Below are 41,556 nucleotides of genomic sequence, written 5' to 3' on the forward strand. Positions count from 1 at the left end.
CTCGCTGAGGATGAGGTTGGCAAGCTCGCCAAGCCGCGCTTGCCGGCGGGCACGTTCATTGGCCGCTTCCAGCGCCACGGCCACTTCCGGCAGGGTTTCCACGCCGAAGAACCCGGTGAACCCTGCCTTGCGGGCCGAATGATCGGCCAATGCCTGCTGCAGCGCGCGCCGCTCGTCGCCGAGCCGCTCAAGCTCACCCGTCTTGCCCGACCGCGCATCCCGGTCGCGCCTTGCCGTTTCGAGGCGTGCGGCCAAGGCCGTTGCCGCCGAGGCGATCGCATCCGGATCGGTGTTCTCGCCAAGCTCCGACAGGATCGCTTGCACGTCGGCGGCGAAGTTCTGCTGATCGCGCTCCATCGTGTCGATGCGGCGCAGGAGATCATCACGTTCGCGAAGGGCGGGACCGAGCTCGGACAGGGTTTCGAGGATTTCGCGCACGGCGCCGGCAGATGTCGTCTCGGCGAACCATGTTGCCGAAAGGGCTGAGGTGAAACCTGCCTGCCATTCGGCGAATGCCGTCTTAGCCTGTTCGAATTCGCGGGCTCTCTCGGCAAGCGCTCGCTTGTGATCGGCAAGTGCCTTTTCCGCGGCCTCACGGGCAGTCGCCCGAGCCGTATGGCCAGCGACTGTCGTCTCGGCACCCTCGACCATTTCGGCGAGTGAGGCAAATCCCGCGTCGAGGCCTGCCGAGCCCATTGCCGCAGCGAGGGTCTGGCGGTCCAGTTCCGCGTCGGCCTTCGCCTCTTCGATCTCGCGCCGGGCTTCTTCCAGACGCTCCCAGGCGGCAATCGCATCGGCGCGCGCTCTGGTGATCGTGTCGATGCGCCCAAGCAGTGACGCATGGCCGCTCTGGGCGGTCCGGATCAGCGCCTGCGGCAGGGTGGCGTGAATCTCACCAAGAAGGGCCTGGTGTTCACCTCCGGCCTCTTCAAGCAGTTCCTGCTGGCGCGCAATCGCTGCGCTGGTCACTGCCAGTTCCTGGTTGAGCGCCCGCAATTCCGCAAGGTCGCGCATGGCCGCAAGACGGGCAGTGGTCGTCAAATCATCCTCTCGCATGGCGGTCTCGAAAGCCTCGGCGCTTGCCGCGTCAAGCCGGTCGAGATGTTCGCGCCAAGCGTTGTCGCGTGTGCTTCGCGTTCGGCTGGCCTCCGTATCGTCGATCAGTCCGCCGCCCGCCCGCAGGGCATCAAGCCGCGCCTGCATCTGTCCCTGCTGGGTCACGAGTTCGCGCCGGCGCTGCGTGTGGTCGCCAATGCGCCGTTCAAGGGCGGTAAGTGCCGTGCGCCAGGCTTCGACCTGGCGCGGTTCGGGAAGGCTGAGCGCGCGCAGTGCCTCGCCATCGGCTTCGTCGTGGTCCAATAGATGGGCGAGCGATTGCGCCAGCGCCTGGAAACGGCGATTGAGTTCCGGCAGGCCGCGTTCGGCGAGCCGTAGCCGTGTCGCATGATCGCTGCGGCGGATCACCGCGAGCGCAGTAATTAGCCGGCTAATCGACATCGGTTCAGTAGGTGGTTTCTCTTCGACAAGCCCCTTGCACTCGGCCTCGAGCCGTTCGTTCGTAGCTCGGGCGGCGGTCATCTCTTTCGTCGCGGTAGCAAGCCTTGCTTCTACGCCGGAGCGTATCTCGATCAGGTCGCGCAGTGTGCCGACGGTGGCCGCCGGGAGAAGGAGCGCTTCGGGTGCCTTGCAGTCCGACTGTCCCAGTCGCGCGAGGACGGCAGCAATATTCGCCTGGCGCTCGGCAAGGGCGATGCGGCGTTTCGGCAGATCCTCCTCGGCGCTGGCGAAGCGCGCTTGACCTTTGTCCAACTGGCCTACTCGTTCCGAGAGCGCCAGGATGGCTGAATCGACGGAGATGGCCTCGATCTGGGCGCGCACGCGTTCTACGTCGGCTTCGATGCCTGCAATCCGGGTAGAAAGACGTGTCTCCTCTTCCATCAGTTTCGGCAGTTCGCGGGCCCAGTCGGCTGGCGCGCGCGGCAGATCCGTGCACAAGGAAAGGTCGGCGGCCAAGCGCCGATATTCACCGACGAGTGGGCGGGCTCTCAGCATTCGGGTGATGGCCTCCCGCCGCGCTTTCATCGTCCCTTGCTCGTGAATAGCCTCCTCATAGGCGCTCTGCGCCTGGGCAAGCGCCGCGACAAGGCCAGCATGGGTGGAGGCAAGCGTGTCGATCTCGTCGCGCCGTGTCTTGAGCTCCGCGAGCTTCTGCTTCAGTTCGGCGATCCGGGTCGAGCGCGCGCGCTTCTTGTAGAGCGTGTCGGCCTCGTCCGAGATCGCGCCGAGGGTGGTGCTGACGCCGGCAAGGCCTGCGCTGGCCGAAAACAGCAGCTCGCCGAGATCGCCCTTGCTCTGCAGGATCGCATTGCCGCCTTCCTCGAGCGTCACGTCGTCGAGCGAGAACATGGTGCGGTAGGCCTCGCGGCTGATGCCGGCAAGCGGTGTCGAGAGGAGCGCTTCGGGAACCGGCTCGCCGCGGCCGTCAAGCAGCGCATTTGTTCGCTGTTTGACCCGCTTCAATTCATGAGTCCCGCCGTTGAATTCCAGGCAGCCGCCGATCTGCATGGCATTGTAAGCGTGCAGGAAATTGTAGCGACTGCGTTCCTCGATGCCGTAGAGCAGATCGAGATAGGCGGACAGTGATGTCGATTTTCCGGCTTCGTTGAGACCGTAGACGATATGCAGATCCGGTGCGCCGGGGGGCGCCGCGCCGAAGTCGATCGCATAGTCGGTGAATCGGCCGTAGCGGGTGAGGTCGAGGCGCCGGAGCCGCATCAGGAGGCCTCCGCCGCTTCGGCCCTCAGCCGGGCGAGGACATCGTCACCGCCTTCTGTCAGCAACTGATCGACATAGGCCTCGAATTGCGCCTCATCGTTACCGGCAAAGCCGCGGCTTTCGGGCGGCAGTTCGTCGCGAAGGTCCTTGACCATCTGGCGGATGTCCTCGCGCAGGCCATGGCGGGCGGCGACATCGTCGCGCATCAGCGCTCCAAGCTCGATCAACGGATCGGCGGTCGCCTTGCCGGTTGTCTCGGCCGGCGGTTCTGTGCGGATCTCGATCTTCTCGATCCATGTCCGACCAAGGCTTTCGGCGCGCTGCTCGGCTTCGGCAAGCAAGAGGTCCCGGTCGCGGCGCATCCGCCAGGACAGCGGTGTCTGCCCGGTCAACATCAGGCGTGCGACGAGATGGCTTGAACCGCTTGCTGCTCGCTCGCCTGCCACGGCCCGTTCGATACTGTCGGCGACCTCATGCCAGGCGGTCGCTGCGCTCAGGTCGACAGCGACCCGCCCGAATTCGGCGATGCTGGTGGGTCTTTCCTCGACGCTGACGGTTCGGTCGTCTTGCACGGTGACCAGCGATACGGATTTCGGTCCGGCTTCATTGATGTCCCGACCCTGCGGCATTCCGGACATGACCACCGTGGTACGTCCGTCATACTGGCTGCGCTGGTGGATGTGGCCGAGCGCCCAGTAGTCGAAACCCGACGCCTGGAGATCGGCGAGGCCGCAGGGCGCATAGACGTCGTGGCCGGGGGCGCCATCGAGGCTTGTGTGCATGATGCCGATATTGACCCGGTCGGCAAGCGGCGGCCGGTATTTCGGCAGGAGGCTTTCCGGTGCCTGCGGGCGGGAGAAGCTCAGGCCATGGAAGGCGATGCCGAGGCCGGCCTTTTCCATCTCAACCGTTTCGGCGCGACCGCCGTAGATCTTCACCGAGGGCGGCAGGATGAGCTCCTGGGTGATGCGCGACAGCGCGTCGTGATTTCCGCGGATTGTGTGCACGGCGATACCTGCCTCGGCCAGCCGCTGCATTTGCGCGGCAAGAAAGCGCGCGGTCTTCATCGAGGTCTGCTCGCCGTCGTAGAGGTCGCCGGCGATGACAAGCGCGTCCACCTGCTCGGCAATGCAGAGGTCGACAATGGCGGTGAGCGCCTGGCGGGTCGAATTGCCGATCAGTTCAGCCAAGTCACGATTGCGCAACGAGAGCGAGCGTAGCGGTGAATCGAGGTGGATGTCGGCGGTATGGATGAAGCGAAAGGCCATCAGCGGTTCATTCAGGTTGTTGTTCTTGCGGTTATGCCGCCGGTTGGACGGGCGCGGTACCCCCCCCAGTGCCCGCGTTCACGATATAGGGACATGGTCGCAAGCAACAAGTCATTTCACGGCCGTTGGTCCGGTCCACTCTTTCTGCTGCCGCCAACCCCAGCGGTTCGGTAGCGCGCACCATAATTGACAAAATTGGTCTGACGATTTAATAGTGACGAAATTCGATATTCGTCAGTCATCAGAGATAGGCAATATGAACGCTTCCCATTCGCCCGCCGAACAGCACCCGGACAGTGCCGTGCGGCAGGAAAATATCAGGCGCATTCTTGAAGCCGCCGAACGTCTTTTCCGCCATTATGGCTATGGCAAGACCACGGTGGCGGACATCGCTCGCGACCTTGGCATGTCGCCCGCCAACATCTACCGTTTCTTCGATTCCAAGAACGAGATCCTCCAGGAACTCTGCCGTAGCATGCTGGGTGCGGGCCACGAGCGTGCACTGCAGATTGCCGCCATGCCCGTCAGTGCCGAGGAAAGGCTGCGTCGTTTCGTCGAAATGGAACACCGGATGACGGTTGAGACCATGATGGACGCCGAGAAGGTGCATGAGATGGTCATCGTCGCGATCGAGCAGAACTGGGATGCGATCGAGCGGCATATCGACCGGATGAACGACGTGGTCGAGACCATCATCTCTGACGGGATCGCGGACGGAGAATTCGTGGCGCAGGACGCACGCGTCGCCGCCCGCTGTTTCGGAGCGAGTACACTCTTGCTCAGCCATCCGCAGTTGGTGGCGCAATGCCTTTACAAGGAAAACCGCGCCTCGCCGCAGGAACTGACCGATTTCGCCATTCGAGCGCTCAAACGCTGATTTTCGCAACCTTGGAAGCGCGTCGAGCGCCAAGGTGGCCAATCGCCAAGGAAATAACGATGTACAAGATGTCTCTCTTTTCCCTGCTGCTTGCGGCGGCGCTGGCCGGATGTTCGGCGGAAACCGCCGAAGTGCCGAAGGAAAACATCCGCCCGGTGAAGGTGGTCGAGATCGCCCCTGCCACGACAACGCGCGAGCTTTCCTATTCCGGGGCCGTGCGGGCGCGCAGCGAAACGCCGGCCGGCTTCCGGGTCGGCGGCAAGATCGTTGAGCGAAAGGCCGATATCGGCGATCGTGTCGCTGCCGGCGACGTGCTGGCCCGTCTTGATGCGACCGATTACGAGCTTTCGCTGGCCAGCGCCCGTGCCAATCTCGTCGCCGCCGAGCGGCAGGTGGAGACTGCAGCATTCGCGATGAACCGCGCCGATCAGCTCTTCAAGCAGCAGGTCGCTGCCAAGGCGCAGCTTGAACAGGCACAACTTGTCTATAATCAGGCGGTCGCGGCGCGGGATTCGGCCAAGGCAACGCTGGCCCAAGCGGAGAATCAGGTTGCCTATGCGGAGCTGAAAGCCGACCGCGACGGTATCGTGACCGCGGTCCATGCCGATGCCGGCCAGGTGGTCGCTGCCGGGACGCCAGTCGTGACCGTTGCCGTCGGCGGCGAAAAGGAAGTGTCGATCGCCGTGCCGGAGAGCGACGTCTTCGCGTTTACCCCCGGCAAAGCTGTCGAGGTTGGGTTGTGGTCGAACGACAAGCTGATGCTTAAAGGAACCGTCCGCGAAGTGGCCGGCAGCGCCGATCCAGCCTCACGCACTTTCGCGGTGCGCATCGCCGTGCCAGACGATGCACGCGTGCTTCTCGGCATGACGGCTTCGGTCAAGGCTGTGGCCGACGGCGACCGTTCGCTTTTTGACCTGCCGCTCAGCGCACTGGCGCGGGGGGCTGCCGACCGTCCGGTTGTCTGGACAGTCGATCCGGCGGCTCAGACCGTGCATGAACGGTCTATCACTGTCGTCGATTTTGCAGACGATGGGGTTCGCGTCTCCGATGGGCTCAATGCGGGAGACCTAGTGGTTGTGGCGGGTACTCAGTTCATGGCGGAAGGCCTCAAGGTCAAGGCTTTAGGTCATGAGGCCAGGCAAGCCGCGCTCATGCCGGACACGACCGCTGCGATTGCGCAGATACGCTGAATTAGGGCCCAGAGAGAGTGCATGAACACCATGATGTCGTCCAACAATGACAAGGGCTCCTTCAATCTGTCGCGCTGGGCGATTGCCCACCCGAGCATGGCACGTTTCCTGTTCGGCCTGATCCTGATCGCCGGCGTGCTTGGCCTCATGCGCATGGGGCAGAAGGAGGATCCCGATTTCACCTTCCGCGTTATGGTCGTACAGGCCGTCTGGCCCGGCGCCTCGATCACCGACATGCAGGACCAGGTGGTCAACAAGATCGAGCGCAAATTGCAGGAAGTGCCGCATCTCGACTGGGTGAAATCCTATACGCGCGCCGGCAGTGCCATCATCACCCTTCAGGTGAAGGGGGACACAAATGCGGACGAGGTGGCCGATGCCTTCTACCAAGTCCGAAAGAAGGTTGGCGACATCTCGAGCGATTTGCCTGAAGGACTGCTGGGTCCCTACTTCAACGACGAGTTCGGCGATACCTTCATCACGCTGCATTCGTTATCCGGTGACGGCTACAGCTATCCCGAGCTCAAGGACTTCGCCATCCAGGCCCGCGACATGCTTTTGACGACGCCGGGTGTCGAAAAGGCGGTGATCCTTGGTGATCAGCCACAGAAAATCTATATCGACGTCTCGTCCAAAGTGTTGGCCGAGCGTGGCCTGACCTTCAATGACCTGAAGAATGCACTGGCAGGTCAGAATGCGATCGATCCGGCCGGCACGATCGATACCGGCGAACGTTCGGTACGGATCTCCGTCGACGGCGGTTTTGGGCGGGCCGGCGACATCCGGGAACTGAGGCTACGCGCCGGTCAGCAGGTGACCCGGCTTGGTGATATCGCCACCATCAGCGAAGGCACCGAGGAACCGTTCCAGCGCAAGTTCCGCTTCAATGGGCAAGACAGCGTCCAGGTCGGCGTCGTCATGGCCAAAGGTTTCAATGTCACGGATGTCGGCAAGGCCGTCGAGCAGACCCTGCAACGCTTCGAGGCCTCGCTGCCGCATGGCGTCGAGGTCGCGCAAATTTCCAACCAGCCTGAAGTTGTGCATGAGGCAATCCGCGAATTCATGAAGGCGTTGGTCGAAGCGCTGGCGATCGTGCTGGTCGTCTCGTTCCTGTCGATCGGCTGGCGCTCAGGCCTTGTTATCGCCATCGCCATTCCATTGGTGCTCGCCGCGACTTTCGCGATCATGTACGAACTGGGCATCGACCTGCAGCGCATTTCACTCGGCGCGCTGATCATCGCGCTCGGTCTTCTAGTCGATGACGCGATGATTGTCGTCGAGATGATGGAGCGCAAGCTTGAGGAGGGTCTGCACAAGATCGATGCGGCGAGCTTTGCCTACACCTCGACCGCGTTTCCGATGCTGACCGGCACGCTGATCACCACGGCCGGCTTCATCCCGGTCGGTTTCGCCGAATCGACGGCTGGCGAATATGTCCGCACGCTGTTCTATGTCGTGGGCATCTCGCTTGTCGTCTCTTGGTTCGTGGCAGTCTATTTTACGCCTTGGCTCGGCTACATGATCCTCAAGCAGCGGCACCATGCCGGCAGCCATCAGGACGTTTTCGATACTGGCTTCTATCATCGTTTGCGCGCAACCGTCGGCTGGGCGGTTCGCCACCGGCTGATTGTGCTCGCCCTGACGCTCGGCACTTTCGTCACCAGTCTCTGGTCCTTCCAGTTCATTCCGCAGAGCTTCTTCCCGGCGTCGTCGCGGCCGGAGATCCTCGTCGATCTCTGGCTGCCGGAGGGCACCAGCATTCATGAGGTGGAGAACCAGGCCAAGGCGCTGGAAGCCCGGATCATGGACGATCCCGACAAGCGTTTCGTCGCCACCTATATCGGAGAGGGAGCGCCACGCTTCTTCCTGCCGCTCGATCAGCAGTTGCGCAATCCGAACTTCGCCCAGTTGCTCGTCATGGCTAATGACGAACCGGCGCGCGAACGGATGATCCTCAAGCTGCGTGCCATGCTTGCGTCGGATTTTCCGGAGATCCGCTCGAAAGTCGACCGCCTCTTCCTCGGGCCGCCGACCGGTTGGCCTGTACAGATGCGCGTCACCGGCCCGGATCGTGCCGAGGTGCGCCGCATCGCCGATGACGTGAAAAAGGTCTATCTCGCCAATCCGCTTCTGGGTGCCGTACACGACGATTGGCTGGAGCCGGTGCCTGCGATGAAACTGGTGGTCGACCAGGATCGTGCGCGTGCGCTTGGCGTCACTTCGCAGCGGCTCAGGCAGATGCTGCAAGCGACGATGAGCGGGGCGCCGCTGGCCGATGTGCGTGCCGGCGAGGAGACGATCTCGATCGTCGCTCGCGAACCGCAGGATAGCCGCCAGCTGCTGACAGCGGTCAATTCGGTCTACATTCCGACGGACAACGGCGCCTTTGTACCCCTGTCGCAGGTGGCCCGTGTCGTGCCCGTGCTCGAACAGGGGATCGAATGGCGACGCAATCGCCTCCCGTCAATCACCGTGCGCGCCACCTTGCCGGACGGTGTGCAATCGAACGAAGTGGTCACTGAGCTTTATGGACAACTGCAGGGCCTGCGCGCCTCGCTTGCGCCTGGCTATAAGATCGAGGTGCAGGGCGGGGCGGAAGACAGCGCCGAGAGCCAGGCGTCAATCGCCGCAAAGGCGCCGGTGATGCTACTCGTCATCGTCGTTCTGCTGATGATTCAGCTGCAGCATTTCGGCAAGGCGATGCTGGTGCTGGCAACCGGCCCACTCGGCATCATCGGAGCGGCGGCGGCCCTGCTGATCAGCGGCGCGCCCTTTGGCTTCGTCGCCATCTTGGGCGTCATTGCACTGCTCGGCATTATCATTCGCAACTCGATCATCCTGATCGACCAGATCGACCAGGACATTGCTGCCGGCATGGAGCGATCGGAAGCGATCATCGGATCGGCGATACGCCGTTTCCGGCCGATCATGCTTACCGCGCTCACCGCCGTCCTGGCGCTGATCCCAATCTCGCGCGGCGTGTTCTGGGGGCCGCTCGCCTATGCGATGATGGGCGGCATTCTGGTGGCGACTGTACTCACTATCCTCGTTCTGCCGGCAGCCTACGCCTTGTTTTTCGGCCGCGAGCCACGGAGCAAAGATGATCGTGACGCGAAGGCGGCCGGTGGGCGTGAAAATCAGAACCAGCCGTTTCCGGCCGCCGCTGCGGAATGAAGCTCAGCAGCTGACGTCGATGACAACGCGGCCGCGGATCTGTCCTGCGACGATCGCGTCCGCCAGTTCCTGTATCTTCGACATCGGCTCGACGGTCGTCAGGGCTGAGAGGTGGGCGCGGTCGAGTTGGTCAGCGAGCGTCTGCCAGGCACGCTGGCGTTTGGCTAACGGCGCGAAGACAGAATCGACACCGAGCAGCGCCACACTCCTTAGTATATGTGGCAGCACGGTCGCCGGCAGATCTGCACCACCAGCGAGACCACAGGCTGCCACAGCGCCGCCATAGACGGTTTGCGACAGCACGTTGGCCAGCGTCGTGGACCCGACACTGTCGACGGCGCCCGACCACCGCTCTTTCTGCAAGGGCGCGCCCTTCTCCGTGAGGCTGGCGCGATCGATGAAGGCAGTGGCACCGAGCGATGTCAGATAGTCATGCGTTTCGGGGCGCCCGGTCGAGGCGGTAACACGGTAGCCCTTGGCGGCAAGCAGGCTGACCGCGATCGAGCCTACGCCACCGGCCGCCCCCGTGACCAGAACCTCGCCTCCACCCGGCTTGATCACCCCCCAGTCCTCCAGCGCATTGACGCAGAGTGCAGCTGTGTAGCCGGCCGTGCCGATCGCCATCGACTGTTCGAGCGTGATGCCCTTGGGCAGGCCCATCAGCCATTCGGCCTTGACATTCTGGAAGCGCGAATAACCGCCCCATTCGGTCTCGGACATGCCAAAGCCGTTGAGGATGACCTTGTCGCCTGTCTTCCACAGCGGTGAGCGGGAGGAAACGACGGTGCCGGCAAGATCGGCGCCGGCGACCATTGGCGTGCGCCGGGCGATTCGCCCTTTGCCGGAAACGGCGAGCCCATCCTTGTAGTTCAGCGTAGAGTAAGCGATCTCCACCAGAACGTCGTTGTCGGGCAGGTCGGCCTTTGTGAGCTGACGGAAGGCCGCTTTCGGCTTGCCGTCGACGGTGTCGATAACAACCGCGGTGAAGGTCTCGTTCATGCTCGTCATACGCCTCCCTATGCAACCTGTCTTGCCATCACATGGCGGTGTTACCGCCTTGCGCAACCGCTCGCTGACAGCGTGCTGGAGCATGGCACGAGCTGCCACGTTTCGTCACGTTTTTTTTCAGGCGTTTAACCGGTAGCGGAAATCGCAATTTCCGGCAGGTGCCGAAACTAGGCGGTCTCTTCCTGGGGGAGCAACCCACTGGCCTTGAGCAGTGAGGCAAAGCGCCCGCCGCTCTTGCTGAGTTCGTCATAGCCGCCCATTTCGACGATCCGGCCATGGTCGAGGAAGAGGACAATGTCGGCCTCGCGCACGGTCGATAGCCGGTGGGCTATGATAAAGGTCGTGCGGTTCATACGCAGACGGTCGATCGCCATCTTGACCCGCGCCTCGGTTTCCACGTCCAGCGCGCTGGTCGCTTCGTCGAGCACGAGGATCGGCGCGTTCTTCAGGATGGCGCGAGCAATCGCTATGCGTTGCCGCTCGCCGCCGGATAGACGGTTGCCACGCTCGCCGACAACGGTGGTAAGGCCGCTCAGCCGGCTTTCGATGAAATCGGTGGCGGCTGCCGCCTCCGCGGCTTTCCGAACATCTTCGTCGCTCGCATCCTCGCGACCGAGGCGAATATTGTCTTGGATCGAGCGATTGAGCAGGCCGGCGTCCTGGAAGACGGTAGCGATCGATTGGCGCAGAGACTTGCGGGTGATTGTCCTGATATCGGTGCCGTCGATCAGGATTGACCCCTTTTGTGGTTCGTGGACCCGCTGCAGGAGATTGATCAGCGTCGTCTTGCCGGCTCCGGTCGGGCCGACGATGGCTATGGTCTGGCCCGCCTTAACCGTGAACGACACGTCGTGCACGCCCTGCGTGGTGTTGGCGAAGTCGAACGATACGTCGCGGAATTCGACGTTGCCTTTCACGTCCGTCAGCTCGGCGGCGCCGGCCGGCTCATCGCGTTCCTGAACGGCATCCTCAAGCTGGTAGAAATCCTCGAGCTTGGCTCGGGCTTCGAAAATCTGGGTGGCGAAGGAGCGCATCTGGTCGAGCCGACCGATGAGCAATCCGGCAAAGCCTGTAAAGGCAATGATGTCACCAACTTTCAGCTCGCCCCGCTGCACCAGGATCGTGCCGATCACCAGAATGATCAGCATGGAAAGGGTTGAGGCGATGCGGTTCAGGGCACTGGCGATCGCCCACCAGTCGAGCACCGGATATTGGGCGGCAAGTAGCTCTTGCGCATATTGTTTGAGCGCCCGTGTCTCCGCCTCTATTCGGTTGTAACTGTGCAGGACGGACACGTTGCTGATCGAATCGCTGACATGCGAAAAAACCGTGTGATAATGGGTTTCGACCGAGGCTTGACCTTCCTTGGTCCTGTTCATCACGGTCTTGCCGATCAGCAGATAGAGCACGCTGAGCACAAGCAGCACCAAGGTCAGCCGCCAGTCCATCGAAAACGCGGTTGGGATGAGCAGGGCGAGCGCCACGGCCGTCGCCAGATGGGTCCGCATGAACTCGAGCCAGAGGCCGAACAGCGTCTCGCTGGCACGCAGCAGGGTGTGCAGCGCATTTGAGGTGCCGCGTTGATGGTGCCAACTGAGTGGCATGGAGATGATGCGGCCAAAGGCCTCGGTCAGCAGATCGGCACGTCGGCCGTGCGCCAAACGGTCGGCTTCGCGGGCGACCAGGACGTAGGCGACCGTGTTGAACACGCCGAAACAGCCCCACGCGATCAGCATGGGCTTCGCGTCGCCTTTTTCCGATATGGCGTCGATGATGCGCCCGAACAGGATCGGCTCGATGATGGTGATCATCGCCAGCACGATGTTGGCGATCACGACGAGGCTGACTCGGAGGCGGTAGGCCGAGAGATACCGCAGGGCCTTTATGTAAACCTGGAACAAAGACAATGGCGTTCCCTCATCGATCGGCCGGTATAGTCGGCAGCTTGAAGCGTTTTTCTTATAAGTTGGCAAGAGGGTATGCCATTATGCCATAGTGACAAAAACGGATCGAGAGCCGTCCTGTGCCGTCATTCTGTGCTCGTGTGACATTGAAAGGATCATTAAAACCGCTCACTCTGATCTCTCAGATTTCGCGGGAAAGGCTAAATTTCGTGTTATGAATTTAAAGGCCTCCTAACTCTATCTGTTAGCCTATGCATGCCTGCCGAACGGCGCTGTAGGAAATAACCGGTGTCGTGTGGTTTTTTCATGGTCTCGTTCGCGAGGCGAGGTTTGGGGGTAGGTTTGAGCATTAATCAATTGATTCAGTTCCTGGTCGTCGCGGACGAGTGCAGGACGGCCGACGAGGTTATCATCGAGCTGGAAACGTTGCTGCGGCATTATCGTTTCGACTATTATGGAATCATTCGTCAGCCGAAGCCGAATGAAAACCCAATGGGGTTGGTCCTGACCGGACGCTGGCCCGAGGGCTGGCCTGAGACCTATATCGCCAAGAAATTCGTGCTGATCGATCCGACCATCCGTTATCTCGGACAGGCGCAGAAGGGGTTTCGCTGGAACGAGACGATCACCGCCTTCAAGAGCGATCCGCATCGCAAACGCATGGAGCGGATGATGATGGACTCGCTCCGCTTCGGCCTGCAGGATGGCTATATTTTTCCGGTCCATGGTCGCACTGGCCTGCTCGGCAATATGACGCTCGGCGGTCGGCCTGTCGATCTGTCGCCGGTGGAGATGACGCTGTTTGACGCGGTCGCTAAGAAAGCCTTCTGGCGACTGCTCGAATTGCGTCAAGAGACCGGCGGACTGCAGGAAGCGGCACAGATCGACGCGCGGATGACCCGGCGCGAGATGGAGGTTTTGAACTATCTCGCGGACGGCCTGACGTCGAACGACATCAGCAAGATCCTCAAGATCTCCAACCATACCGTCGACTGGTACATGAACGGTATCCAGGACAAGCTCAAGGCGAAGAACCGCCAGCATGTTGTGGCGCTGGCTTTCCGTCTGGGTTTGATTACCTGATTTCCGGCGGAAATTTGGCAATGGTCAACGGGAGAAATTGAACTCTTTGTGACAACGCGATATGGAACTTCGCAGGTGCAGCATAGGCTGTGCCATAGACGGAGGAGAGCGATTTGTCCATTTCCAAGATTCTCGTTGCCAACCGATCCGAAATTGCCATTCGCGTCTTTCGTGCCGCCAACGAACTGGGACTGAAAACGGTCGCGATCTGGGCGGAGGAGGACAAACTCTCGCTGCATCGCTTCAAGGCCGACGAGAGTTATCAGGTCGGACGCGGCCCGCATCTTGCTCGTGAACTCGGCCCGATCGAAAGCTATCTGTCGATCGATGAAGTGATCCGGGTGGCGAAGCTCTCCGGGGCGGACGCGATTCACCCTGGCTATGGACTTCTTTCGGAGAGCCCGGAATTCGTAGACGCCTGCGACAAGGCCGGCATCACCTTCATCGGGCCGCGTGCCGAGACCATGCGCCAGCTCGGGAACAAGGTCGCCGCCCGCAATCTAGCGATTTCGGTTGGCGTTCCGGTTGTACCGGCGACCACTCCGTTGCCGGGCGATATGGCTGAGGTCGCACGCATGGCCGAAGAGATCGGCTATCCGGTGATGCTCAAGGCGTCTTGGGGCGGCGGCGGTCGCGGCATGCGCGCGATCCGCGATCCGAAGGATCTCGCCCGCGAAGTGACCGAGGGTAAGCGCGAGGCGATGGCTGCCTTCGGCAAGGATGAGGTTTACCTTGAAAAGCTGGTCGAGCGCGCCCGCCATGTCGAAAGCCAAATCCTTGGCGACACGCACGGCAATGTCGTGCATCTGTTCGAGCGCGACTGCTCTATCCAACGCCGCAACCAGAAGGTTGTCGAGCGCGCCCCGGCGCCCTATCTCAGCGACGCGCAACGCCAAGAGCTTGCTTCTTATTCGCTGAAGATTGCCAAGGCGACGAACTATGTCGGCGCCGGCACGGTAGAGTATCTGATGGATGCCGACACCGGAAAATTCTACTTCATCGAAGTCAACCCGCGCATTCAGGTTGAACACACGGTCACCGAAGCCGTGACCGGCATCGACATCGTCAAGGCGCAGATCCACATTCTCGACGGCTACGCGATCGGCACGCCTGAATCGGGCGTGCCCGCCCAGGCCGACATCCGTCTCAATGGTCATGCGCTTCAGTGCCGTATCACCACCGAGGATCCTGAACACAACTTCATCCCCGATTACGGCCGTATAACCGCTTATCGTGGCGCGACCGGTTTCGGTATCCGCCTTGATGGCGGTACGGCCTATTCGGGTGCGGTGATCACTCGCTTTTACGATCCGTTGCTGGAAAAGGTCACCGCCTGGGCGCCGACGCCACAGGAGGCGATCCAGCGCATGGACCGTGCGCTGCGCGAATTCCGTATCCGGGGCGTGGCGACCAACCTGACCTTCCTCGAGGCCATCATCAGCCACCAGAAGTTCCGTGACAACAGCTATACGACCCGCTTCATCGATTCGACGCCGGAACTGTTCGCCCAGGTAAAGCGTCAGGACCGTGCTACCAAGCTTCTGACCTATCTCGCCGACGTTACCGTCAACGGCCACCCGGAAGCCAAGGGTCGTCCACGGCCGCCGGAGGATGCGGCCAAGCCGGCCGTGCCCTATATTGACGGCCCTATCCCGGATGGCACCAAGCAGTTGCTAGACACGCTCGGCCCGGTCAAGTTCGGCGAGTGGATGCGTGAGCAAACGCGGGTGCTGGTGACCGACACGACGATGCGTGACGGCCATCAGTCACTGTTAGCAACGCGCATGCGCACCCATGACATTGCGCGTGCCGCGGGCGCCTATGCCCGCGCGCTGCCGAACCTCCTGTCGCTTGAGTGCTGGGGTGGAGCGACCTTCGACGTTTCCATGCGCTTCCTCACCGAGGACCCGTGGGAGCGCCTCGCGCTCATTCGCGAGGGAGCACCGAACCTTTTGCTGCAGATGCTGCTCAGGGGCGCAAATGGCGTCGGCTACAAGAACTATTCCGACAATGTGGTGAAGTACTTCGTACGCCAGGCGGCGAAGGGTGGCATCGATCTTTTCCGCGTCTTCGATTGCCTCAACTGGGTTGACAACATGCGGGTGTCGATGGATGCGGTCGCCGAGGAGAACAAGCTTTGCGAAGCGGCGATCTGCTACACCGGCGATATTCTCAATTCGGCCCGGCCAAAGTATGATTTGAAGTATTATACCGCGCTGGCCGCCGATCTCGAAAAGGCTGGTGCCCACATCATCGCGGTCAAGGACATGGCTGGCCTGTTGAAGCCGGCTGCGGCGAAGATTCTGTTCAAGGCGTTGCGCGAGGCGACCAGCCTGCCGATCCACTTCCACACCCACGATACCTCGGGCATTTCGGCTGCGACCGTGCTGGCTGCCGTCGATGCGGGTGTCGACGCGGTCGACGCGGCGATGGACAGCCTGTCGGGCAATACGTCCCAGCCGTGCCTCGGTTCGATCGTCGAGGCGTTGCGCGGCTCCGAGCGGGATCCGGGTCTCGACCCGCACTGGATCCGTCGCCTGTCCTTCTATTGGGAGGCCGTGCGCAACCAGTACGCTGCCTTTGAAAGCGATCTCAAGGGACCTGCATCGGAAGTCTACCTGCACGAAATGCCGGGCGGTCAGTTCACCAATCTCAAGGAACAGGCTCGCTCGCTTGGGCTGGAGACCCGCTGGCATGAGGTGGCGCAAGCTTATGCGGACGCCAACCAGATGTTCGGCGACATCGTCAAGGTGACGCCGTCTTCGAAGGTTGTCGGCGATATGGCACTGATGATGGTTAGCCAGGATCTGACGGTTGAGGATGTCGTTGATCCGGGCAAGGAGGTCTCTTTCCCCGAATCGGTGGTCTCGATGCTGCGCGGCGATCTTGGCCAGCCGCCGATGGGTTGGCCGGAAGGCTTACAGAAGAAGGCCCTGAAGGGCGAACAGCCCTACACGGTTCGTCCGGGCTCGCTGCTCGAAGACACGGATCTGGACGCCGAGCGCAAGGCGATCGAGGAGAAGCTCGGCCGCACCGTCGATGATTTCGAATTCGCTTCCTATCTGATGTATCCCAAAGTCTTCACCGACTATGCGCTGGCTGCGGAGACCTACGGCCCGGTTTCGGTTCTGCCGACGCCCTACTATTTCTACGGCCTGCCAGCTGGCGAGGAACTGTTCGTCGACCTCGAAAAAGGCAAGACGCTGGTTGTTGTCAACCAGGCCATGGGCGCAGCCGACGACAAGGGCATGGTGACCGTGTTCTTCGAGCTGAACGGGCAGCCGCGGCGCATCAAGGTGCCGGACCGCGCCCATGGCGCTGCCGGCAGTGCTGCACGTCGCAAGGTTGATCCGGCGAATGCGGCGCATGTGGGTGCGCCGATGCCGGGCGTGATCTCGACGGTCGCGGTGGCGGCAGGCCAGGCGGTCAAGTCCGGCGACGTGCTGCTGTCGATCGAGGCGATGAAGATGGAGACGGCCCTGCATGCCGACCGCGACGGTACGATCGCCGAGGTGCTGGCGAAGACCGGTGACCAGATCGATGCCAAGGATCTTCTGGTCGTCTTCGAGGCCTGAGCCAGGCCGAGCCCGGTCTAGAAATAAAAAACCCCGCCGTCGTTTTGACGGCGGGGTTTTTCGTCTCGTTGCGGCTGACAGACCGGTCGGCTGGCCCGCCTGCGCGGCGGTTCCTCAGGTAGCTGCCGCGAGAGGGTAACCTGCCTCCTGATCAGTGATTTTCTCACCGTTGACCTTCACAGCGTAACCTTCTGAGCCAGCAAGTCGTTCGACAGAGATGGCATAAGTCTTGCCGGCAATCTCCAGCTTCGCCTCGTATACGTTCCATTCCGGCGGCAACGCCGGCTGGACGAGCAGGCGGTCACCCGTACGGGTGATGCCAAGCAGGCCCTCGACTGCGAAGCGGTAGAGCCAGCCAGCCGAGCCGGTATACCAGGTCCAGCCGCCGCGGCCGAGATAGGCCTCGCCGCCATAGACGTCGGCCGCGACCACATAGGGCTCGACGCGATAGCGTTCGGCGGCTTCGGCATCCAGTGCATGATTGATCGGGTTCAGCATCTTGAAGCAGCGCCAGGCGTCGGCCGGCCGGCCGGCCTTGGCCAGCGCCAAGCCCAGCCAGATGGCTGCATGAGTATACTGCCCCCCATTTTCGCGCACACCTGGCGGATAGGCCTTGATATAGCCCGGGTCGAGGTTGGTTTTCTCAAACGGCGGGGTGAACAACCGGATGATACCAGTCTCGTCGTCCACGAGTTCGGCGAGTGCCGCATCGAGCGCCTTGGCGCTGTGTTCCGTTTTACCGGCCCCCGATAGAACGCTCCACGACTGGGCGATCGAATCGATGCGGCATTCCTCCGACTGGGCGGAGCCGAGTGGCGTGCCGTCATCGAAATAGCCGCGGCGGTAGTATTCGCCGTCCCAGCCCGTCGTCTCAAGCGCATCGCCGAGTACCGCGAGATGCGCATTCCACCGGGTCACGCGGGCTTCGTCGCCGCGCGCCTCTGCGTGGGCGAGGAAGGTCTTGAGGGTAGAGGCCAGGAACCAGCCGAGCCAGACGCTCTCGCCCTGACCTTTTTCACCGACGCGGTTCATGCCGTCATTCCAGTCGCCGCCGAGGATAAGCGGCAGGCCGTGGGAACCGGTGCGGGCAACCGCAAGATCGAGCGCACGGGCTGCATGCTCGTAGAGGGTCGCGTCCTCGTTCGACGTTGCCGGCTGGAAGAAGCTGTCGTGCTGGTCTTCGGCGAGCTGTGGCCCCTCAAGGAAGGCCAGGCGCTCGTCGAGGAAGGCGGTGTCGCCGGTCTTTGCCACATACTGATCCGTTGCATGGGCGAGCCAGACGACATCGTCGGAGATGCGCGTGCGCACGCCTGCGCCAGTGTTGGGCAGCCACCAATGCTGTACGTCGCCTTCGACGAACTGGCGCGAGGCAGCATTGAGGATCTGGCGGCGTGCCAGCTGCGGCTCGACCAGCAGGAAGGCAAGCGTGTCCTGCAACTGGTCGCGGAAGCCATAGGCACCGCTTGCTTGGTAAAAGCCGGCCCGGGCGAAGATCCGACAGGCGAGCGCCTGATAGGGCAGCCAGCGGTTGACCAACGTGTCAAAGGCCCGGTCATCAGTTTTCACCTGTAGCTGGTCCGTAAAGGAGGACCAGAAATCACGCGTGGCAGAGAGCACGGAGGGGAAGCCCTCCTTGCGCAGGGCACCGATCAGCTCGCGGGCGGCGGCGTTCGTCTCGGTTTCGCCAAGGAGGAAGGTGATGTCCCGTTCTGCGCCTGCCGGTACGTCTATGTCGAAGGCGAGAGCCGCGCACGGATCGCTTTCGGTGTCGGCAGAGCCGGAGAGATGTGACTGGCGTGCCAACGCCTGCGGCATCCGGATCGAGCCATGCCGGCCGATGAACTCGCGCCGGCTCGCCGTATAGCCGTCCGGCGTGCCGAGACCTGCCAGGAAGGCGGTGCGGCCCGGATAGTTGATGTCGTAGGGGTTGGTGGCGAAGAGCGCGCCGGTGTCCTCGTCGAAGGACGACAGGACGAAGGGCGCGCTCTTTTGCGCGTTGTTGCCAAGCACCCATTCCGCATAGCCGTAGACGCGCAGGCTTCGCAGATCCGAGCCTTTATTGCGTAGAACCAGGCGGGAGAGCTTGGCCGGCCGGTCGCGGTCGACAGTCTGGGTGAGCTCAAGTTCCAGCCCGTCGTTTTGGCTCAAGAAAACCGAATAGCCGAGGCCGTGGCGGGCTTCGAAACGGGCCTTTTCGTCGAGGTTGAGGGCGCTGAAAGGACTGAATGTGCGGCCGGTCTCCAGATCGGCGACGTAGAAGGCCTCACCTGGACGGTTGATGACCGGATCGTTCGTCCATGGCGTCAACTGATGGTCACGCGAATTGCCAGTCCAAGTGAAGCCGGCGCCTTCGGCGGAGACGTGGAAGCCGAATTTTTCGTTGGCGATCACATTGATCCACGGTTGCGGCGTGGAATTTCGACCGGCGAGCCGTACGACATATTCCTTGCCGTCTTGGGCAAAGCCGCCGAAGCCGTTCCAGAATTCGAGACCCTTGCCGTCGGATGCTGGGGCGCTCGCAGCTGTCGCGGATGGCGCGGTCGGTAGCAGGCCGGGCCATTCGGCCTCGGAGCCATCGGGGTTGCGAGGGTTGGCAAAGAGCGAAACCGCGCGATTGATCTGGTCGACGACCTTGCCGTTGCGGGCGTGTAGAACGACGCGAGCCGCTGCGATCAGGGCCTGCGAGGCACTTTCCTCGATCAGATCGTTGCGGACGACGAAGACATGCGGCTTGCCACTGCTGCCGTCCGGCAGTCGGTGGCGCAGGTTTTCGGCCAGTTGATCGAGCGCATGCTGCATGTCCTGCGCATAAGAGGTAGCACGTTCGTTGACGATCGCCAGATCGGCGATGATGCCGCGGCGACGCAGGTACTCGAGTGCGCTCATCGCTTCGCGGGCGATCTCGATGTCCATATCGTCGTTGATACGCAGGGCTACGATCGGAAAGTCGCCGGAAATGGCCAACGGCCACAACGCCGACTGGGTGGTGAGGCCGTTGCGAACGGTTTCCGGGTCAGTCCTCAGATGATTGTCGGGGTAGACCAGGTAACGGCCGAGATGCTGGAAGGCGGCGGCCTGTTGCGAGGTAATGCCGATGTGGCGCAGTTCGACCTGCGCCCGGGTCCAGGCGTGGATCAGTTCGTGGCTGAAGGAATCCGGGTGACGATAGCGCTCGATCGCCTGATCAATCTTCTCGCGGTTGGGGGCGGCGATTGTCCAGAAGATGACACTGACCTTCTTGCCCGAAGGAACACGCACGACGCGGCGTAGGCTCAACACGGGATCAAGTGTGAAGCCTTCCGTTCCCGACAGGGTTGCGCCCGGATCGAAGGCCGCAGCCTCGGCGAGGCAGCGACCGCGGCCGATGAAGCGTCGACGGTCGGTTTCGAATTCTGTCGGCCGGCCGGGGCCGGTGCTGTCGACCACGAGATGGGCGACGCACATGTCGGCGTCTCCGGGGCTGCGCTTGTTGCGCTCGGCGCGGATGACGTCGCGGCGGCGGCCGAACTCGGTCTTGATGAACATGCGCGAGAACAACGGATGTGCGCTGTCGACATCGTCCTGGGTGATGACCGGTTCGAGATAGGAGGTTACCTCGATGAAGCGGTCCTCGCTGCCGGTGTTGAGAATGGTCAGGCGCCGGCCTTCGGCATCATGCTCTGTGGCGACGATGCACTCGACCTGGGTCGAGATGTCGCCAACCGTCTTGAAGAACTCTGCCTTGTCGTCGCCAAAGATGGCCTTGGTCTTCTCGTCCTCGGCGCGACGCGGCGAGGCGGTCGCCGACCACCACTCACCGTTTGCGGTATCGCGCAGGAAGATGAACGTACCGGAGCGGTCCTCGGTCGCGTCGGCGGTCCAGCGCGAGACGGCCTGACCGTTCCACCGCGAGTAGCCGGAGCCCGTTGCCGTAAGCATGACCGAGTAGTGACCGTTCGACAAGAAGGCGAGCGCCCGGTCCTTGGTCGCCGGGTCGGTGACGGTACGGACTTCCGGGCGCAGAAGGTCGGCTTGACCCTTGCCCGGCGTCTGCGGTTCGTATTTGGCGCTCATCACCGGGATTTCACGCGGTGCCTTTTCCTGCAGCAGAAGTTCGGCGGCCTCGATCACCGGGTCGGCATGGAACAGCTCGCGCAATCGGCCGTTGAAGGCGACATTGGCAATCGCCGCGATCGACATGCCATGGTGGTGGGCATAGTAGTTGAAGACCACGGCGCAGGATTTGCCTTCTGGAAGGCGGGTCGGGGTGAAGTCCACGGCGTCGTGAAAGCCATAGGCGCCGAGCGCGCCGAGCTTGCGCAGGCGCTTGAGGTTTTCCAGCGCCGCTTCCGGGAAATACTGGCTGGCGAGGATCGAGGCATAGGGTGCGATGACGGCGTTCTGGCCGAGACCGCGCTTGAGGCCGAGCGTTGGCACGCCGAAGTTGGTGTACTGATAGCTCATCTCATGGTCGCGGGCATTGAAGGCGGCTTCGGAAATCCCCCACGGGATACCCAGCCGTTTGCCGTGGGCGATCTGCTCCTGCACGACCAGATTGTTGGTCTGGTTGAGGATGCCGCCCTGGCGCTCCTGCATGACGAGAGGCGGCATCAGATATTCGAACATAGAGCCTGACCAGGAGATCAGTGCCGCGCGGGCGCCGATTGGCACGACCTGTCGGCCGAGGCGGTACCAGTGTTCGGTCGGGAGATCGCCCTTGGCGATGGCGAACAGGCTGGTGAGACGGCATTCCGACGCCAGAAGATCGTAGCAGGCTTCGTCCAGTTCGCGACTTTCGACACGATAGCCGATCGACAGCAGGCGGCGTTCAGGACGGAACAAGAAGGTGAAGTCCATCGAGAAGGCGATGTCGCGGGCGCGGTCGCGCAGCACGGCGAGCCGCTGGCGCAATGGATCTATATTCGACAGATCGAAGGCGGTGTCGGCGATCTGCGCCTCGCAGACGGCGACCAGCGATTCCGTCCAGCGGGTGACTTCCGCGCTTTGTTCCGAGCGGACCTCATGGTCTAGATTGGCGGCAAGCTTCTGGATGTCGTGCGCCAGCGCGCCGAGATTGATGATGCGGATCGAGGCGAACTCGTGTTCGCGCTTGACGGCAGCCAGCGCCGTGTTGAAGCCGATGATGCGCTCTTCCAGGCGACGACGCAGTGGCCGCACGGTCTTGCGATCGTCCGGCAACTCCTTGAGGACCTCGAGCAGGATGCCGCCGACATCACCGATGCCATCGAGACTGCCCTGCATATGGGCAGAGGGCGCTTCCGCCCATTCGCGACAGGCCGAGGAGATGGCGATCAGGTGTCCGGCGAGGTTGCCGCTATCAACCGCGGAGATGTAGCGCGGGCCGAGCGTTTTCAACGTGTCCGTATGATACCAGTTGTAGAGGTGGCCGCGGTACTTATCCATGCGGTCGACAGTGGCAATCGTGCGCTCGAGGCGCTCGATAGTCTGTTCGAAACTAATCCAGCCAAAATACCGGGCGGAGACGACGGAGAGCAGGTAAAGGCCGATATTGGTCGGCGAAGTCCGGTGCGCGATGACCGGTTCCGGTTTTTCCTGGAAATTGTCCGGCGGCAGGTAATTGTCGCCCGCTGTGACGAAGGTCTCGTAGAAGCGCCATGTGCGTCGCGCGATTTTGCGCAGTTCAACTGTGGCTTCCTCCGGTACGAACAGACTGTCTTCCGTCTCCGCCGATTGGCTGACATACCACGCGACGAGGGGTGACATCACCCACATCAGCGTGAAGGGCAGGCCGATCAGATAGCCATAGCCACCGGACGCGGCGGCGACGGCGAGCGCCAGAAGACCGAGAGCCGGGGCATGCAGCATGTTGCGGTAATAGGAGGAAATATTGCCCTGGGCTGACGACTGGATTGAGGCGGCGGTGCGCCATTCGAGCAGCAGTTTGCGGCTGACCAGCATGCGGTAGATCGAGCGGATGATCGCGTCGCCCATCATGTAGGCCATATCGGCGATGAAGACGATGCGCAGCGCGACCTGCGCGTTCGAAGAGCGCAATTCCGACCAAAGCGACTGGAAATGGGCCGCCGGAACGATGTCGCTCTGCCGTGGTACCAGGCCGGACAGCAACGAGAGCGTCGGCGCCACGAACAGGCAGAAGATCAGCAGCAGCTGCCAGAGGAACGCGCCGACCGGATCCATGGATAGCCAGCCGATCACCGAGGCGAGGAACCAGGCCATCGGTGTCAGCGAGCGCCGCAGGTTGTCGACCATTTTCCAGCGGCCGAGTGCGGTGATGCCGCGGGCCGGGTCGAAAATATAGGGCAACAGCTGCCAGTCGCCGCGCGCCCAGCGATGTTGACGGGAAATCTCGACCTCGTAGCGGGTCGGGAAGTCCTCGACCAGTTCGACGTCCGTGACGAGGGCGCAGCGCGCCAGCGAGCCTTCCAGGAGGTCGTGGCTCAAGACAGTGTTCTCGTCGATGCGACCTTTCAGTGCGGTCTCGAAGGCGTCGACGTGGTAGAGGCCCTTGCCGGTGAATGTGCCTTCGCCGGTGATGTCCTGGTAGACGTCCGAAACAGTGAAGACATAGGGGTCGAGCCCACGGTTCATCGAGAAAATACGCTGGAAGACGGAGGCGTCTTTGCCGGTGGCCAGCGAGGGTGTCACGCGGGGCTGCAGAACCCCGTAGCCACGTATGACACGGCCGCTTTCCGGATCGTGCACCGGGCGGTTGATCGGATGGTAGAGCTTGCCGACCATCTTGGTGACCGCATCACGCATCAGGCGGGTGTCTGCGTCGAGCGTCATGACATATTGCACGCCCTCGGGCACCATGTTGGCGCCGGGCAGGTAGGACGTGTCGCGGTCGCCGCGCAACAGCAGGTTCAGTTCATGCAGTTTGCCGCGCTTGCGTTCCCAACCCATCCAGGCGCCTTCCGCCGGATTGTAGAGGCGCCGGCGGTGGAGCAGGTAGAAGCGGGTCTTGCCGTCGTGGGCGTAGCGGGCGGCGAGCTCGGCCACCTGGCCCTTGGCGTAGTCGAGGATCTCCAGATCGGCGGGCGCTTCCTCGACGGGGCTGTCGCGCCAGTCGCTGAGCAGGGCGAAATAGATCTCTCCGCGTGGATTGGTGAGATAGTGCACCTCGAGATTGCGCACCAGTTCATCGACATCGTCGCGCTTGGCGATGAGGCAGGGTACGACCACGAGCGTGCGCGCGTCTTGCGGCAGACCTTCCTTGAATTCATAGCCGGTGAGCCGGGTCGGTTTGGCAACGAAGGTGACGAGCGTGTTGAAAAGGCCGGTCGCGCCTTCCGAGGCGGGCAGGGAGAACAGCAACAACAGTACGACGATGAACGGTGTGGCAATACCGGCCATGGAGAGGAAATAGCCCGCCAGAGCCATGGCGGCGAGTGTCAGGCCGATGACCGGAATGGCGATTGACAGCCAGTTGAGACGCTGGATACCCAGCGCGAGCCGGCGCCAGAGCGGCATGCGATAGCCTATGGCCTTTTCCAGCAGGGCACGTTGCGCGCCGATGAGATAGCCGCCGACATTGGGTGAGCCGACGGCATCGGGTGACGCGGCCGCTTCCTTGGTGAGGTCGATCGCCATCTGGGCGATTTCGATCTCCGTCTTGTCTGAGTAACGGGCCAGTTTCTCGATCGTGCTACGATAGGTATTGCGTGAGCCGAAATCGAGTTCGCGATAATCGGTGTGGCTGCCGAGAACCTTGTCGACCAGACAGACGTCCTCGACCCAGACCGACCATTCCTTGTCGTCGATCTCGCGCAGGCTCTTGACGATATTGCCGGTGGTCACATTGCCGGACGACAGGCGATTGTGTTCCTGGGTCATCGCCTCTTCGGCACTGCGGCCTGCCTTCTCCAGACGGTCCTCGACCCAAGAGACGGCGAAACCGGTGTTCTGTGAGCCGTTGCGCAGACGATAGAGGAACTGGGTGACGAAGGTGTTGTCGTCCGCGAGCGGCTCGATCTGCTTCAACAGTTCGGTCGAACTGGCCGCGTCGTTCAGCCGGATGATCTCATCGGCGACGTCGTTTGCCTTACGGCGCATGCGTCTGGAACGATCGACGCGGGTGGATATGCGGCGCAAGTTCTCGATCAGCACGAAACGCACGATCGAAGGCAGGGCCCACAGCTCGCCGATCTCCAGCGTCTTGTGGATCTGGAAGCCTTCGACCAGCGCGGTCATCGCCTCCATCGATACTGTAGAATGGGTGTGTGCCACATAGAGCCAGGCGAGCGCCATGGTCCGCGGGATCTCGCGGCCGCCAATTTTCATGGTCGGAAGCTGGCGGTAGAATTTCTTGGGGAAGTCGCGGCGGACTTCCTGGATGGCTTCCTCAATGATGTAGTGATTGTCGAGCAGCCATTCGGCCGCCGGCGTGATCGTCGCACCCGCTTCGACATCGGTTGCCGTTGCGCGATAGACGCGGAGGATTTCGCGCTCGTTTTCGCGATGGCGTGCGAAGAAGTCGAAATCCATCATCCCGGGCAGGTCGCTCCCGCCATCGCTGGCAAGCGCCTCGGCGGCCTCGCGCAATTCATCGATGGTAAAATAGGCGGCCCGGATCGCGTCATTATGATCGATCTGCTTGGTTTCTAGGTCGCGCGGTGGGACAGGCGGCGTCATGGGCAAAGACACAATCTCGAGTTTTTCGTTAGAGGAAATCCGTCAGGGCTCGTCTTGACCCGCTGCCATCCCCGCGCATCGCTTTGCATCGATTTGGCCTTCGGTTCAATCATTACGAACGCAAAATCCGGTCGTGCGATGCGGTGCCGGCAAGAAAACGGGTTCACGCGGAGATGGGTCCGTGGCTTCGCTGTGAAAATTGGCTTTTTTATGCCTTATTTCAAAGTCGTAGCCAAGGGGCTGGCGGAACGGTGCGTCGCGTGACAGCTTTTGACGCGCGGCGGTCATACAGGTCCGAAATCCTGTCCTGCTATGGGACGCCCGTCCGGTTGGTCTGTCCGCCGGTTTTCATCGCTCGTCTCACACGGCCGCCTTGCGCAACTGGTGTCTCTGCCGGTGAAGAACGCTTGCCAGATCGACCATGCGATCGGTTGCGATGGCAAGCTGCTGATCATCGACCGTCAACGAAACCCGGATGAAATTGGTTGCCTGTGCGCCGAACGAGGCACCGGGCATGACGGCGACATGTTTCTCGTCGAGCAGGCGCTTGGCGAATTCCAGGCCGTTCAGCCCCGTGCCGGACACGTCGACAACGATGAACATTCCGCCTTCGGGCATGATCGGCTTCAGCGTTCCGTCATGATCAAGGCCCTCAGCCATCATCTTCGCGCGTCGTTCATAGTTGGCGCGCATAACCGATGCCGTGCCAAAGGGCTGAGTGAGAGCCATTGCCGTCATATCGGCGATGAAAGGCTGGACGCCGAACAACATGGTTTCGGAAATCGGCAAGAGTCGGTCACAGAATTCCGCCGGCCCAACGGCCCAGCCGCTGCGGAAGCCCGGTGCGGCATGGGATTTCGAGATCGACGAGACGACAATGGTGCGCTCGGCGAGCGCTGGTTCGTCGAAGGGCGAGGCGAAGGCCTTGTCGAAGATCAGTTCCTCGTAGACTTCGTCGCAGACGATCCAGAGGTCATGCCTTTTGCATACCTCGCCGATCGCCACGATCTCGGCTGCCGTCAGGACTGCGCCGGTCGGATTGTGTGGTGTGTTGAGCACCACCACGCGCGAGCGCGGCGTCACGGCGAGAGCCAGGTCGGTGGCCTGTAGATGAAAGTGCTTCTCCGACTTCAGCGGTACCGGGACCATGCGGGCGCCGCTCGCGGCGATCACACCTTCATAGGTCGCATAGAAAGGGTCGCCGACCAGGACCTCGTCGTCACGGTCGACAAGGCCGAGCATGACGGAAAAAAGCGCGGTCTGCGTGCCGGGGAAGCAGAGGATGTTACGCTCCGTCATGCCGGACCGGCGCTTGCGATATTTCTCGACCAGTGCGTCGACCACCGATGGCTCGCCGCGGCCGTTGGAATAGCGTGTCCTGCCGGCGTACATGGCGCGTGCACATTCGTCGAGCAGAGCCGGATCTGGCCTGACATCCGGTTCCCCGATCGTCAACTCAATCACCTGTATGCCTGCGTCCGCCATCCGGCGAGCCTCAATGTGGATCGCCCATTTTCCCGATCCGAGATCGGCGAGGCGTTCGGTGATGGAGGCGTAACGCATGGGTTTTCCTGTCATGTCTCGTCGTTTGGCGCATCTGGACTGGAAAGGCTCAGGCCGCCGAGCAGCGATTCGACAGCCTCAAGGGCGATGCGTGGCAGGGCCTCGTCGTCGAACAGGTCGCCTGCGAGCGACCCTTCCAGCCACAGTCCGTCGATCAGGCCATTGATGGCAATCGCCAGCTTGCGGCATTCGGTCGGTTCGATTGTCTTGCCGCTGTGAGCAAGGAAGTCCGTCAGGAGTTCTTCCAGCGATGCAAGGAAGTTCAGGTAGTTTTCGCGGTGGATGCGGGCGAATTCCGGGTCGACGCGAACATGGCTGATGAATGCTGCCCAGAGGGAGAGCGTGCGCGGGTCGATGATCGGCGGGCTGACATTGGCGATGACAAAGTCATGCAGGCGACGGCGGGGATCGTTGCCCGCTGCCTCTGCCGCATTTATCGCCGTCGTGCCGATGGTCACCATGACCTCGCGATAAGCGGCCTGAAGCATCTGTTCCTTGCCGGTGAAATAGTGGCGGATCAGCCCGCCTGTGACGCCGGCGCGCGCAGCGATCTGGCGGACGGTCGCGCCTTGCAGCCCGTATTCGGAAATGCAGTCGAGCGTGGCGGTGATCAGGTCTTGCCTGCGTTCGGCCTCCGCGGCGCGATGGAAGGGCCGGCGGCTCATGTGCAAGATCCGAGGAGGAACGTGGCCGACTCGTTGCTGGACGTCGGCTCATTCATCTTTCGCGGGAATTTCCACATGCGCGCCTCCCCAATTCGCAGCTACCGGCAGGTCTGTCCGGTACTCTCCCATCTTGCTTATACGGTTGAATAATTCGGGCACAAGTGCAAAACTCTCTCTCCATCCACCGCTCGCTAACCAGCGCCGCGCCCAACCTCTTGGTGCCTCATATGACCGTTCAGTTTTCCAATTACATGGCCGATGTCGTGGCGACCCGCCACTATCTCCACCAGAATCCGGAGATCGGCCTCTCGGAGTTCAACACGTCCGACTATGTCGCCAAGCAACTCGAAGGTCTGGGCTACGAGGTCACGCGCGGGCTTGCCAAGACCGGAGTCGTCGCGACGCTGAGGAACGGCACCAGCAACAGGAGCGTGGGCATACGGGCGGATTTCGACGCGCTGCCGATCCTTGAGGAGACCGGGGCTGAATATGCCAGCAAGAACCCCGGCGTGATGCACGCCTGTGGTCATGACGGGCACACCGCTATGCTGCTTGGTGCGGCCAAGATCTTGGCTGAGCGCAAGAATTTCGATGGGGTCATTCATCTCATCTTCCAGCCGGCCGAGGAGAACTTTGGTGGCGCAAAGATCATGATGGACGACGGGTTGTTCGAGAAATTTCCCTGTGATGCGGTCTTTGCCCTGCACAACGAGCCGACCATCCCGTTTGGCCAGTTCGCGCTGCGCGAAGGTCCGATCATGGCGGCGGTCGACGAATGCAAGATCACCGTCAACGGTCGCGGCGGTCACGGGGCCGAGCCGCAGGATACCGCTGATCCGATCGTCTGTGGCGCTTCGATCATCATGGCGCTGCAAACGATTGTTTCCCGCAATATCCATCCGATCGACCCAACGGTCATCACTGTCGGGGCGTTCCACGCCGGCGGGGCCAGCAATGTCATTCCCGAGCGGGCCGAGATGCTGCTGTCGATCCGCTCGTTTGACCCCAAGGTGCGTGACCAGTTGGAAGAACGCGTCCGCATGATCGCTGAGGGCCAGGCGGCAAGTTATGGCATGGGGGTCACGGTCGAATACCAGCGGGGCTACAACGCCACGATAAACCACAAGGTCGAGACCGATTTCATTCGTGCGCTTGCTATCGAATTCGCCGGGGCGGACAAGGTGACCGAGTTGGACCGGCCAACGATGGGTAGCGAGGATTTTGCCTACATGCTGGAAGAGCGGCCCGGCTGCTATTTCTTCGTCGGTACGCAACGTACGCCGAGCGATCCTCCGTTGCATCATCCGCGCTACGACTTCAACGATGACCTCTTGCCGATCGGGGCCAGCTTCTGGGTAGAGCTTGCGGAGCGGTGGCTGGCAAAAAAATAGTTTGCTGCGGCATTCGTACTGAAAAGGCCCTGGAACTTGTTCCAGGGCCTTTGTTTTTTCAGTTATTGCGCTCGATCAGGTTCTCAGCACTCGGTAAATCGCCGGTATGACCAACACTGTGAGCAGCGTCGATGAGGCGAGACCGAAGAGCAGAGAGATAGCCAGCCCCTGGAAGATCGGGTCGGTCAGGATGACTGCGGCACCGATCATCGCGGCAAGGGCGGTCAGCAGGATTGGCTTGAAGCGGATCGAGCCGGCCTCGATCAGCACGTTGGTCATATCGCGTTCCGGCGTTTTTGCGTGGCGGATAAAGTCCACCAGCAGGATCGAGTTGCGCACGATGATGCCGGCAAGCGCGATGAACCCGATCATCGAGGTCGCGGTAAACGGTGCACCGAACAGCCAGTGACCGCCGAGAATGCCGATGAAGGTCAGCGGGATCGGGGTCAGGATGACGAGCGGCACCTTGAACGAGCCGAACTGGGCAACGACCAGGATGTAGATGCCGAGCAGGGCGACCATGAAGGCGGCCCCCATGTCGCGGAAGGTGACCCAAGTCACTTCCCACTCACCATCCCAAAGGAGCACCGATTTGCTCTGGTCCATCGGCTGGCCATGCAGGGCGATTTCCGGCTTCTCAAGACCGGTCCAATCCTGATTGTCGAGCGCGTCCTGCACAGCGAGCATGCCGTAGAGGGGCGCCTCGTATTCGCCGGCGAGTTCCGCCGTGACCATTTCGGCATAGCGGCCGTTGTGGCGGAATATCGGGAACGAGGCCCGTTCCTTCTTGACCTGGATGACATCACCGAGTTCAACCACCGAGCGCGAGCCGGGCAGGAGATTGGCGGGGATCGGCGTCGACAGGAAGGTCTCGTCAAAGACCATGGCGCCCTTCGGTCGGCTGATGACGATCGGGATCGGCGCGCGGCTGTCGCCACGGTGCGAGTAGCCGAGCGTGGTTGAGCCGTTGAGGATCGACAGCGTGTCAAACACATCACTTTCCGACACGCCGAAGAAGTCGAGGTCGTCGCTGGAGATGGTGGCGCGCAGGCGGCTGGCCGGCTGGCCGTAGCTGTCATCGACATCGACGATGAAGGGGACCGACTTGAAGGCGGTTTTGACCTTCTCCGCCGTGGCGCGACGGGTGTCGGCGTCCGGGCCGTAAATCTCTGCAAGCAGGGTTGCCATGACCGGCGGGCCCGGCGGCGGTTCTACGACCTTGAGCGAGGTGCCTTCCGGCACCTTGACTTCGGCAAGCAGTCGTTGGCGCAGATCAAGCGCGATGTCGTGGCTAGAGCGGTCACGCTCGGACTTTGGAGTCAGGTTGATCTGTACGTCGCCCATTTCCGTGCCGGAGCGCAGATAGGCGTGACGCACCAAGCCGTTGAAATTGAACGGGGCAGCGGTTGCCGCGTGGGTCTGGACACTGAGCACTTCCGGCGTGTCGAGCGTCACCTTGGCAATTGCCTGGGCGACGGCGTCAGTCGCTTCGACGGACGAGCCTTCCGGCAGATCGATGGTGACCTGCAGTTCCGATTTGTTGTCGAACGGCAGGAGCTTGACCGTGACGTCTTTGGTATAGAACAGCGTCAGCGAACCGAGGGTGGCGGCGCCGACAGCCAGAAGGAAGATCCAGCTGTTTCTCTTGCTCGACAGAATGGGGCCGGCAACGCGGGCGTAACCCGCGCCGAGAATCCCGCCCGTCGCATGACCGTCATCATGGTGGAGCTTGGCTTTGCCGGCAATCTTCACCATCAACCAGGGCGTGACGATCACCGCGACGAAAAATGAGAAGATCATCGCGGCCGAGGCATTGGCCGGGATCGGGCTCATGTAGGGGCCCATCATGCCTGAAACGAACATCATCGGCAGAAGGGCGGCGACCACGGTCAACGTCGCGACGATGGTTGGATTGCCGACTTCGGCGACCGCATCGATTGCCGCTTCGCGCCGGTCCTTGCCGTCGTTGAAGCCCCAATGTCGGGCGATATTCTCGATGACGACGATGGCATCGTCGACGAGAATACCGATCGAGAAGATCAAGGCGAAGAGCGAGACGCGGTTCAGCGTATAGCCCATCAGGTTGGCGGCGAAGAGTGTGAGCAGGATGGTGACGGGGATGACAATCGCGACAACCATGGCTTCACGCCGGCCGATCGCCACCCAGACGAGGGCGATGATTGACAGCGTTGCCAGGCCGAGGTGGAAGAGCAGCTCGTTGGCCTTCTCGTTGGCGGTTTCGCCATAGTTGCGCGTGACTTCTACGGCCATGCTGTCAGGGATCAGGTTGCCCTTCAGTTCCTCGACACGGGCCAGCACCTCTTCCGAAACGAGAACGGCGTTGGCTCCGGCGCGCTTGGCGATCGCCAGCGTTACGGCCGGCACCCGTTTCAGTTCGCCATTCTCCCCGCGGGTGACCGTCGAGGCGCGAGCCTCTGACGTATCGGTAACGAAGGAGACGTCGGCGACGTCCCGGACATAGACAGGGCGGTTGTCGCGGGTGGTCAGCAACAGATTGCCGATCTCGGTCGGGGTCGACAGGGTCTCGCCCGCGACCAGCTCGATTTGCTTGCCGTCATTGCGCACCAGACCGGTCGAGAACGAGCGGTTGGCGGCCGTTACCTTGGCCGAGAGCTGCTGCAGCGTCATGCCGTAGAGCGCAAGCTTCTCTGGCTCGGGCGCGATGCGGATCGCGTCGCCCGTTTCGCCGACGAGGTAGCTCAGGCCCACATCATCGATCTTCGCCATTTCCACGCGCAGTTCGCGAGCGATGCGGGTCAGCGCGGTCGCATCGACGCCGGCACCTTTTTCGTCAGATGGCGTGAGCGTGAGCGAGACGATCGCAACGTCATCGATCGTGCGGCCGACCACCAGTGGTTCGGGAATGCCGACCGGGATCGAACTCATGTTGGCGCGGATCTTGTCGTGGACGCGCAGCACGGCCGAATCACCCGACGTTCCGACGATGAAGCGGGCAGTGACCATGACCTGATCGTCGGCGGTCTGGGAATAGACGTGCTCGACGTCGTTTATGCCCTTGATGATCGTTTCCAGCGGCTCGGTGACGAGTTTGACCGCGTCCTCGGCCTTGAGGCCATCGGCACGTACGATGATGTCGACCATCGGTACGGAAATCTGCGGTTCCTCCTCGCGCGGCAGCGTCAGGAGGGCGACAAGGCCGAGAGCGAAGGCTGTGATCAGAAACAGGGGCGTGAGGGGCGAGCTGATAAAGCTCTTGGTCAGGCTGCCCGCGATACCGAGACTGGGAACCTTCATGGCAGTACGACCTCTTCGCCGGCGGCAAGGCCGGTCAGGATTTCGGTCATTTCCTTGCCGTCGCGCAGGATCGGCTTGGCGGTGACGACGGCGCGCTCGGCTGTTCCTTCTCCGGACTTGACCGTGACATAGTCAACGCCGAAACGGCTGGTGAGCGCGTCGACCGGCAGAAGCAGCGCTTCGCGTTCGCCGACCGGAACCCGGACCAGCAGTCGCTTGTTGACGAAGGCGGTCGGCAGATCCTCGACCTCGACGTCGGCGATCACGCGGCCGTTGTCGATCTCCGGGTAGATCTTAGCAAGACGGCCCTGGCTTTCATGGCCGTTGCCACTGTCAATCTCGATCGTCGCATTCATTTGCAGGAGGTCAGCGTGGCGCTCCGGTATGGCTAGGCGAAGAAAGAACCCGCCGCCGCCGATCGTCGCGACCGGCTCGCCGGCCATGATAACGGAATTCTTGGTGACCGGGACGGTCAGAACCTTGCCGTTGGCGGGAGCCAGTACGGCGCCTTCCTTGCCTTGCTCGACCACGACGGAGCGCTGGGCTTCCGCTGCGGCGATCTGGTTGCGCACCACATCGACCTGGGTGCGCAGCGCATCGAGACGCTGGGCAGTGGTGACGCCGCGTTTGATCAGCTCCTCGCCGCGGGTCAGCTCCGACTGGGCGTTTTCCATGGACGCGCGCAGGCCGAGAAGCTGCGCTTCGATCGCGGCAATCTGGAAGTCGATCTTGTCGTCCTTGACCACGGCGATCACGTCGCCGGCCTTGACGTCGTCGCCTTCTGTGACCTTGAGGTCTATGACCGTACCGCCGATGCGCGCGCGCGCGGAAACGCTGTCGCGCGCCTCGACGCGGCCATAGACGGCCTTCCATTCGGGAACCTTCACCGCGTCGAGACGGATCATCTCAGCCGCGAAAGAGCCCGTCGCCGTAAGCGACAGGCTGAGAATGGCGGAACACACGAGCGCCTTGGCTTTCATGGGGATTTCCTTTGAGCAGGGATTCTCAGAATGCGCAGCCAGGGCGGAGGCCGAGCTTCTTGAAGATCATAGCGGCCGGGCAGAAGCCCGTGAAGGCCGACTGAAGCATGTTAGCGCCGATGAAGACGGTGAACCAGACGAAATACGGATGGACGAACGCCGTGAGAAGAACGGAAATGAGAACCATAATGCCAGCAAAGGCCAGTACCGCACGATCGAGAGACATAGGAACCTCCATGAATATATATCTACATATATTCGTATATACGATGGTTGTTGCCGTAGCAAGGCCTATTTGCGGGAGGTGGGCCGGCTCTCCTGCCGCGGTTATCGTCGAGACCGCGCTCGCTCGCTGAAGATGATGATCAGGCCGGCGCCACAGATCAGCGCGGCGCCAAAGAAGACATTGGGTGTTGGCAAGTCGCCCCAGATCGCATAGCCGAGGGCGAAGGCCCAGGCGAGCGAGGTGTATTCGAAGGGCGCCAGTACCGAGATCGGCGCCTTGCGCATGCCCTCGAAGAAGGCGAGCTGGCCGATACCCCCGACAATGCCGGTTCCAAGCGAAAGCGCGAGTTCGACGAGGTTGGGGCTATGCCACACCTGGATCAGCATGGTTCCGGTCAAAATCAGGAAGAAACCGTTGGTGATGATCATCTGCACGAGGGTGCGAGCGTTCATGGACGTCTTGCGCAACAGGACGGTGGAGAGCCCCCAGAAGAAGGCGGCGAGCAGGGCAAGATAAACCGGTGGTCGCAAATTCAGGCTGGTCAAATTGGTAGCGACCAGTACGCCCACGAAGCCGACGGCGACCGCAGTCCAGCGTGGAAGGGTCACTTGTTCACGCAGCACCGGCACGGCGAGCACTGTCGCGACGATCGGTGCGGCGTAGTAGAGCGTAGTCAGTTCGGCGAGCTGCATCTCCTTGGCCGCATTGTAATAGCAAAGCCATGCGCCGAGCAGTAGCAGGCTGCGTAGCATCATCGGTTTCACGACCGGCGAGGCGGCGGCTTCGCGCACTAGCGACGGACCGCCGAAAACCAGGCACCCAATCAGGATCACGACGCTGCGGAAAAACAAAATCTGCCAGACCGCCGTCGTCTCGACCAGCAGCTTGATCAGGCCATCATGCAAGGTGAAGAGGAAATAGGAGAGACTAGTCAATAGAATGCCGAGGCCGACGGTTGTTTTCACGCATGCACCCAGGGAGAAAGATAATCGGGAAGACTGGAGGAGCGCCGAAGCGTTCGGCCGTGCCATCTTTCGCTTCCGCGTCCAACTGTCAATTGCATCCTTTCACGTCCCGGCAGCGCTATTCCGTCATTTCGGCGGGACACAAAATGTGAAATTCCTGCTCCGACTTTTCAGTTGTCGTTTCAATCGATTTAAATAGAGTGCCGCGAAATTCGAGGAGAGGACGATGGCGGAAACGATCAACGGTAGCGGCGGCAGCCTGCGTAATGGCTATTTCACCAGGACGCGGGCGGGGGTGTCACTGCTTTTCTTCGTCAACGGTCTGATGATGGGGGCCTGGGCACCGAAGATCCCGTTCTTTGCCAAGGCGCTTTCGCTGAGCGAAGCCAATCTCGGTGTCATGCTGTTCGTTTTCGGCATGGGTTCCCTGTTGCTGATGCCGATCGCCGGCCTGCAAATTGCCCGGTTTGGCTCGAGCCGGGTTGTGCAGATGGCCGCATTGCTCTTCATCCCGACGATCGTTGGCATCACACTGGTCGAGTCCCTCTGGGCGGGGACGATCGCTATCTTCCTGTTCGGTGGCTTGAGCGGTGCCATGGACGTGGCGATGAATGCCAACGCCGTCGAGGTCGAGCGCTCCATGCGCCGTTCGATCATGTCGTCCTGCCATGCCTTCTGGAGCCTTGGCGGTCTGGTGGGTGCGGCAACCGGCGGCTTGCTGATCGCCGTGATCGGTCCGCTCGCCCATGCGCTGCTTGTGGCCGGCGTCGCGCTTATCCTTCTCGCCATTGCCCGTCCGATGATCCTTGTCGATCGGCCGCATCCGTCCGAACGGCGCCAACGGGCGCGTCTGCCCCTGACGCCGCTTCCTTGGCTGATCGGCATGATCGCGCTGTTCTCGATGATCCCCGAAGGCGCGATCCTCGATTGGGGGGCGCTCTATCTTGGCAATGAACTGTCCGCCTCGACGGCACATTCCGGCTTCGCTTTCGCCGCTTTTTCGCTTGCCATGGCGGCGATGCGCTTTGCCGGCGATCTGGTGCGCGACAGACTTGGGGCGGTGGCGACGCTACGGCTCTGCACGGCCGCGTCCTTCGTCGGCCTGATCGTCGCCGGGCAGGCGCCGAATGTGACGCTCGCGCTGATCGGTTTCGGGATCGCCGGCATCGGTATTTCCAACATGGTGCCGATCGCCTTTTCCGCCGGAGGCAATATCCCTGGGCTTGCCCCCGGTATCGGCCTCTCGGTGGTGACTTCGCTCGGTTACTCCGGCATTCTGTTCGCCCCGTCGGTGATCGGCTTCATCGCCGAATACACATCGCTCTCGGCTGTTTACACTGCGGTTTCGCTGCTTAATCTCGTCGTGCTGGCCCTTTCGGGGCTGGCGCGACACGCCGACCGGGCCGGCGCGACGTAACAGTAGGCGTCAGGCGAAGTCGACCTCCTTCGAGAAAGGTAGCGCCCGCAGTCGTTTTCCGGTCAGGGCGAAGATCGCATTGCCGAGGGCGGGCATGGAGGGTGGCGTTCCCGGTTCGCCGGCGCCACCCAAACGGTGGGCGTTCTCCAGCAGCTCGACCTCGATCGCTGGAGACTGATTCATGCGTAGCGCGTCATAGGCATGGAAGTTCGACTGCTCGACCACGCCGTCGGCGAAGGTGATTTGCTGGCCGACCGCCGCAGAGAGGCCGTAGATTATGCCGGACATCATCTGGGCCTTGAAATTGAGGGGATCGAGCACGATCCCTGGATCAGCTGCGCACCACACCTTTTCTATTCGGATCGTGCCCGCCGTTTTTGACACCTCGATGATCTGTGCAACCCAGGTGCCGAATGACAGCGCAAAGGCAAGGCCACGGGCGCGCCCGGGTGCGGGTGGCGTCGACCAACTGACCATCGTCGCCACCTTGTCGATGACGCCGAGCGCGACGGGGAAGTCACTCATCAATGCGCGGCGCAGTTCAAGCGGATCCTTGCCCCCGATGTGAGCGATCTCGTCGATGAAGCTCTCGTGCATGAAGGTATTGTAGGAATAGCCAACCGAGCGCCAGAAGCCGACGGGGACGGCAAGTGACGCCTTGCGGCCGTCGATGCGGTAGTTTTCGATACCGTAGGGCTGGTTGTAGGCGCCGTCGATCAGCATATTGTCCGGCCCTCCCATCGGCACGTCGGGGAAATAGCGTTCGACAGCGTTCGCAGCAACGGATGGCGATGCGACCGAGCCGGTCAGCGCGCGGGGCATTCCGTCCCCGCCGAGCACCGCCCTGTAGCGGCTCTTGGCCACCGGGCGATAGGGGCCGTGCGTCATGTCCTCCTCGCGGGTCCATGTCACCTTCACCGGGCGACCCTCGCCCTCGCGGGCAAGGCGAATAGCGTAGTCGGAGAAATCGGGTTCGATACGGCGACCGAAGCCGCCGCCGAGGAAGGTTGTGTGGACCCTGATCCTGTCGGCCGGCAATCCGGTGATGCGGGTGCCGACCACTTGAATCAGCGTCGGCGCCTGATTCGGCGCCCAGACCTCGAGCACGTCGTCTTTCAGTCGGGCCGTTGCGTTCATCGGTTCCATCGCGGCATGGGCCAAGTAGGGCGCATCATATTCCGCCTCGACCACCTTGTCGCGCGGAGCATCGGCGAAGATCCGATCCGGATCGCCGATGGTGCGCAGGGTGAAGAAGCCGGGACCGTCCAGTGTGGTCTTGAGCACAGCGTCAATCTCGACGGAGTTCGCCGGGGCAGGCCCGTGCTCCCACTTGATGTCGACGGCCTCGGCGGCCTTGAAGGCGCGCCAGGTGTTGTCCGCGATCACGCCGATGCCTTGGCCGTAAGGGCTGTCGATCGCCACGACTTTTGTCACGCCGGGCATAGCAAGGGCAGCGGTGGCGTCGAAGGATTTCATCTTGCCGCCGGGGCTCGGGTTCATCCTGACCGTGCCATAGAGCATGTCCGGCAGCGTGACATCGACGCCGAAGATCGGCGCGCCGGTGACTTTGGCGCGCATATCCTTGCGCGGTTGTGGCTTGCCGAGGATTTTCCACCCCTTGCGGTCGCGCAGGGTTATGCCCGACGGCGCTTCGATCGTGGCTGCATCGCTCGCCAACGCGCCATAGGAAAGGCTGCGGCCGGAGGCCGGGTGGCTGATGACACCATCTGCGGTTTGGAGTGTCGATGTGGCCACGCCGAGCTTGCGCGCGGCGGCTTCCTTCAGCGCCTCGCGGGCTCCGGCTCCGGCATAGCGCATTTTCTCGAAGCCATCTGCCATTGAGGTTGAGCCACCGGTGAACTGCAAGGCGACGAACTTCGCTACGATCTTCAGCGCCGCGCGCAAGCTTTCAGCCACCATCCCCTCGTCGAACTGGGGCACGGGCGCCCCCTCGCTCAAGGCGGCGGCGTTGAAGTAGGCCGGCGACGGCGGGCCGTGTTCGATCGAAACCTGATCTAGCCGGACGTCCAACTCCTCGCAGACGAGCGCGGCGAGCGTCGTATAGCTGCCCTGGCCCATTTCGGCGCGTGGGGCGATGATGGTGATCTTTCCGTCGGAACCGATTTTCACATAGGGATTGAAGGTCGCCTCGCCGGCGGCGAGGCCATCCTTCAGCGGATTGGCGAAGGGCTTGGTGTAGCTGTAGTAGCCGAAGGCCACGCCCCCGGCGACAGCAGCAGTGCCGAACAGGAAGGTGCGGCGGGCGATTTTTCCGATTGTCGACATGGTCACGCTCCCGCCATTTCGGTCGCGGCCCGTTTGATCGCGGCGCGGATGCGCGGATAGGTGCCGCAGCGACAGAGATTGCCGGCCATGGCCTCGTCGATGTCGGCGTCGCTCGGCCGGGGATTGCTCTCCAAAAGGGCCACGGCGTTCATGATTTGGCCAGTCTGGCAATAACCGCACTGGGCAACCTGCTCGTCCATCCAGGCCTGCTGGACGGGGTGAAGTGTCTTGTCGCTTGCGAGGCCCTCGATGGTGCGCACCTCCGTCGTGACATCGGCGGCGACGATCTGGCAGGAACGCACCGCCTTGCCGTCTATGATGACCGTGCAGGCGCCGCATAGCCCGACACCACAACCGAATTTCGGCCCTTTGATGTCGAGAATATCGCGTAGGGCCCAGAGCAGCGGCATGTCCGGATCGGCCTCGAAGCTCAACATTTTTCCGTTGACGGTCAGGTTCACTTCGGGTTCCTCCTGCAATAGGGTCGGTGCGCCCAATAAACGCTGTGACAAAATAACAAAATATGTCATAATGTCAAATATGGATGATCCGAAGACCGAGCAGAAACGCGCAGTCATTCTGGTGCAGGCTTTCGCTGCCTTCACCACCTATGGCTACAAGCGAACCACCATGGACGACATCGCCCGTGCGGCCGGTCTGTCGCGGCCGGCGCTCTATCTGCTTTATCGCAACAAGGGTGACATCTTCCGCGCGTGCATGCAGGTTTTGATGGGTGACATGCAGGCAAGCGTGGCCCAGTGCTTCGCAGGCGACGCAGGCGTTCTTGCCAAGGTCGAGGCGGCGCTGAACGCTGGAATTGTCCTGCCTTACCTGAGGATTTGTGACACGCCGCACGGTCGCGAGATCTTCGACGCCAAGTACGAATTTGCCAGCGATCTCTTTCTCGCGTGGATAGGTGCGGTCGAGAGCGAGATCGCTGCAGGCCTTGCCGTCGAGGCTCGCAAGGGCCATATCGATTTGACGCAAACCGGTATTTCGGTCGAACGGCTGGCTTCCCTTTTACTTGACGCGATTGAGGGCATGAAGATGCGGATGGGGCATATAGACGAGGTTTCGGTCAAGCTCCCGGATCTGGTTCGGCTTATGATCGGCCCGTTGACGCGCTAGAGGTGCTTTAGCGCATGGTTGACAAGCGGCCAGCTTTGATCCACCTGATTTTTGACATTTTCGCGCCGTTCAAGGGCAGCCCATGACCTCCGCAGACGAATTCGATCCCAAGCCACGCCACAAAACCGTTGCCGTCGATGTCGGCGGCGTGACTGTCGGTGGCGGCGCGCCGGTCGTCGTGCAATCGATGACCAATACCGACACGGCCGACGTCGATGCCACCGTCAGGCAGGTGGCCGAACTGTTCAAGGCGGGTTCGGAAATCGTGCGCATTACTGTCGATCGCGACGAAAGCGCCGCAGCGGTGCCGAAGATTCGCGAGCGGTTGCTTCGCCTCGGCATGGACGTGCCGCTGGTCGGCGACTTTCACTATATCGGCCACAAGCTGCTTGCCGATCATCCGGCCTGCGCCGAGGCGCTGGCCAAATACCGCATCAATCCGGGCAATGTCGGGTTCAAGGATAAGAAGGACAAGCAGTTCGCCGACATCGTCGAAATGGCGATTAGGTATGACAAGCCGGTGCGTATCGGCGTCAACTGGGGCTCGCTCGATCAGGAACTCCTGACCCGGCTTATGGACAAGAATCAGGACGAGGGCTTTCCGCTTTCGGCGCGCCAGGTGACGCGCGAAGCGATCGTGCAGTCCGCGCTGCTTTCGGCTGAGCTCGCTGAAGAAATCGGCCTGCTGCGGTCGAAGATCATCCTGTCTGCCAAGGTATCGCAGGTTCAGGATCTGATTGCCGTCTATTCTATGCTTGCTGCCCGGTCCGATCATGCTCTCCACCTCGGCCTAACCGAGGCCGGTATGGGTTCCAAGGGTATCGTCGCCTCCTCGGCTGCCATGGGCTATGTGCTGCAACACGGAATCGGCGATACGATCCGGGTTTCTCTGACGCCCGAACCGAATGGTGACCGCACCCGCGAGGTGCAGGTGGCGCAGGAAATCCTGCAGGTCATGGGTTTCCGCCAATTTGTTCCTGTCGTTGCTGCCTGCCCCGGCTGTGGACGGACCACCTCTACCGTATTCCAGGAACTCGCCCAGAAGATCGAGCAGGATCTGCGCAAGAATATGCCGGTTTGGCGCGAGAAATATCCGGGTGTCGAGGCGTTGAACGTCGCTGTGATGGGTTGCATCGTCAACGGCCCGGGCGAAAGCAAACATGCCGATATCGGTATTTCACTGCCGGGAACAGGCGAATCCCCTGCCGCACCGGTTTTTATTGATGGTAAGAAGGTGATGACGTTGCGTGGATCGAATATCGCCGCCGATTTCGAGGCACTGGTGATCGACTATATCGACAAGCGTTATGGTCGAAAGAGCGCCGCCGAGTAGATTAGGCCAGCTTGCAACTTCATATTGCCGCATTTGGCTTGTTGACCGAAATCAGAGTTTTCCTGGAGTGATTCCGACGATGATCAAGAAGCTGCCGATCCTCGCGCTCGCCGCGATCTACCTGACCGCCTGCACGACGACCGATCCCTATACCGGTCAGCAGAAGACATCCAACCTGGCCGGTGGCGCGGTTCTCGGTGCCGCGCTTGGCGCGGTCGGTGGCGCGGTCATCGGCGGCGGCGGTCGCAGCAGCCGCAACGGTGCACTGATCGGGGCGGGTATCGGCGCGCTGGCCGGCGGCGCAATCGGCAACTACATGGACAACCAGGAGGCCGAACTCAGGGCCCAGCTGCAGGGCACCGGCATATCGGTCACCCGCGTCGGTGACCGGATCATCCTCAATATGCCGTCCAACATTACTTTCGCGACCGACCAGGATCAGGTCATGCCGCAGTTCTATCCGACGCTGAACTCTGTGGCGATCGTGCTCCGCAAGTTCGACAAGACCTTAATCGACGTCAACGGCCATACCGATTCGACCGGCAGCGTCGCCCATAACCAGGCGCTCTCCGAGCGCCGCGCCATGTCGGTAGCGAGCTACCTGAATTCTCAGGGCCTCGATCCGCGTCGCGTATCCGCGCTTGGCTTCGGTCCCAGCCAGCCGATTGCTTCGAATGCGACGGCAGACGGGCGTGCGCAGAACCGCCGCGTCGAGATCCAGATTTCGCCGCTCAAGGCCAGCTGAGCCGGCTGGCAGTGAAGAACCTCAAGGCGTCGCTGGCAAGCGGCGCCTTTTTCATATGCGACTGGTCAGCAATTTGATTCCGGCGGCGGCAAATAGCACGCCAAGAACGCCATC

At 61.8% G+C, this 41,556-nt stretch carries 23 protein-coding genes (1 of these 23 only partly in view); 10 read left to right on the top strand and 13 right to left on the bottom strand.

Features of this window, described 5'->3' with window-relative positions; all coding sequences use genetic code 11:
* Both RNA01_RS15455 and RNA01_RS15460 read right to left on the bottom strand, forming a co-directional pair.
* Positions 1–2,775, bottom strand: partial view of an AAA family ATPase gene (locus RNA01_RS15455; protein WP_147181116.1) — the 5' portion only. Its footprint begins 720 nt before the window's first position; the window shows 2,775 of its 3,495 coding nt (coding positions 1–2,775); its start codon is at positions 2,773–2,775; the stop codon falls past the left edge of the window.
* Positions 2,775–4,043: a metallophosphoesterase family protein gene (locus tag RNA01_RS15460; protein ID WP_147181117.1), complete on the bottom strand. Its 1,269-nt coding sequence runs from the start codon at positions 4,041–4,043 to the stop codon at positions 2,775–2,777. Before RNA01_RS15460 ends, RNA01_RS15455 begins: the two co-directional genes overlap by 1 nt.
* Before the next feature lie 256 nt (positions 4,044–4,299).
* Here RNA01_RS15460 and RNA01_RS15465 point away from each other — a divergent pair, with 256 nt between their 5' ends.
* From RNA01_RS15465 to RNA01_RS15475, 3 genes are read left to right on the top strand one after another with little or no spacing between them, the layout of a single operon-like run.
* Positions 4,300–4,920, top strand: coding sequence for a TetR/AcrR family transcriptional regulator (locus RNA01_RS15465; RefSeq protein WP_147181118.1), 621 nt, complete (start codon positions 4,300–4,302; stop codon positions 4,918–4,920).
* A 59-nt stretch (positions 4,921–4,979) separates the two neighbouring features.
* On the top strand, positions 4,980–6,110 hold the full coding sequence (locus tag RNA01_RS15470) for an efflux RND transporter periplasmic adaptor subunit (RefSeq protein WP_147181119.1): 1,131 nt from the start codon (positions 4,980–4,982) through the stop codon (positions 6,108–6,110).
* 30 nt (positions 6,111–6,140) lie between these two features.
* Positions 6,141–9,284 (top strand): efflux RND transporter permease subunit, encoded by a 3,144-nt coding sequence (locus tag RNA01_RS15475; RefSeq protein ID WP_147181138.1) that lies wholly within the window; start codon positions 6,141–6,143, stop codon positions 9,282–9,284.
* Between the two features lie 3 nt (positions 9,285–9,287).
* On the opposite strand, the gene RNA01_RS15480 is transcribed toward RNA01_RS15475, so the two are convergent.
* Positions 9,288–10,283 (bottom strand): MDR family oxidoreductase, encoded by a 996-nt coding sequence (locus RNA01_RS15480; protein ID WP_147181139.1) that lies wholly within the window; start codon positions 10,281–10,283, stop codon positions 9,288–9,290.
* 176 nt (positions 10,284–10,459) lie between these two features.
* The gene (locus RNA01_RS15485; RefSeq protein ID WP_147181120.1) at positions 10,460–12,199 is read right to left on the bottom strand and encodes a glucan ABC transporter ATP-binding protein/ permease; all 1,740 of its coding nucleotides are present in this window, start codon (positions 12,197–12,199) and stop codon (positions 10,460–10,462) included.
* Positions 12,200–12,538: 339 nt separating this feature from the next.
* On the opposite strand from RNA01_RS15485, the gene RNA01_RS15490 reads away from it, so the two are divergent.
* Together RNA01_RS15490 and pyc are read left to right on the top strand one after the other, a co-directional pair.
* Positions 12,539–13,279 carry a LuxR family transcriptional regulator gene (locus tag RNA01_RS15490; protein ID WP_147181121.1) on the top strand — a complete coding sequence of 247 codons (741 nt, stop codon included), beginning with the start codon at positions 12,539–12,541 and terminating at the stop codon, positions 13,277–13,279.
* A gap of 113 nt (positions 13,280–13,392) precedes the next feature.
* Positions 13,393–16,854, top strand: coding sequence for a pyruvate carboxylase (gene pyc / locus RNA01_RS15495; RefSeq protein WP_147181122.1), 3,462 nt, complete (start codon positions 13,393–13,395; stop codon positions 16,852–16,854).
* Positions 16,855–16,968: 114 nt separating this feature from the next.
* Here pyc and RNA01_RS15500 read toward each other — a convergent pair whose 3' ends face one another.
* The 3 genes from RNA01_RS15500 to RNA01_RS15510 all read right to left on the bottom strand — a co-directional run bounded on the left by RNA01_RS15500 (position 16,969) and on the right by RNA01_RS15510 (position 27,695).
* Positions 16,969–25,479, bottom strand: coding sequence for a glycoside hydrolase family 94 protein (locus tag RNA01_RS15500; RefSeq protein WP_170253470.1), 8,511 nt, complete (start codon positions 25,477–25,479; stop codon positions 16,969–16,971).
* Between the two features lie 348 nt (positions 25,480–25,827).
* Positions 25,828–27,030, bottom strand: a complete 1,203-nt coding sequence (locus RNA01_RS15505; protein WP_147181124.1) for a pyridoxal phosphate-dependent aminotransferase — start codon at positions 27,028–27,030, stop codon at positions 25,828–25,830.
* An 11-nt stretch (positions 27,031–27,041) separates the two neighbouring features.
* Positions 27,042–27,695: a TetR family transcriptional regulator C-terminal domain-containing protein gene (locus RNA01_RS15510; protein WP_147181125.1), complete on the bottom strand. Its 654-nt coding sequence runs from the start codon at positions 27,693–27,695 to the stop codon at positions 27,042–27,044.
* A 227-nt stretch (positions 27,696–27,922) separates the two neighbouring features.
* On the opposite strand from RNA01_RS15510, the gene RNA01_RS15515 reads away from it, so the two are divergent.
* Positions 27,923–29,086: a M20 aminoacylase family protein gene (locus RNA01_RS15515; protein WP_235916672.1), complete on the top strand. Its 1,164-nt coding sequence runs from the start codon at positions 27,923–27,925 to the stop codon at positions 29,084–29,086.
* A 75-nt stretch (positions 29,087–29,161) separates the two neighbouring features.
* On the opposite strand, the gene RNA01_RS15520 is transcribed toward RNA01_RS15515, so the two are convergent.
* The 4 genes from RNA01_RS15520 to RNA01_RS15535 all read right to left on the bottom strand — a co-directional run bounded on the left by RNA01_RS15520 (position 29,162) and on the right by RNA01_RS15535 (position 34,533).
* Entirely contained in the window at positions 29,162–32,362 is a 3,201-nt protein-coding gene (locus RNA01_RS15520) for an efflux RND transporter permease subunit (protein WP_147181126.1), read from the bottom strand.
* Positions 32,359–33,342, bottom strand: coding sequence for an efflux RND transporter periplasmic adaptor subunit (locus tag RNA01_RS15525; protein WP_147181127.1), 984 nt, complete (start codon positions 33,340–33,342; stop codon positions 32,359–32,361). Before RNA01_RS15525 ends, RNA01_RS15520 begins: the two co-directional genes overlap by 4 nt.
* A gap of 25 nt (positions 33,343–33,367) precedes the next feature.
* Entirely contained in the window at positions 33,368–33,568 is a 201-nt protein-coding gene (locus RNA01_RS15530; protein WP_147181128.1) for a YgaP family membrane protein, read from the bottom strand.
* Positions 33,569–33,669: 101 nt separating this feature from the next.
* Positions 33,670–34,533 (bottom strand): DMT family transporter, encoded by an 864-nt coding sequence (locus tag RNA01_RS15535; protein ID WP_147181129.1) that lies wholly within the window; start codon positions 34,531–34,533, stop codon positions 33,670–33,672.
* Positions 34,534–34,759: 226 nt separating this feature from the next.
* On the opposite strand from RNA01_RS15535, the gene RNA01_RS15540 reads away from it, so the two are divergent.
* The gene (locus tag RNA01_RS15540; RefSeq protein ID WP_147181130.1) at positions 34,760–35,950 is read left to right on the top strand and encodes an MFS transporter; all 1,191 of its coding nucleotides are present in this window, start codon (positions 34,760–34,762) and stop codon (positions 35,948–35,950) included.
* Positions 35,951–35,959: 9 nt separating this feature from the next.
* On the opposite strand, the gene RNA01_RS15545 is transcribed toward RNA01_RS15540, so the two are convergent.
* Entirely contained in the window at positions 35,960–38,236 is a 2,277-nt protein-coding gene (locus RNA01_RS15545) for a xanthine dehydrogenase family protein molybdopterin-binding subunit (RefSeq protein WP_147181131.1), read from the bottom strand.
* 2 nt (positions 38,237–38,238) lie between these two features.
* Positions 38,239–38,697 carry a (2Fe-2S)-binding protein gene (locus RNA01_RS15550; protein ID WP_147181132.1) on the bottom strand — a complete coding sequence of 153 codons (459 nt, stop codon included), beginning with the start codon at positions 38,695–38,697 and terminating at the stop codon, positions 38,239–38,241.
* A 70-nt stretch (positions 38,698–38,767) separates the two neighbouring features.
* Here RNA01_RS15550 and RNA01_RS15555 point away from each other — a divergent pair, with 70 nt between their 5' ends.
* The 3 genes from RNA01_RS15555 to RNA01_RS15565 all read left to right on the top strand — a co-directional run bounded on the left by RNA01_RS15555 (position 38,768) and on the right by RNA01_RS15565 (position 41,442).
* On the top strand, positions 38,768–39,364 hold the full coding sequence (locus RNA01_RS15555) for a TetR/AcrR family transcriptional regulator (RefSeq protein ID WP_170253472.1): 597 nt from the start codon (positions 38,768–38,770) through the stop codon (positions 39,362–39,364).
* 82 nt (positions 39,365–39,446) lie between these two features.
* Positions 39,447–40,697 carry a flavodoxin-dependent (E)-4-hydroxy-3-methylbut-2-enyl-diphosphate synthase gene (ispG, locus tag RNA01_RS15560; RefSeq protein ID WP_147181134.1) on the top strand — a complete coding sequence of 417 codons (1,251 nt, stop codon included), beginning with the start codon at positions 39,447–39,449 and terminating at the stop codon, positions 40,695–40,697.
* A 79-nt stretch (positions 40,698–40,776) separates the two neighbouring features.
* Positions 40,777–41,442: a YiaD family glycine zipper/OmpA-like lipoprotein gene (locus tag RNA01_RS15565; RefSeq protein ID WP_147181135.1), complete on the top strand. Its 666-nt coding sequence runs from the start codon at positions 40,777–40,779 to the stop codon at positions 41,440–41,442.
* Positions 41,443–41,556 lie beyond the last annotated feature (114 nt).

It is taken from the genome of Paenirhizobium naphthalenivorans (assembly GCF_007992095.1).
Taxonomy (GTDB): domain Bacteria; phylum Pseudomonadota; class Alphaproteobacteria; order Rhizobiales; family Rhizobiaceae; genus Allorhizobium; species Allorhizobium naphthalenivorans.

What these genes read in the sequence shown, in the direction of transcription:
- RNA01_RS15555 (WP_170253472.1), top strand. Translation starts at nt 38,768, where the DNA reads ATGTCAAATATGGATGATCCGAAGACCGAGCAGAAACGCGCAGTCATT.
- RNA01_RS15515 (WP_235916672.1), top strand. Translation starts at nt 27,923, where the DNA reads ATGACCGTTCAGTTTTCCAATTACATGGCCGATGTCGTGGCGACCCGC.
- RNA01_RS15525 (WP_147181127.1), bottom strand. Translation starts at nt 33,342, where the DNA reads ATGAAAGCCAAGGCGCTCGTGTGTTCCGCCATTCTCAGCCTGTCGCTT.
- RNA01_RS15480 (WP_147181139.1), bottom strand. Translation starts at nt 10,283, where the DNA reads ATGAACGAGACCTTCACCGCGGTTGTTATCGACACCGTCGACGGCAAG.
- ispG (WP_147181134.1), top strand. Translation starts at nt 39,447, where the DNA reads ATGACCTCCGCAGACGAATTCGATCCCAAGCCACGCCACAAAACCGTT.
- RNA01_RS15510 (WP_147181125.1), bottom strand. Translation starts at nt 27,695, where the DNA reads ATGAGCCGCCGGCCCTTCCATCGCGCCGCGGAGGCCGAACGCAGGCAA.
- RNA01_RS15565 (WP_147181135.1), top strand. Translation starts at nt 40,777, where the DNA reads ATGATCAAGAAGCTGCCGATCCTCGCGCTCGCCGCGATCTACCTGACC.
- RNA01_RS15460 (WP_147181117.1), bottom strand. Translation starts at nt 4,043, where the DNA reads ATGGCCTTTCGCTTCATCCATACCGCCGACATCCACCTCGATTCACCG.
- RNA01_RS15465 (WP_147181118.1), top strand. Translation starts at nt 4,300, where the DNA reads ATGAACGCTTCCCATTCGCCCGCCGAACAGCACCCGGACAGTGCCGTG.
- RNA01_RS15470 (WP_147181119.1), top strand. Translation starts at nt 4,980, where the DNA reads ATGTACAAGATGTCTCTCTTTTCCCTGCTGCTTGCGGCGGCGCTGGCC.
- RNA01_RS15520 (WP_147181126.1), bottom strand. Translation starts at nt 32,362, where the DNA reads ATGAAGGTTCCCAGTCTCGGTATCGCGGGCAGCCTGACCAAGAGCTTT.
- RNA01_RS15540 (WP_147181130.1), top strand. Translation starts at nt 34,760, where the DNA reads ATGGCGGAAACGATCAACGGTAGCGGCGGCAGCCTGCGTAATGGCTAT.
- RNA01_RS15475 (WP_147181138.1), top strand. Translation starts at nt 6,141, where the DNA reads ATGATGTCGTCCAACAATGACAAGGGCTCCTTCAATCTGTCGCGCTGG.
- RNA01_RS15530 (WP_147181128.1), bottom strand. Translation starts at nt 33,568, where the DNA reads ATGTCTCTCGATCGTGCGGTACTGGCCTTTGCTGGCATTATGGTTCTC.
- RNA01_RS15545 (WP_147181131.1), bottom strand. Translation starts at nt 38,236, where the DNA reads ATGTCGACAATCGGAAAAATCGCCCGCCGCACCTTCCTGTTCGGCACT.
- RNA01_RS15505 (WP_147181124.1), bottom strand. Translation starts at nt 27,030, where the DNA reads ATGCGTTACGCCTCCATCACCGAACGCCTCGCCGATCTCGGATCGGGA.